Source organism: Pseudomonas sp. TE3644, from assembly GCF_056278815.1.
In genome coordinates this window covers 5,854,092-5,911,762 of sequence record NZ_JBWBQF010000001.1, presented here as the reverse complement: position 1 = coordinate 5,911,762, position 57,671 = coordinate 5,854,092, and the positions used below count along the sequence as shown (strand labels likewise).

The window sequence follows — 57,671 nt, the reverse complement described above, 5'->3', positions numbered from 1 at the left end:
GGCTTGGCCATGGCGTCGCGCAGGCGCACGTCCGGGGCAGACTCACTGTCAGCACGCTTGAAGGTGTGCTCGATGGCGCCTTCTGGGCGGGTCGACAGCAGGCGGTACAGGTACAGCGGGCCGCCGGCTTTGGGGCCGGTGCCCGACAGGCCTTCGCCGCCGAACGGCTGCACGCCCACCACGGCGCCCACGATGTTGCGGTTGACGTAGACGTTACCGGCGTTGACGTTGTCGATCACCTTGGCGATGGTCTCGTCGATGCGGGTGTGCACGCCCAGGGTCAGGCCGTAGCCGGAAGCGTTGATCTGCTCGATCAGCTGGTCGAGGTTCTTGCGGCTGTAACGCACTACGTGCAGTACCGGGCCGAAGATTTCACGTTGCAGCTCGTCGAAGCTTTCCAGCTCGATCAGGGTTGGCATCACGAAGGTGCCGCGCTTCACTTCCTCGGCATCGGCGATGGCCACCTGGTACACGGCGCGGCCTTTGTCGCGCATGCCCTGGATGTGTTTCTCGATGCCGGCCTTGGCTTCGGCGTCGATCACCGGGCCGATGTCCACCGACAGACGCTCGGGGTTGCCCAGGCGCGATTCGGCCATGGCGCCCTTGAGCATTTCGATCACGCGGTCGGCGGAGTCTTCCTGCAGGCACAGTACGCGCAGGGCCGAGCAGCGCTGGCCGGCCGAGTCGAAGGCCGAGGACACCACGTCGATGACCACTTGTTCGGTCAGCGCCGAGGAGTCGACGATCATGGCGTTCTGGCCGCCGGTTTCGGCGATCAGCGGGATCGGCCGGCCCTGGCTGTCCAGGCGCCCGGCGATGTTGCGTTGCAGCAGGCGCGCCACCTCGGTGGAACCGGTGAACATCACGCCCTTGACGCGATCGTCACCTACCAGGCGCGCACCCACGGTTTCGCCACGGCCCGGCAGCAGTTGCACCACGCCCTCGGGAATGCCGGCTTCCAGCAGCAGGCGCACGGCCTGGGCCGCTACCAGCGGGGTCTGTTCGGCCGGCTTGGCCAGTACCGGGTTGCCGGCGGCCAGTGCCGCAGCTACCTGGCCGGTGAAGATCGCCAGCGGGAAGTTCCACGGGCTGATGCACACCACCGGGCCGAGTGGGCGGTGGGCGTCGTTGCTGAAGTCGTTGCGGGCCTGCACCGCGTAGTAGCGCAGGAAGTCCACGGCTTCGCGCACTTCGGCGATGGCGTTGGCGAAGGTCTTGCCGGCTTCGCGGGCCAGCAGGCCCATCAGCGGCTGGATCTCGGCTTCCATCAGGTCGGCGGCACGTTCCAGGATAGCGGCGCGTTCGGCCGGCGGCGTGGCCTGCCAGATCGGGCCGTTGCTCATGGCGCAGAGGATGGCGTTGTCGACGTCGGCGACGGTGGCTTCCTGCACATGACCGACCACGTCGCGATGGTCGGACGGGTTCAGCACGGCCTGGGCCGCTTCGTTGCTGGCATCGCAACCCAGCATCGGCAAAGCTTTCCAGTCAGTGTGGGCAGTGCTCAGCAGCGCGCACGACAACGACGCCAGGCGGTGTTCGTTGGCCATGTCGATGCCGGCCGAGTTGGCGCGCTCGCTGCCGTACAGGTCGCGTGGCAACGGGATGCGCGGGTGCGGCAGGCCGGTGTTGCCTTCCTGGGTGGCCATGCGCTCGATGGTGCTGACCGGGTCGGCCACGACGCCAGGCGGTGTTCGTTGGCCATGTCGATGCCGGCCGAGTTGGCGCGCTCGCTGCCGTACAGGTCGCGTGGCAACGGGATGCGCGGGTGCGGCAGGCCGGTGTTGCCTTCCTGGGTGGCCATGCGCTCGATGGTGCTGACCGGGTCGGCCACCAGTTCCTGGATGGAAATGGAGGTGTCGGCGATGCGGTTGACGAACGAGGTGTTGGCGCCGTTTTCCAGCAGGCGGCGTACCAGGTAGGCTAGCAGCGTTTCATGGGTGCCCACCGGTGCGTACACGCGGCAGGGACGGTTCAGCTTGCCATCGGCAACCTTGCCTACAACCTGTTCGTACAGTGGTTCGCCCATGCCGTGCAGGCACTGGAACTCGTACTGGCCGGGGTAATAGTTCTGACCGGCAATGTGGTAGATGGCCGACAGGGTGTGGGCGTTGTGGGTGGCGAACTGCGGGTAGATGACTTCCGGCACCGACAGCAGCTTGCGCGCACAGGCGATGTAGGACACGTCGGTGTACACCTTGCGGGTGTACACCGGGTAGCCTTCCAGGCCCTCGACCTGGGCGCGCTTGATTTCGCTGTCCCAGTAGGCGCCCTTCACCAGGCGGATCATCAGGCGGTGACGGCTGCGGCGCGCCAGGTCGATGACGTAGTCGATCACGTACGGGCAGCGCTTCTGGTAGGCCTGGATAACGAAGCCGATGCCGTTCCAGCCGGTCAGTTGCGGTTCGAAGCACAGGCGCTCGAGCAGGTCCAGGGACAGCTCCAGGCGGTCGGCTTCCTCGGCGTCGATGTTCAGGCCGATGTCGTATTGCTTGGCCAGCAGGGTCAGCGATAGCAGGCGCGGGTACAGCTCGTCCATCACGCGCTCGTACTGGGCGCGGCTGTAGCGCGGGTGCAGCGCCGACAGCTTGATCGAGATGCCCGGGCCTTCATAGATGCCGCGGCCGTGGGAGGCCTTGCCGATGGAGTGGATGGCCTGCTCGTAGGACGCCAGGTATTTCTGTGCGTCGTGCTCGGTCAGCGCCGCTTCACCCAGCATGTCGTAGGAATAGCGGAAGCCCTTGGCTTCGAACTTGCTGGCGTTGGCCAGGGCCTCGGCGATGGTCTCGCCGGTGACGAACTGCTCGCCCATCAGGCGCATGGCCATGTCGACGCCCTTGCGGATCATCGGCTCGCCGCTCTTGCCGATGATGCGGCTCAGGGACGACGTCAGGCCCGCTTCGTTGTGCGTGGACACCAGCTTGCCGGTCAGCAGCAGGCCCCAGGTGGCGGCGTTGACGAACAACGACGGGCTGTTGCCCAGGTGCGGCTGCCAGTTGCCGTTGCTGATCTTGTCGCGGATCAGGGCGTCACGGGTGCCCTTGTCGGGGATGCGCAGCAGCGCTTCGGCCAGGCACATCAGCGCCACGCCTTCCTGGGAGCTCAGGGAGAATTCCTGCAGCAGGCCCTGGACGATGCCGGCACGGCCACCGGCGCTTTTTTGATTGCGCAGCTTTTCGGCGATGCCGGCGGCCAGCTTGTTGGTGGCCTCGGCCATGGCGGCCGGCAGGCGTGCCTGTTCCAGCAGCATCGGCACCACTTCGGGTTCCGGGCGGCGGTAGGCGCCGGTAATGGCGGCGCGCAGTACTGACTGCGGCAGGATGCTTTCGGCAAACTCCAGGAAGCACTGGTGGGCGTGGTCGGCCTGCAGTTCGCCGGCGTCGTCATTGGCCGGGTGCGCGTGGCCGTTGAGTTCAGGCAGGGTGGCGCCACCCTCGAGCTTTTCCAGGTAATTGAAAATCGCCTGCTTGATCAACCAGTGCGGGGTGCGGTCGATCGATTGTGCAGCCGTTTTCAGTCGCTCGCGGGTAGGGTCGTCAAGTTTGACCCCCAGGGTGGTCGTCGCCAATTTCTTGTCCTCATCAAGGCCACGTAGGTGTGGCAATAAAGCCGGCGGCAAGATTAGCCGTTGCTCACGGTAAGGTGCAACTAGGTGCAACCCTTATTTTGATGAAAAGTTGCACCTGTCATCGGGTTGCCCACAGGGTGTGGTGAATCTGCACAAATGGGGTGCGGAAACCGCTAGCAATGCTCCCTAAAGAAGCAGAATCAGGGCTTTGCCGCCATTCGCCGACTGTTCTGTAACAAGGTGCAACTTGCAGGCCATATCGGTTGCGCCCTGTCCGCTGATCGCACCAAAATGCACTTCGCTGGTGCAACCCGTTTTTGCGCCAGCGGTCATCGTGCAGAAAGGTGCAACCCTATGGTTGCGACATAACAACAACTAGAAAAGGACGTTTGCCATGGGTGTGAGCAACCCCACATTGATCACGTTCGTGATCTACATCACCGTCATGGTGCTGATCGGCTTGATGGCCTATCGCAGCACCAACAACCTGTCGGACTACATCCTGGGTGGTCGCAGCCTGGGCAGCGTGGTCACTGCCCTGTCCGCCGGGGCTTCGGACATGAGCGGCTGGCTGCTGATGGGTCTGCCGGGTGCGATCTACCTGTCGGGGCTGTCGGAAAGCTGGATCGCCATCGGCCTGATCATCGGCGCGTACCTGAACTGGCTGTTCGTGGCCGGGCGCCTGCGTGTGCAGACTGAACACTGCGGTGACGCGCTGACCTTGCCGGATTATTTTGCCAGCCGTTTCGAGGATAAAAGCGGGATGCTGCGCATCATTTCGGCGGTGGTGATCCTGCTGTTCTTCACCATCTATTGCGCGTCGGGCATCGTCGCCGGGGCCCGGCTGTTCGAGAGCACCTTCGGCATGAGCTACGAAATGGCGCTGTGGGCCGGCGCGGCGGCGACCATTGCCTACACCTTCGTCGGCGGTTTCCTGGCCGTGAGCTGGACCGACACGGTGCAAGCCACTTTGATGATCTTCGCCCTGATCCTCACGCCCATCGTGGTGATGCTGGCCACCGGTGGCGTGGACACCACGTTCATGGCGATCGAGGCGAACAACCCGGCCAACTTCGATATGCTGCGCAACACCAGCTTCATCGGCATCGTCTCGCTGCTGGGTTGGGGCCTGGGCTACTTTGGCCAGCCGCATATTCTGGCGCGCTTCATGGCGGCTGACTCGGTGAAGTCGATCGCCAAGGCGCGACGCATCTCCATGGCGTGGATGATCCTGTGTCTGGGCGGCACGGTGGCGGTGGGTTTCTTTGGGATTGCCTATTTCGCCGCGCACCCGGATCAGGCCGGCGCGGTTACTGAAAACCATGAGCGGGTGTTTATCGAGCTGGCCAAGCTGCTGTTCAATCCGTGGATTGCCGGCGTGTTGCTGTCGGCCATCCTGGCGGCGGTCATGAGTACGCTCAGCTGCCAGCTGCTGGTGTGTTCCAGCGCGCTGACCGAGGACTTCTATAAGGCGTTCCTGCGCAAGGGCGCCGGCCAGCGCGAACTGGTGTGGGTGGGCCGGGCCATGGTGCTGGCGGTGGCGTTGGTGGCCATTGCCCTGGCGGCAAACCCTGAAAATCGCGTGCTGGGGCTGGTCAGCTATGCCTGGGCGGGCTTTGGCGCGGCATTCGGGCCGGTGGTGCTGCTGTCGGTATTGTGGAAAGGCATGACCCGCAACGGCGCCCTGGCCGGCATCGTCACCGGGGCAGTTACCGTGGTGCTGTGGAAGAACTTCAGCCCGATCGAGCTGTATGAAATCATCCCGGGCTTTGCGTCCGCAGCCTTGGCCATCTGGCTAACCAGCGTGCTGGGCAAACGACCTTCGGGCGCCATTCAGGCGCGTTTCGAGGCCTCGCGCGCTGCCTACCACGCCGGCAAGTGATCGGATCGCCGGTCCTGCAACTTGGGTTGTGGGGCCGGCTCAAGGTAAACTCCCCGGCCTTGCAGGAGTTGCCATGAACTATCGTCACGCCTACCACGCCGGCAACCACGCCGACGTCTTCAAACACCTGGTCCTGAGCCGTCTGCTTGCGCTGATGTCGCGCAAGGAGCAGCCCTTTGCGTACCTGGATACCCACGCCGGCATTGGTCTGTACGACCTGCGCGGCGACCAGGCCAGCCGTACCGGCGAGTTCCTGGAAGGCATCGCCCGCCTGTGGCAGGCCGATGACCTGCCCGCGCTGACCGCCGACTACATGGGCATGATCCGCGACATGAACCCAGACGGTGAGCTGCGTTACTACCCCGGCTCCCCGGAAGTGGCGCGCCGCCTGACGCGCCCCCAGGACCGCGTGCAGCTCAACGAAAAGCATCCTGAGGATGGTGTGCTGCTCAAGGAAAACATGAAGTGGGACCGCCGCGTGGCTGTGCACCTGGGCGAAGGCTGGCATGTGCCGCGTGCCTTGCTGCCGGTGCCGGAAAAGCGTGCGGTGATGCTGATTGATCCGCCGTTCGAGCAGTTGGATGAAATGCAGCGTTGCGCCAAGGCGCTGAAGGAAGCGGTAGGGCGCATGCGCCAGACCGTGGCGGCCGTGTGGTACCCGGTGAAGGACCAGCGTGCGCTGAAGCGTTTCTATCAGGACCTGGCCGGCAGCGGCGCGCCGAAGCTGTTGCGCGTGGAGCTGCTGGTGCACTCCCTTGAGCGGCCTGACAGCCTGAACGGCTCGGGCCTGGCGATTGCCAACCCGCCTTGGGGGCTGGAAGAGGAATTGCGTCAGTTGCTGCCATGGCTGGCGGTGAAGCTGGGGCAGACCCAGGGTAGCTGGCGGATGGATTGGCTGATCGCTGAGTAATTCTGCGTCGCGCGGCCTTGCGGCAGCGGCTACGGGATCGTTTTGTAGCCGCTGCCGAAGGCTGCGCTGGCCGTTGCGTACACTGGAGATTCCCAGCGAGGCATAGGTCCAGCGCAGCCTGGCGGCAGCGGCTACGGGATCGCCTTGTAGCCGCTGCCGAAGGCTGCGCTGGCCGTTGTGTACACTGGAGATTCCCAGCGAGGCATAGGGCGAGCGCAGCCTGGCGGCAGCGGCTACGGATCGCCTTGTAGCCGCTGCCGAAGGCTGCGCTGGCCGGTGTGTACGCAGGAGATTTCCAGCGAGGCATAGGTCCAGCGCAGCCTGGCGGCAGCGGCTACGGATCGCCTTGTAGCCGCTGCCGAAGGCTGCGCTGGCCGTTGTGTACACTGGCGATTCCCAGCGAGGCATAGGGCCAGCGCAGCCTTGCGGCAGCGGCTACGGATCGCCTTGTAGCCGCTGCCGAAGGCTGCGCTGGCCGTTGTGTACACTGGAGATTTCCAGCGAGGCATAGGTCCAGCGCAGCCTTGCGGCAGCGGCTACGGATCGCCTTGTAGCCGCTGCCGAAGGCTGCGCTGGCCGGTGTGTACGCAGGAGATTTCCAGCGAGGCATAGGTCCAGCGCAGCCTGGCGGCAGCGGCTACGGGATTGGGGTTGTTTGCTTGATCAGCGATTCAGCCACGGCGGCATGCACACGCCGGTGCCGCCCAGGCCGCAGTAACCCTCGGGGTTCTTGGCCAGGTATTGCTGGTGGTAGGCCTCGGCATAATAGAACGCTGGCGCTTCGGCGATTTCGGTGGTGATTTCACCTTCGCCCGCCTTGCTCAGTTCTTCCTGATACGCCGCCTTGCTGGCCTCAGCCGCCGCCAACTGCTCAGGCGTGGTACCGAAAATCACCGAACGATATTGGGTGCCGATGTCGCCGCCCTGGCGCATGCCCTGGGTCGGGTTGTGGGATTCCCAGAACGGTTTGAGCAGCGCTTCGTAGCTGGTTTCCTTGGGGTCGAACACCACCAGCACTACTTCGCTGTGGCCGGTCAGGCCCGAGCAGGTTTCTTCGTAGGTAGGGTTGGGCGTCATGCCGCCGGCGTAACCCACGGCGGTGGTGTACACGCCCGGTTGTTGCCACAGCAGGCGCTCGGCACCCCAGAAGCAGCCCATGCCCAGGATGGCCACTTCCAGGCCCTCAGGGAACGGGCCGGTCAGGGGGCGGCCGTTGACGAAGTGCTCGGCCGGCACGCTCATCGGGGTTTCACGGCCAGGCAGTGCCTGGGCCGCAGTGGGCAAGACGTTTTTGTTCACAAGAATCTCCGAGCGCAGAACCATGTCCCATTCCCCTTAATGCGGGTGTGGATAACCTGGGTGGTCATCTATTGATAGCCCGATAGTGTGCCCGAGAGTTGCGCCGCTGTCAGGCCACCGGGCCGCGCGGGTAGCGTTTGAGCTTGCGCAGCAGTTCATGGCTGGGGATGGGGCGGTCGAACAGGTAGCCCTGGCCCACGTCGCAACGGTGGCGGCGCAGGAAGCTCAGCTGTTCGGCGGTCTCGATGCCTTCGGCCACCACCTTGAGTTTCAGGTTGTGCGCCATGGCGATCACTGCCGAGGTGATTTCCATGTCGTCCTGGTTGTCCGGGATTTCATGGATGAAGCTGCGATCGATCTTGATGATGTCGATCGGAAATTTCTTCAGGTAGCTGAGCGACGAGTAGCCGGTGCCGAAGTCGTCCATGGCCAGGGTCAGCCCCAGCGCCTTGAGTTGGTCGAGTTGCTGGTGGGTGTCGTCGGTGGCCTCCAGCAGCAGGCCTTCGGTCAGCTCCAGCTCCAGCAGGGCCGGGTCCAGGGCTTCTTCCTTGAGGATGTGGGCGATGGAGGCCACCAGGTCAGGGTCGGAAAACTGCTTGGGCGACAGGTTGATGGCTACCTGCAACTGGCCCAGGCCTGCGGCGCTGAGGGTTTTGGTCATGCGGCACGCCTGGCGGGCGATCCACTTGCCGATGGGGATGATCAGGCCGGTTTCTTCAGCCACGCTGATGAACTGGTCGGGACGGATCATGCCCTTTTCCGGGTGGTTCCAGCGCAGCAGCGCTTCCATGCCCAGCAGGCGGCCGGTGCGCAGGCACAGCTTGGGCTGGTAGAACACCTCCAGCTCGTTCTGGGTCAGGGCGCGGCGCAGGTTGTTTTCCACGAACAGCTTGTAGCTGGCCTCGGCGTTCAGCGCCTCGGTAAAGACCTGCACCTGGTGTTTGCCGTTGGCCTTGGCCTTGTGCAGGGCCAGGCCGGCGTTCTTCATCAGGGTCTGCGGGTCGCGGCCATGCAGCGGCGCGCAGGCGAGGCCCACGGAGCCGGTAACGTTGATCAGCTGGTTGTCGACGAACATCGGCTTGTCGAGGGTCTTGAGCACCTGCACGGCGGTTTGGTGGCCGGTCTCAAGATCGGTGTCGTCCAGCAATACGGCAAATTCGTTACTGGCGAAGCGCGCCAGGCTGCCGCTGGGGCTCAGGCTGTTGCGCAGGCGGCGGGCCAGGCTGATCAGCAGCTTGTCACCGGTCTGGTGGCCGAGGCTGTCGTTGATGCGCTTGAAGTTGTCGATGTCCACCAGCAGCAGGCTGATCGGCGTATTGCTGTCACGGGCAAAGCGTTCGTCCAGGTTGCGGATGAACGCCGGGCGGTTGCCCAGGCTGGTCAGGTTATCGGTGTAGGCCAGGCGCTCGATGCGCTGCTGGGCCAGCTTGCTTTGGGTGATGTCTTCGTAGATGCCGATGTAGTGAGTCAGCTCGCGATTGTCACCGTACACCTTGGAGATCGACAACTGGCCCCAGTAGGGTTCCAGGTTCTTGCGCCGGCTTTTGAATTCGCCCTGCCAGCTGTTGCTGTTGGCCAGGCTTGAAGGGGCGTCGAAGAGGATCTCGCTGAGGTTTTCCAGGGCAGGCAATTGCGACAGGCGCTGGCCGTGGACTTCCTCGGTGCTGTACTGGGTGATGGCGGTGAAGCTGGGGTTCACGTACTCCACCACGCCGTCGCAGTTCACCAGCAGGAAGGCGTTGGCGCTTTGCTCCACCGCGCGCTGGAACAGGTGCAGGGCGCTGGTGGCGGCGCGGCGGTTGTGGTTGTTGATGACCTGCGCGAACTGATCGGCCAGTTCGCCAGCGAAGGCGATCTCGTCGGATTGCCAAGGGCGCGTGGCCCCGGTCTGCTCCAGGCACAGTACACCTACCACCTGGCCATCGATGCGGATGCTGGCGTCGAGCACGGCGTTGATGCCCTGGGCCTGCAGCATGTCTGCCATCTCCAGGGTGCGCGGGTCGCTGGCGGTGTCGTTGACGTCCACGGCGCGGCTGGTGTGCAGGGCGTCGAGGTAGTTGGGATAGTGGCTGATATCGATGGGGGCGGGCTGGCGGTATTCATCGCTGGCCACGTCATACGCGGCGATCGACTCCAGGCGCTGGCCCACCAGGTTCCACAGGCGCGCGCCGCTGATGCCGTAGATCTCGCAGGCGCTGCGGGTAATCAGTTGCCCGGCTTCCTGCAGTGGATTGTTGGTGCTGTAGCGCTGGCGCGCCAGGCGCAGGATCAGGTCTTGCTGGGCGCGCACGCGTTCCAGGTGTTGCAGTTGTTCCTGCTGGGCGCGCTGGTTCAGCTCCAGCGCAGCCTGCAGGCGGTTGTTCTGGGTTTCCAGGTCGCCGTCGTCGGGTAGCAGTTCACCGACCAGGGCTTCGACGACCAGCAGGTACCCGCGCAATAACTGGCGGTTGTGCTGCTTGTAAGGTTCACCCAGCTCCAGCAACGCCAGCGGGCCGCTGGAGGTGTGCAGGGTGTAGCGCACCAGGTAATGGGGCTTGTTGGCCAGCTGCAGCTGGATCGAGTCATGCAGTTGATAGCGAGCTTCGGGCTCCATGAGGCTGGCGTAGGGCGAGCCAACCAGGGCGCATAGCTCCGCTGCGGGCAGGCCAAATTGGCGCTCGCAGTTGGGGTCCAGGAACAGCAGAGCCCAATTGGCTTCATTCAGCCGTTCGAAACGCAGCATACCGAGGCGCGAGGGCACCGGTAATTGCGTCACTACCTCGGCCGCCATACGGCTGGCGGCATCGGGTTGGCTTTTCATGGAGAGCTCGCTTCAAGAGTGCTGGTCGTGCGCGGCGGGTCAAAACCCTGTGGAACCGGGCGCATATGGCAAGGTTGCATCATGGCGCTCAGGCTGACAAGCAATACAGTGGCTCCGTGCCTGTATCGTTATCGGCAGGGCGAGTCGATACTTCAATTTCGGGTGAAAATGAGTGTTTGTGGCGGGTTTGTTGGCGCCAGTGACCGGGTGGTTCTGAAGCGAAATCACTCGGGGCAACCCCAATCTCCAGCCAGGCAAACAAAGCGGACGGCGGAGAGGCCACTGACTGTGGGAGCGGGCTCTGCCCGCGAAGCGCCGCGCGGGCGGCGCGCGGTCTCATGAACACCGAAAATCCCAAGCGCACACCTCCAAGGCCCCACCACAACCTGTAGCCGCTGCCGCCAGGCTGCGCTGGCCTGCGTGAGCGCTGAAGATATCCAGTGTAAATGAGGGCCAGCGCAGCCTTCGGCAGCGGCTACAGGTTGTAGTGGGCCTCAGGGTGTGCGCTTGAGATGTTCAGCGGTCACACAATCGAGCGCCGCCCGCGCGGCGCTTCGCGGCCACAGGCCGCTCCTACCATTTGTTTCGGGCCAATTATGCGAGTGGCATCTCCGCAGTCCGCCTTGTTGGCATGACAACAGATCGGTTTCGCCCCGTTTTAAAAGCAAAAAAAAGCCCCGCCAAATTGGCGGGGTTGAGGTACGAGCGTGGCGCTCGAAAAAAACAGGCTGCCCCCCGCAAGGGGAGGCAGCGAACAGCGGTTTACAGCAGCATGGTGCGGATGTCGGTCAGCAGGTCGCCCAGGCGCTTGGTGAAGCGCGCAGCCGCGGCGCCGTTGATCACGCGGTGATCGTAGGACAGCGACAGCGGCAGCATCAGCTTGGGTTGGAAGGCTTTGCCGTCCCAAACAGGCTGGATGGTGGCCTTGGACACACCCAGGATCGCCACTTCCGGCGCGTTGACGATCGGCGTGAAGCCGGTGCCGCCAATGTGGCCGAGGCTGGAGATGGTGAAGCACGCACCCTGCATGTCGTCTGCCGAAAGCTTTTTGGTCCGGGCTTTTTCAGCCAGGGCGGCAGCTTCGGCAGCCAGTTGCAGCAGGCTCTTCTGGTCGACGTTCTTGATGACCGGTACCAGCAGGCCGTCAGGGGTGTCTACCGCGAAGCCGACGTTGACGTACTTCTTGCGGATGATGGCCTTGCCGCTAGGGGCCAGGGACGCATTGAAGTCCGGCAGCTCCTTGAGCAGGTGGGCGCACGCCTTGAGCAGCAGCGGCAGCACGGTCAGCTTGACGCCAGCCTTCTCGGCCACGGCTTTCTGCGCAACGCGGAAAGCTTCCAGCTCGGTGATGTCAGCCTGGTCGAACTGGGTGACGTGCGGCACGTTCAGCCAGCTGCGGTGCAGGTTGGTGGCACCGGCCTGCATCAGGCGGGTCATCGGCACTTCTTCGATTTCACCGAAGCGGCTGAAGTCCACGACCGGGATCGGCGGGATGCCGGCGCCGCCGGTAGCGCCTGCTGCGGCAGCAGGGGCTTCCTTGGCCTTGGTCATGATCGACTTCACGTACGCCTGAACGTCTTCTTTCAGGACGCGGCCGTGTGGGCCGGTGGCGCTGACAGCGCTCAGCTCTACGCCGAACTCGCGGGCCAGCTGGCGAACCGCCGGGCCTGCGTGCACCTTGGCGCCCGAAGCTGCAGCCGGGGCGGCAGCGACAGGGGCTGGGGCGGCTGGCGCCTTGGCAGCCGGGGCTGCGGCAGGCGCAGCGGCGGCCGGTGCGGCAGCTTGAGCCGGGGCGGCAGCAGGGGCTGCGCCAGCGACTTTCAGCTTGAGGATCAGGTCGCCGGTGCCGACTTCGTCGTCCAGCTTGACGCTGATGCTCTCGACCACGCCAGCAGCAGGAGACGGGATCTCCATGCTGGCCTTGTCCGATTCCAGGGTGATCAGCGATTGATCAACTTCGACGCTGTCGCCGACCTTGACCGACAGCTCGATGATCTTGGCCTTGCCCGACGAGCCGATGTCCGGCACGTGGATGTCCTGCACGCTAGGCGCTGCAGCAGCGGCCGGCGCCGGGGCGGCGGCAGGTGCTGGAGCAGCGGCAGCAGCAGACGCGGCAGCCTGGGCCGGTGCGGCGGCTGGGGCGGCGCCCGCAACCTTCAGCACCAGGATCAGGTCGCCAGTACCCACTTCGTCGTTCAGCTTGACGCTGATGCTTTCGACCACGCCAGCCTCTGGCGACGGGATCTCCATGCTGGCCTTGTCGGATTCCAGGGTGATCAGCGACTGATCAGCCTCGACGGTGTCGCCGACCTTGACCGAGATCTCGATGATCTGGGCCTTGCCCGACGAGCCGATGTCCGGCACGTGCACGTTCTTGCTGGCGGCAGCAGCGGCCGGGGCCGGTGCTGCAGCAGGCGCAGGGGCTGCGGCTTGTGGCGCAGCAGCCGGGGCGGCAGCGGCAGGCGCAGGCGCCGCGGGGGCTGCAGCAGCACCCTCGACTTCCAGCTCCAGCACGTCGTCGCCTTCTTTCAGGCGGTCGCCCAGCTTGACCTTGATGGCCTTGACCACACCGGCCTTGGGAGCAGGGATTTCCATGCTCGCCTTGTCCGATTCCAGGGTCAGCAGGCTCTGGTCGGCTTCGATGCGGTCGCCGACCTTGACCAGCAATTCAATTACTTCACCCTCACCGCTGCCGATGTCAGGTACGCGAATGATCTCGCTCACGAAAATACTCCTCAGCAGTCCAGTGGGTTGCGTTTCTCGGGGTCGATACCGAACTTGACGATGGCCTCGGCCACCACTTTAGGTTCGATGTCGCCACGATCAGCCAAGGCTTCCAGGGCAGCCAGCACAACGAAGTGACGGTCGACTTCGAAGAAGTGACGCAGCTTCTTGCGGCTGTCGCTGCGACCGAAGCCATCGGTACCCAGGACTTTGAATTCCTTGGAAGGAACCCACTGACGGATCTGCTCGGCGAACAGCTTCATGTAGTCGGTGGAAGCGATGACCGGGCCCTTACGGCCAGTCAGGCACTCTTCGACGTAGGTAGCGCGAGGCTTCTGGCCTGGGTGCAGGCGGTTGAAGCGCTCGGCGGCCAGGCCGTCGCGACGCAGTTCGTTGAAGCTGGTGACGCTCCATACATCGGCGCCGACGTTGAACTGCTCGCGCAGGATCTTCGCCGCCTCACGGACTTCGCGCAGGATGGTGCCCGAACCCAGCAGTTGTACGTGGTGGGCCGCTTCTTTCTTGTCTTCTTCGAGCAGGTACATACCCTTGACGATGCCTTCCTCGACACCGGCCGGCATGGCAGGTTGCTGGTAGGACTCGTTCATCACGGTGATGTAGTAGAAGACGTCCTGCTGCTCTTCGGTCATCTTCTTCATGCCGTCCTGGATGATCACCGCCAGCTCGTAGCCGTAGGTAGGATCATAGGTGCGGCAGTTCGGGATGGTGCCGGCCAGGATGTGGCTGTGACCGTCTTCGTGCTGCAGGCCTTCACCGTTCAGGGTGGTACGGCCGGCGGTGCCGCCGATCAGGAAGCCACGGGTGCGGCTGTCGCCCGCGGCCCAGGCCAGGTCGCCGATACGCTGGAAGCCGAACATCGAGTAGAAGATGTAGAACGGCAGCATTGGCTGGTTGTGGCTGGAGTACGAAGTACCGGCAGCGATGAACGAGCTCATGGCGCCTGCTTCGTTGATGCCTTCTTCAAGGATCTGACCTTTCTGGTCTTCCTTGTAGAACATCACCTGGTCTTTATCGACTGGCTCGTACAGCTGGCCAACCGAGGAGTAGATGCCCAGCTGACGGAACATGCCTTCCATACCGAAGGTACGGGCTTCGTCCGGGATGATCGGGACGATGCGCGGGCCGATTTCCTTGTCCTTGACCAACTGCGCCAGGATGCGCACGAACGCCATGGTAGTGGAGATTTCACGGTCGCCCGAGCCGTCCAGGATCGCTTTCAGCGTTTCCAGTGGCGGGGTCGGCACGCTGAAGCTGTTAGCGCGACGCTGTGGCACGAAACCGCCCAGGGCCTGACGACGGTCGGCCAGGTAACGGGCCTCGGCGCTGTTTGGCTCTGGCTTGAAGAACGGCAGGTTTTCCAGCTCTTCATCCTTGACCGGGATGTCGAAGCGGTCGCGGAACAGCTTCAGGCTGTCGACGTCGACCTTCTTGGTGTTGTGCGCAGTGTTCTTCGCTTCGCCAGCGCCGGTACCGTAACCCTTGATGGTCTTGGCCAGGATGACGGTAGGCTGTTCTTTGTGGTTGACCGCTTCGTGGTACGCCGCGTAGACCTTGTACGGGTCGTGGCCGCCACGGTTGAGTTTCCAGATTTCGTCGTCGGACAGGTCGGCAACCATCGCCTTGAGTTCAGGCGTGTTGAAGAAGTGTTCGCGTACGAAGGCGCCGTCTTTGGCCTTGTAGTTCTGGTACTCGCCGTCGATGACTTCGTCCATGCGACGTTGCAGGATGCCGTCGACGTCTTTGGCCAGCAGTGGGTCCCAGAAACGGCCCCAGATGACTTTGGTGACGTTCCACTGGGCGCCGCGGAACACGCCTTCCAGTTCCTGGATGATCTTGCCGTTGCCGCGAACCGGGCCGTCGAGGCGCTGCAGGTTGCAGTTGATGACGAAGATCAGGTTGTCCAGCTTCTCGCGGCCGGCCAGGGAGATGGCGCCCAGGGATTCAGGCTCGTCGCACTCGCCGTCGCCCAGGAAGCACCACACTTTCTGCTTGCCTGGCTGGATGAAGCCACGGTGTTCCAGGTACTTCATGAAGCGTGCCTGGTAGATCGCCTGAATCGGGCCCAGGCCCATGGATACAGTCGGGAACTGCCAGAAATCAGGCATCAGCCAAGGGTGCGGGTAGGACGACAGGCCCTGACCGTCCACTTCCTGGCGGAAGTTGTTCATCTGGTCTTCGGTGATGCGGCCTTCCATGAACGCACGGGCGTAGACGCCTGGCGAGGTGTGGCCCTGGAAGTAGATCAGGTCGCCGCCGTGTTCGTCGGTCGGGGCCTGGAAGAAGTAGTTGAAGCCGATGTCATACAGAGTCGCACTGGAAGCGAAGCTGGAGATGTGACCGCCCAGGTCCGAATCCTTCAGGTTCGTGCGCATTACCATCGCCATGGCGTTCCAGCGTACCAGCGAGCGAATGCGGCGTTCCATGAACAGGTCGCCAGGCATGCGTGCTTCGTGGGTAACGGGGATGGTGTTGCGGTATGGCGTGGTGATTGCGTAGGGGAGTTGCGAACCACTGCGGGTGGCCAACTCGCCCATGCGAGTCATCAGGTAGTGAGCGCGGTCTTCGCCTTCTTTGTCGAGAACCGACTCCAGGGCGTCCAGCCATTCCTGGGTTTCGACGGGATCGAGGTCTTGCATGGCTTGCTCCAGGGCGGAAAGGCTTCCAGAATCGAAGCCAGAGTTTGCGACGGCCTTGTGGGCAGACGATATAGATTCTTGGATTACCGGGGGTTGTGCCGGGGTCGTGTAGTTTTACTACAAATCGTTGGTCATTTCATGCGTTGACATTACGACCATCGTAGTAAAACTACAGGCAGAGGGCTTTTGGCCACCTGTCTCGTTGTGAGAAAAATCGTTAACGTGGGTTAAAAATAAGTCCTCAAAAGGTCGGGTGCGATGCTTTCTGCCAAGAAATATCCAATTTCAGCTATTTCTAACTTTTGTACGACAGTCCAACCGGCGCGAATCATTCGCCTGGTGTCGTACAACCCCCTTCGCACGCCGATCAAGGATAGACCATGAGCCTGCCAACGCCTGTGCAATTGCCGGCCATTTTGGCGCCACTTGTTGCGCGCAATCGCCAGACCTTCGAAGCCGCCGTCGCCGTGCTGCAGCGCAGCGATGAACTGGCCACATGGCCCGCACCGACCTGGGACGCCTTCGACCGGGTGTGTGCCGCCAGCGACTTTGTCATCCAGCAATCCAGCGCTACCGCCGACCTGCTGCTGGACCTGGTGGCCAGCGGTGAGCTTGAGCGCAGCTTCGCCGCCGGCGAGATGCGCGGGCATATCGCCAATGCCGTGCAAGCCGCCACCACCGAAGATGAACTGGGCCGCCAACTGCGCCGCCAGCGCGCGCGCCAACAGGTGCGCATCATCTGGCGCGACCTGACGCGCCAGGCTGACCTGGTGCAAACCTGCCGCGATCTGTCGGACATGGCCGACGCTGCAATAGATGAAGCATATAAATGGTTGTATAGACGTCACTGCGATCAGTTCGGCACCCCGATGGGCCGCCGCAGCGGCGAACCGCAGCAGATGGTCATCCTCGGCATGGGCAAGCTGGGGGCGGTGGAGCTGAACCTGTCTTCGGACATCGACCTGATTTTCGCCTACCCCGAAGGCGGCGAGACCGAGGGCGTGAAGCGCTCGCTGGACAACCAGGAGTTCTTCATCCGCCTGGGCCAGCGGCTGATCAAGGCGCTGGACCCGGTGACGGTCGACGGCTTCGTGTTCCGCGTCGACATGCGTCTGCGCCCCTACGGTTCGGCCGGCGCCCTGGTGCTCAGCTTCAATGCGCTTGAACAGTATTACCAGGACCAGGGCCGTGACTGGGAACGCTACGCCATGATCAAGGCGCGGGTGGTGGCCGGCGACCAGCAGGCCGGCGCGCAGTTGCTGGACATGCTGCGGCCCTTCGTTTACCGCCGCTACCTGGACTTTTCCGCCATTGAAGCGCTGCGCACCATGAAGCAGCTGATCCAGCAGGAAGTGCGGCGCAAGGGCATGGCCGAGAACATCAAGCTGGGGGCCGGTGGCATCCGCGAGGTGGAGTTCATCGCCCAGGCCTTCCAGTTGATCCACGGTGGCCGCGACCTCAGCCTGCAACAGCGGCCGCTGCTCAAGGTGCTGGCGACCCTGGAAGGCCAGGGTTACCTGCCGCCTGCGGTAGTCGCCGAACTGCGCGAGGGTTACGAGTTTCTGCGCTACACCGAACATGCCATCCAGGCCATCGCCGACCGCCAGACGCAGATGCTGCCCGGCGGCGAAGCGGATCAGGCGCGCATCGCCTTCATGCTCGGTTTTGCCGACTGGCCAAGCTTCCACGAGCGCCTGATGCACTGGCGTGGCCGCATCGACTGGCACTTCCGCCAGGTGATCGCCGACCCCGACGAGGAGGAGGGCGACGAAGGCGAAGTGGTGGTGGGCGGTGAATGGCTGCCCCTGTGGGAGGACGTGCAGGACGAGGAAGCGGCGTGCCGCCAGTTGCAGGACGCCGGTTTCAGTGACGCCAGCAAAGCCTTGCGGCAACTGGCTGGCCTGCGCGCCAGCCCGCAGCTGCGCGCCATGCAGCGCATCGGCCGTGAGCGGCTGGACGCCTTTATCCCGCGCCTGCTGGCCCAGGCCGTGGAACACGAGAACCCGGACCTGGTGCTGGAGCGCGTGCTGCCGTTGGTGGAAGCGGTGGCCCGTCGCTCGGCCTACCTGGTACTGCTGACCGAAAACCCCGGCGCCCTGCGTCGCTTGTTGACGCTATGTGCCGCCAGCCCGTGGATTGCCGAACAGATCGCCCGCTACCCGCTGCTGCTCGATGAACTGCTCAACGAAGGCCGCCTGTTCAGCCCGCCGCTGGCCCCGGAGCTGGCCGCCGAACTGCGCGAGCGCCTGACCCGCATCCCCGAGGACGATCTGGAGCAGCAGATGGAGGCCCTGCGCCACTTCAAGCTGGCCCACAGCCTGCGCGTGGCCGCCTCGGAAATCGTCGGCAGCCTGCCGTTGATGAAGGTCAGCGACTACCTGACCTGGCTGGCCGAAGCCATTCTTGAACAAGTCTTCACCTTGGCCTGGCGCCAGACCGTGGCCCGCCACGGCCTGCCCCAGCGCGCCGATGGCAGCCCCTGCGACCCCGGTTTCATCATCGTCGGCTACGGCAAGGTCGGTGGCATCGAACTGGGCCACGGCTCGGACCTGGACCTGGTGTTCATCCACGATGGCGACCCCGGCGCCGAGACCGACGGCGCCAAGCCCATCGACGGCGCGCAGTTCTTCAACCGCCTGGGCCAGCGCATCATCCACCTGCTGGCCACCCAGACCAACTCCGGCCAGCTGTACGAAGTGGACATGCGCCTGCGGCCATCGGGCGCTTCGGGCCTGTTGGTCAGCTCGCTGAATGCCTTTTCCCGCTATCAGGAAAACGAAGCCTGGACCTGGGAACACCAGGCCCTGGTGCGTGCCCGCGTGGTGGTGGGCTGCAATCACGTAGCCGTCGGTTTCCAGGCAGTTCGCGCCCAAGTGCTGGGCCGCGAGCGCGATTTGCCCAAGCTGCGCGCCGAAGTCAGCGAGATGCGCGCCAAGATGCGCGACAACCTGGGCAGCAAGGCGACGGCCGCCGGCACAGCGGCCAATGCCTTCGATGCCACGGCGCCGTTCGATATCAAGCAGGACGCCGGTGGTATCGTCGATATTGAATTTATGGTGCAATACGCGGCCCTGGCGTGGTCCAGGGATTATCCGGCGTTGCTCAAATACACCGATAATATCCGCATTCTGGAAGGGCTCGAGCAGGCCGGGTTGATACCGGCCGAGGACGCGGGCCTGTTGCGTGAAGCCTACAAGGCCTATCGTTCGGCCGCCCACCGCCAGGCCCTGCAGAAGCAGGCCGGGGTGATCGCCGGTGATCAGTTTGTCGCCCAGCGTAGGGAAGTGCTGCGCATTTGGGCCGAATTGGGCTTGAGTTGATGTAGCAGGTGTCGGGCTGGGAGCCTGAGATCGACAAGGGGCGCGGACGGTCAAACCGCGCCTGACCAAAAGACAAGACGGGGAGGCCAGGCTGTACTACAACGGTCTGTTGCCTCCTCGGTCGTTTCTGGAAAGAGCATGAAAATTCTGATCATTGGACCCAGCTGGGTCGGCGACATGGTGATGGCGCAGACACTGTTCCAGTGCCTCAAGGTTCGCCATCCCGACTGTGTGATCGACGTTCTGGCCCCTGAATGGAGCCGGCCGATCCTGGAACGCATGCCCGAAGTGCGTCAGGCCTTGAGCTTCCCGCTCGGCCATGGCGCGCTGGAGCTGGCCACGCGACGCAAGATCGGCAAGTCGCTCAAGGGTCAGTACGACCAGGCGATTCTGCTGCCCAACTCGCTGAAGTCGGCGCTGGTGCCGTTTTTTGCCGATATTCCCCAGCGCACCGGCTGGCGTGGCGAATTCCGCTATGGCCTGCTCAATGACGTGCGGCGCCTGGACAAGGCGCAGTACCCGTTGATGATCGAACGCTTCATGGCGCTGGCCTTCGAGCCGGGCGCCGAGCTGCCCAAGCCGTACCCGCGCCCCACGCTGCGCATCGAGCCGGCCAGCCGTGATGCTGCGCTGGCCAAGTTCGGCCTGGCGCTGGACCGTCCGGTGCTGGCGCTGTGCCCGGGCGCCGAGTTCGGCGAGGCCAAGCGCTGGCCGTCCGAGCATTACGCCAAGGTCGCCGAGATCAAGATCCGCGAAGGCTGGCAGGTGTGGCTGTTCGGCTCCAAGAACGACCACGCCGTGGGCGAGCAGATTCGTGGCCGCCTGATCCCGGGCCTGCGCGAAGAGTCGGTGAACCTCAGCGGCGAGACCTCGCTGGCCGAGGCCATCGACCTGATGAGCTGCGCCGACGCGGTGGTGTCCAACGATTCGGGGCTGATGCACGTGGCCGCCGCGCTGAACCGCCCGCTGGTGGCGGTGTACGGTTCCACCTCGCCAGGCTTCACCCCGCCGCTGGCCGACCAGGTGGAAGTGGTGCGCCTGGGCCTGGACTGCAGCCCGTGCTTTGACCGCACCTGCCGTTTCGGCCACTACAACTGCCTGCGCCTGCTGGAGCCGCAACGGGTGTCCGACGCCCTGCAGAAGCTCGATGGCCCGGCCACGGTCGAACTGACGGTCGGGGTCGATTAAGTTGCGTGTACTGTTGATCAAGACCTCGTCCCTGGGCGATGTCATCCATGCGTTGCCGGCGCTGACCGATGCTGTCCGGGCGATCCCGGGCATCCGCTTTGACTGGGTGGTGGAAGAGGGCTTTGCCGAAATCCCCACCTGGCACCCGGCTGTGGATAAAGTCATCCCCGTGGCCATCCGCCGCTGGCGCAAAAACCTCTGGCAAACCGTCAAGAGTGGCGAGTGGCGACGCTTCAAGCAGAGCCTGGCCGAGCGCAAGTACGACCTGGTGATCGACGCCCAGGGCCTGGTGAAAAGCGCCTGGCTGACCCGCTACGTCAAAGCCCCCATTGCCGGCCTGGACAAGCAGTCGGCCCGCGAACCGCTGGCCAGCCGCTTCTATGACCGACGCCTGGCCGTGGGCCGTGGCCAGCACGCCGTGGAACGTCTGCGCCGACTGTTTGCCCTGGCGCTGGGTTACGACCTGCCGCCTGGCCAGGGCGAATACGGCCTGGCCGCTGAGCGCCTGGGCAACGGCAAATCTTCGGTGCCCTACGTGGTGTTCCTGCACGGTACTACTTGGGACACCAAGCACTGGCCCGAGCTGTACTGGCGCGAAATGGCCGAGCGCCTGGGCCATGCGGGCATCCAGGTGCACCTGCCGTGGGGCAACCCGGCCGAGCACGAGCGTGCCCAGCGCATCGCCGCCGGCTTGAAAAACGCCGTGGTGCTCCCCAAATTGAACCTGGCGGGCGTGGCCAAAGTGCTGGTCGCCGCCCGCGCCTGTGTGGCGGTGGACACCGGCCTTGGCCATTTGGCCGCCGCGCTGGATGTGCCGACCATTTCCCTGTTCGGCCCCACCAATCCGGGGCTGACCGGTGCCTATGGCCGCGACCAGGAACACCTGGCCAGCGATTTTGCCTGTGCACCGTGCCTGTCCAAGACCTGTAAATATCAACCGACGCCGGAAGACCAGCGTCGGTTCGACCTGAAACGCGAGTGGCCCCTGTGCTTCACTCGCCTGAATCCCGAGCGTGTGGCGAGCCGACTAAGCGCATTGTTACTGGCTGAGGATCTTCGTTGATGCAACTGGCGTTTGTTCTATACAAGTATTTCCCTTTTGGCGGGCTGCAGCGCGACTTCATGCGCATTGCCCTGGAGTGCCAGAAGCGTGGGCACCAGATCCGCGTCTACACGCTGATCTGGGAAGGCGACGTGCCGCCCGGTTTCGAGGTGTTGGTGGGGCCGGTCAAGGCCTTCTCCAACCACCGCCGCAACATCAAGTTCAGCGCCTGGATGGAACAGGACCTGGCCAAACGCCCGGTCGACCGCGTGATCGGCTTCAACAAGCTGCCGGGCCTGGATGTGTACTACGCCGCCGACGGCTGCTACGAAGACAAGGCGCAAACCCTGCGCAACCCCATGTACCGTTTTTGGGGTCGCTACCAGCACTTTGCCGAGTTCGAGCATGCGGTGTTCGCACCCGATGCCAAGACCGAAATCCTGATGATTTCCGAAGTGCAGCAGCCGCTGTTCATCAAGCATTACCACACCCCGGTCGAGCGTTTTCACCTGCTGCCGCCGGGTATTTCCCTGGACCGCCGGGCGCCGGCCAACGCCGCGCAGATCCGCGCCGAGTTCCGCGCCGAGTTCAAGCTGGGGGACGATGACCTGCTGACGGTGCAAATCGGTTCGGGCTTCAAGACCAAGGGCGTGGACCGCAGCCTCAAGGCCCTGGCGGCCTTGCCGGCCGACCTGAAGAAGCGCACCCGCCTGTTCGTCATCGGCCAGGATGAGCCCAAGTTCTTCCAGTTGCAGGCTGCCGCGCTGGGCCTCAGCGATCAGGTGCAGATCATGAAAGGTCGCAGTGACATCCCGCGCTTCCTGCTGGGTGCCGACCTGCTGATCCACCCGGCCTACAACGAGAACACCGGCACCGTGCTGCTGGAAGCCGCCGTGGCCGGCCTGCCGGTGCTGGTATCGGCGGTATGCGGCTACGCCCATTACATCGCCGAGGCCGACTGTGGCCTGGTGCTGGATGAGCCGTTTGAGCAGGCGCAGTTGAACCAGTACCTGTCGCGCATGCTGGCCGACGACCAGGCGCGTGCCGATTGGGGCCGCAACGGTCTGGCGTTCGCCGATTCGGCTGACCTGTACAGCATGCCGCAGCACGCCTCGGACGTGATCCTGGCAGGAGCAGCCTCATGAAGCTGATCCTTGCCGAGCCGTTCAAGACGCTGTGGGCCGGACGCGACCCCTTCGAGGCCGTCGAAGCCTTGCAGGGTGAGGTGTATCGCGAACTGGAAGCGCGGCGCACGTTGCGCACCGAAGTCGACGGGCGGGGCTATTTCGTCAAGATCCACCGCGGCATCGGCTGGGGCGAAATCGTCAAGAACCTGGTCACCGCCAAGCTGCCGGTGCTGGGCGCCGGCCAGGAATGGCAGGCCATCGAGCGCCTGCAGCAAGTGGGCGTGGCGACCATGACCGGCGTGGCCTATGGCGAGCGCAACAGCAACCCGGCCGACCAGCATTCGTTCATCATCACCGAGGAGCTGGCGCCCACCGTCAGCCTCGAGGACTACAGTATCAACTGGCGCACCGAGCCGCCGGCGCCGCGGCTCAAGCGTGCGCTGATCGACGAAGTGGCGCGCATGGTCGGCATGATGCACCGCGCAGGCGTCAACCACCGCGACTGCTACATCTGCCACTTCCTGCTGCACACCGACAAACCGGTGACGGCGGACGACTTCCGGCTCTCGGTGATCGACCTGCACCGCGCCCAGACCCGCCCGGCCATCACCCGTCGCTGGCGTAACAAGGACCTGGCCGCGCTGTATTTCTCGGCGCTGGACATCGGCCTCACCCGCCGCGACAAGCTGCGCTTCCTGCGCGGCTACTTCCAGCAACCGCTGCGCCAGATTCTCAAGGAAGAAGCGCGCCTGCTGGCCTGGCTGGAAGGCAAGGCGGAAAAGCTCTACGCCCGCAAGCTTCGCTACGGGGATGCGCTCTGATGGCTGGTTGGAAACTCGAACCCGGCTATGCGCACCTGCACGCCGACTTTGGCACCCTGGACGCGGTATTCGCGCTGCAGGGTGAACAGTTGACGCGCGACCCGCTGTCCGAGGTCATCCGGGTCAAGCGTGACGGGGTCAATTACTACGTCAAGCGCTACACCGGCGCTGGCAAAGGGCTGCGTCGTTACCTGGGCCGGCCGCGGGTCAAGTCCGAGTGGCAGAACCTCAAGCGCTTCGCCAAGTGGGGCATTCCGACGGCCGAGATCGTCGGCTGGGGCCTGGAGCGACGGGGTGCGGCCTTTGATCGTGGCGCGTTGATCACCCGTGAGCTGCCCAACACCGTAGACCTGTCGGCACTGGTGAGCAGCCGCGATCCGCGTCTGAAAGACCGCGCCTGGGTCGATGGCATCAGCCAGCAGTTGGCGCGCGCCACGCGAACCATGCATGACCAGCACTTCACTCACAACGATCTGAAGTGGCGCAACCTGCTGGTGGATGACAAGAGCACGCTGTTCTTCATCGACTGCCCCAATGGTGCGTTCTGGATCAGCTTCTGGCTGCGCTACCGCATCACCAAGGACCTGGCCTGCCTGGACAAGGTGGCCAAGTACCAGCTGTCCAACACCCAGCGCCTGCGCTTCTACCTGCAATACCGCCGTCGCCAGCGCCTGAATGCTTCCGACAAGCGCCGTATCCGTCACATCATCACGTTTTTCGAGGGCCGCGAATGAGCGACTTCATCGCCGACGCCGAGCAGTCCTTGCTGCAGCGTCACGGCCTGGACAGTTTCGACGCCCTGTGGTCCCTGCAACTGGACCCGGTGGATGAACCCAACACTGCGCGTGGTGGTTACAGCCAGGTGTTCCGCCTGGAACTGGAAGGCAAGGGGTATTACCTCAAGCGGCAGCGCGGTTACCTGACGCGCACGTTGCATCATCCGTTGGGTGAACCGACGTTTTCCCGCGAGTTTCGTAACATCCGTCGCTATCAGCAGATGGCGATACCGGCCTTGCAGGCGGCCTACTATGGGCAGCGCAAACTGGACGGCGACCTGTGCGCGATCCTCATGACCCGCGCACTGGATGGTTGGACCGATCTGGACGCCCTGTTGCAAGAGTGGCCGGCCTCCACCGCCTCGCGGCGCCAGGCCATCCTGGCCGCCTGCGGTACCTTGGCGCGCACGCTGCACGGTGCTGGCCAGGTGCATGGCTGCTTCTACCCCAAGCATATTTTTTTGCGCCAGGGTGCCCATGGCTATCAGGCGCAACTGATCGATCTTGAGAAAACCCGGCCGGCGCTGTTTGGTCGGCGTGACCGCGTGCGCGACCTGGAACCGTTGCTGCGCCGGGCGCCGATGTGGGCCGAGGGTGATATTCGCGTATTCCTGGCGGCCTACCTGAACCAGGACGGCACCAGCCCTGTGGTACAGGATTGGTTGCAGCGCCTTACGCGCCGTCGCAGCCAGAAGGAGGGCCGCTGATGCGCCTGTCCGAACTGAGAAGCGCCGGGCGTGCCCCGGCCTTGCCGTTGAACCTGAGCCTGGCCGATGCCGCGGGCACGGCTGACCTGCAACTGCTCAGCCTGCTGCGCGTGCTGCCGGGCCAGCGTTACGTAGGCGCCGGCGTATGGCGCGGGCGCACGGTGCTGGCCAAGCTGCTGGTCGGGCCCAAGGCGGCGCGGCATTTCCAGCGTGAGCGCGATGGCGTCAAGCGCCTGGCTGATCAGGGCCTGACTACACCGCTGTTGTTGGCCGAAGGCTTGCAGGACGGTGAGGGCGGCTGGCTGCTGTTCGAATACCTGGAAGGCGCGCAAAGCCTGGCCCAGGCCTGGGCGGCGGTGGAGCAACTGCCGGTATTGGCCGACGAGCAAAGCGAAGTGCTGGCCGAGGCCCTGGCCGCCGTGGCGCAGATGCACGCCAAGGGTCTGTGGCAGGAAGACTTGCACCTGGACAACCTGCTGCGCCACGGCGGGCAGTTGTACCTGATCGATGGCGCCGGCGTGTGCGCGGAGGAGGCAGGCAAGCCGCTGTCGCGTCAGCGCGTACTGCAGAACCTGGGGGTGTTTTTCGCCCAGTTGCCCAAGACCTTCGAGCCGTTCATCGAAGAGCTGCTGGTGTATTACCTGCTGGCCAACGGCGAGCATGCCCTGCCGCTGGAAGCGCTGCTCAAGCAGGTCGACAAGGTGCGAGCCTGGCGGCTGAAGGACTTCCTGGCCAAGGTGGGACGTGAGTGCAGCCTGTTTGCGGTCAAGCGTGGGGCGTTCATGCTGCGTGCGATTCGCCGTGAAGAGGAGCCGGCCATGCTGCCGGTGCTGGCCCAGGCCGATGAGCTGCTTGACCAAGGGCATCTGTACAAGACGGGCGGCGCTGCCAGCGTCGGCCAGGTGCAGGTCGAAGGCCGTACCTTGGTGATCAAGCGCTACAACATCAAGCACTTCGCCCACTGGCTCAAGCGCTTCTGGCGCCCCAGCCGTGCCTGGCATTCGTGGGTGCAGGGCAATCGCCTGGCGTTTCTGGGCATTGCCACGCCCAAGCCGTTGGCGGTGCTGGAGAAGCGGTTCCTGTGGCTGCGGCGCAGTGCCTACCTGGTCACCGAGCATTTGGCCGGGCCTGATCTGATCGAGCGCTTCGCGCCCTACGTCGATAATGCGGCAGTGCCTGAAGCCGAACTGACGGCGCTGGATCAGTTGTTTGCCGACCTGATTCGCGAGCGCATCAGCCATGGCGACTTCAAGGGGCATAACCTGTTCTGGGACAACGGCCGCTGGTCGCTGATCGACCTGGACGCCATGGTCCAGCACCCCACGCCAGCCAGCTTCGCCCCGGCCCACGCCCGCGACCGTGCGCGCTTTTTGCGCAACTGGCCAGCCGACAGCGCCCTGCACCAAATGCTGGACCAGCGCCTGCCGCGCTGATACCTGCGTAGCCGCTGCCGCCAGGCTGCGCTGGCCCTTTGCCCCGCTGAAGTTCTCCAGTGGGCACATTGGCCAGCGCAGCCTTCGGCAGCGGCTACAGGCTTGGCTCGGGGGGATTAAAACCCGTATTCCAACCCCACCCCCGCATACCACGACCTTCCCGGCGCAGCCTCGTAGTACCGCTTGTTACTGTCCCCGACAATCACCGAACCCACGTACTGACGGTCCAGCAGGTTGTCCAGGCGCAGCGTCTGGTGGAAGGTCCAGTGGTCCACCTTTTGCTCGAACCGCGCGCGCCAGTTGAACACCGCGTAGGACGGTGCCGCCTTTTCCTGGTTGGTGTCCTCCACGTAGACCTTGCTGCGGTACATGCCTTCGATGGCCGTGCTGACCCAGCTTTGCGGCTGCCATTTCAACTCGCCGAACAGGGTGTCCTTGGGGACACCGGGCAGGTAGTTGCCTTTGTCCACCTGCTTGGCGGTGGTGCCGCTGCCGCTGGTGAAGTTGCTGTCGTAGGTGGCGTTGAGATGGGTGTAGGCGAGCTGGGTGCTCCAGGTCGGGGTCAGTTGGCTGTCCAGGGACAGTTCCAGGCCGCGGCGCAGGGTGCGGCCGGCGTTCTGGTAGCTGGTGCGGCCGTCGGTGGACTCGGCCACTACCAGTTCATCCTCGGTGGTGATCTGGAACAGCGCGGCGTTGATGCGCGTGTCGGCGCCCACCTTGGCCTTGATGCCGATTTCGTACTGGCGGCTTTCAGACGGCTTGAGGCCGAAGTTGAAGCCTTCGACGCTGCCCGGTGCGTAGGCCATCTCGGCCTGGGTCGGGGTCTCGAAGCCCTTGCCCGCGCTGACATACCCATGCAGGTTTTCGGTGAACGCATACATCACGCTCAGCGACGGGGTGTTCTGCTGGTAGTCCTTGCTGCCGCTGGCATCGCCGTTGCTGAGGAATTTGTCATCCACGTCCATGCGCATGGTGCTGTGGCGCAACCCGGCCTGCAGGGTCCAGTCACCCAGCGCCCAGTTGGCTTGCACGAAAGGGTCAAGGCTGGTGGCGGTGTCGATTTCATCGCGGGCCATGGCGCCTTTCACGCCCAGGGTGCTGCCGCTGTAGTTCTGGTAACCCTGGCGGTCATCCTGGCTGCGATCGTAGTCCAGGCCGGCGATGATTTTCAGGTCGCCGGGGGCTGACAGGATAGGCTGAATCCAGTGCAGGCTGCCGCCGTAGAAGGTGCGGTCGAAGTTGACCACGCCGCCGCCCCGGGTATCGGCTGCCGTGCCCTTGGGTATCGACAGATACTGAATCACGCTACGCGTGCCGTAGTAAGTCGTGGCCTGCAGCGTCGCATCACCCAGGTAGCGCTCGTAGGTCACGCCCAGTTGCTGATGGTCGATGCTTTTGCGCGTGTTGTAGGTCAGGGCATTGGTCGCCACCGATCGTGGATCAGCCTTGTAGGCAGCCCAGGTCTGCCCCAGCGGGTCCTGGGTGCCGTTCTGCTCCAGGCTGCTGTAGATCAGTGTCAGCTTGCTGTCATCGTCCGGCTTGAGGTTGAGCTTGGCGAAAGTGGTGTCGCGGCGCGCAGCGCTGTGGTCGCGATAGCCGTCAGTGTCCATGCGCGAGGCGTCCAGCACGAAACCTATATCGTCATTGATGCCGCCCTCGGCATACACATGGTTTTTGCTCATGCCGTCACTGCCCATCAGCGTCTCGGCGCCGACCTTGGGGGCGCCTTCGCCATCACGGGAAAACATCTGGATCACCCCGCCGGCGTTGCTGCCATACATCGTCGCGGCCGGGCCGCGCAGCACCTCGATGCGCTCTGCGGTGTCCAGGTTGAACGTCGCCGCCTGGCCTTGGCCATCGGGCGTGCTGGCTGGAATGCCGTCGGCGATCAGCTTCAGGCCGCGTACCCCGAACGCCGACCGCGCGCCAAAGCCGCGCGAGGAAATCTGCAAGTCCTGGGCGTAGTTCTGGCGGTTCTGCACCACCAGCCCCGGCACCCGTTGCAGCGCCTCCGAAGCGTTGATGCCCAACTGGCCGTCCTTGATCTGTTCTTTCGTCAGCCCGTCTACCGAATAGGGCAGGTCATAGGTACTGCTTTCACTGCGCGCGCCGCTGACCACCACGGAATCGAGCACGATCTCCGGCGTATCGGCCTGGGCCAAGGGGCTGGCCAGCAGCAGGCCGGTGAGTAGGGAGCGGCGTCGCAGGAAGGGTGGGGCGCAGGTCATTGGGGATGGTAGTCCGGCAGGGGAAATGTACAGAATCGTACAAGTTTACCAATACGTGAGCGTTACCGCTGACATATGTTTACCCTGTTGATTGTTTTTCGGGTTAAGTCAGTTTGAATATGTTTGTCGTCAGCTTGAAGTGGTCGGAGTGCAGTTGTAACTTGGTATTGTACTTATATTGGCAGGTGAATATTATGGCTGACGCTAAGGGAATCAAGCAGACGAAACATGAGTCTCGTAAACCAATTGATACATCGCTCGCCGTCGCGCCGCATACGGTGAGCGTTAAGGGTAGCGAAGGCGGCCGCCCTATTCGATGGGAGGCTCAGCGTTTTCAGTTTGCTATCTTTGATGATCAATACTCGTGGTTTTCCGCTTTCTCCGGACTCGGCGAAAACTCCCCGGCTTTTTTTCTGGAAGCGGAGTATGGGTTGTCAATCGGGCGCCACGATATAGCGCCACCTGGCAGCGGTCGCTTGATTGCGATGCACGGTTTTGAATTGGCTGGAGGGGTCGCCGGAGAGGCGTACGGTACCGGCATTCTTGAAATCACGCATTTAGTCTATCCCGGTGTGCTCGCCATGAATGCCGTTGCCGAATTTTCATGGTTTAATCGTGCGGGGGAAATATGCAGTGTGAATATAACCATAACATCGCAGTAAGGTAGGTCATGTTGTTTGCCGCTCGCGCTGCCGGTGAATGTTTATATTGGAGGCAAACAACTTTATTTTTTCAAGGGGTGCTGCACGGCGCGAGCGCTACCTGTTTCTCGCTACTTCGCTCGAAGAAGAGGGGCCCCATGCAAATGGGTGATTTGGAAGAGGTCGGGGGCATTGATGAGCGCTAACGATCGATCAGGTGTGTAATGGCTCCGCCAAGGGGCGAGTGGTGCTACCGGAAGGAGATCGCCCTTGGGGGCGGCAATGATCCGTTCGCCTGCTCGGCTCATGCAGCGTGCCCGATACGATGCACAAGATTCTCTTCGGGCTGGCAAGCGGAAAGCTCGCACCACGTTTGCCCTACCTAGAAAGCTGAAACTTCCTACATCGCCCCCTCGCCGCCCCCATATGCAGCCCCCCGCACGAATGCGCTATAATCCCGCCCTTTCGCCGCCGACAGCCCTTCGGCCCTCGGCGCACATATTCCGTTTAAAGAGGCTAGACCCTTGGCATTGACGATTCTTGGCCTGTCCGGCGCCCTTAGCCATGATCCTTCCGCAGCCCTGTACATCGACGGCAAGCTGATCGCGGCCGCCGAAGAAGAGCGCTTCGTTCGTGACAAACATGCAAAGAACCGCATGCCCTATGAGTCGGCGAAGTTCTGCCTGGAGCAGGCCGGCATCAAACCTTCCGACGTTGACGTGGTAGCGATTCCGTTCGCGCCCATCAGCCTGTTCGGCAAGGCTCGCTGGCACTACGCCAAACGCTACTGGTACGCCCCGGACCGCGCCCTCGATGCGCTGCTGATGGGCAACCGCCGCTACAAGCGCTACCGCAACAAGATCGTCTGGTGCCTGGAGCAATTGGGGTTCGACCCCAAGAAGATCAAGATCGAGCCGGTGGAGCACCACCTGGCCCACGCCTCCAGTGCCTACCATTGCTCGGGTTTCAAAGAGAAAACCGCCATCCTGGGCATCGACGGCAAGGGCGAGTACGCCACCACGTTCTTCGGCTACGGCGAGAACGGCAAGATCCACAAGATCAAGGAATTCTTCGACCCGGATTCGCTGGGTGGCCTGTATGGCGCGATCACCGAGTTCCTGGGCTTCGAAATGCTCGACGGCGAGTTCAAGGTCATGGGCATGGCGCCGTACGGCGACGCCAGCAAGTATGACTTCTCGCGCCTGGCCACCTTTGAAAACGGCGAGCTGGTGATCAACACCGACTACGCCAACGTCATCGGCCTGCGCCGCTACAAAGAGAAGGGCAAGGGTTTCTACTTCTCGCCAAAACTGATCGAGTGGCTGGGGCCCAAGCGCGAAGGCGACATCGCCGACGAGCCGTACATCCACTACGCGGCCAGCATGCAGGCGCTGTTCGAGAAGCTGGCGCTGCAGATGATCGACTACTACCTGGGCGACACGCTGAAGGAAACCGGCAAGCTGGCCTTCGCCGGTGGCTGTGCGCTGAACGTCAAGCTGAACCAGAAGATCATTGCCCGCAACGACGTGAAAGAACTGTTCGTGCAGCCGGCTTCCGGTGACGCCGGCACCGCCGTGGGCGCTGCCGCCTACGTGTCGCATGCCCGTGGCGTGCCCGTCGAGAAGATGGAGCACGTGTACCTCGGCCCGTCGTACAGCAACGAGGACGTGATTGCCGCGTGCGCCCGTCACCCGAACAAGCCGGCGTTTCGCAAGCTTGAGAACATGCCGCAGCAGATCGCCCAGATCATGGTCGACGGCAACCCGGTGGCCTGGTTCCAGGGCCGCATGGAATTCGGCCCGCGTGCGCTGGGTGGTCGTTCGATCATCGGCTGCCCAAGCGTGCCGGGCGTGGCTGATCGCATCAACCACCAGATCAAGTTCCGCGAGCGCTGGAGGCCTTTCTGCCCGTCGATGCTCGACACCGTGGCGCCGCAGATGATCAAGATCGACCACCCTGCGCCGTTCATGACCTTCACCTTCGAAGTGGCTGAAGAGTGGAAGACCCGCGTGCCGGAAGTGGTGCACGAGGACGGTACCTCGCGCGCCCAGGTGCTCAAGCGTGAGTACAACCCGCGTTACTACGACATGATGAAGGCGTTGGAGGACTTGACCGGCAACGGCGTGTCGTTGAACACTTCCCTCAATCGCCGTGGTGAACCGATGATTTGTTCGCCAACCGATGCGTTAAATATGTTCTTCGGCTCCGATTTACAGTATTTAATAATGGAAGATATTTTGGTGGTAAAGGATGCCGGGACCGAATGACATCAAATGACAAGCTGATCAGCGTCGTTGTACCTACGTATAATTACGCGCACTATCTGCCGCGCGTACTGGATTCAGTTTTGGGTCAGTGGGCAGATGATTTAGAGCTTGTCATCGTTGATGATGGATCCACGGACGATACCGGTGCTGTGCTGGCCCGGTATGCCGAGCGCTCGCCGTCGATCCGGGTGATCCGGCAGCCCAATGGCGGCGCTGCCTCGGCGCGAAACCTGGGCGTGAGCAACGCACGGGGGCAGTATGTGCTGCCCCTGGATGCCGACGACGAACTCGTGCCGTCGGCGTTGCAGGTGTTTCGCTCCATGCTGACGGCCCACCCCGGGGCAGATCTGATGCTGGCAGGGCACCTGTCCGTGATGCCCGACGGCCGTGAGCGCCTTCGCACGCCCGCGCCGGTGAAGGGCGCCAGCCCTGCGGATATTGCGCGTGCCTACCTGCTGCATAAATGCATTTCAATTTCCCATAGCTGTACGTTGGTGCGGCGCGAATTGCTCGCCCAGCGACCTTATCCCCAGCGCCTGCGTACGGGTGAGGATGTCCCGGTTTTTGCGTTTATCCTGGTCAATGGTCAAACGGTGGTGACCGATCAGGTGGTGGCCAGAATTCACAAGCACGCCGACAGTTTGCGCAATGATCGATCCAATGAAGAAGCGTACGCGCTGGAGATGGCAGACGAAGTGTTTTCCTCGTTGCCGCAGAGTTGCCAGTTTCTGCGGCCGCGATATGTAGCGCAGCGTTACCTTTCATTGTTTCGCGCGGCCTATCAGGCGCGTGATTATGCTGCGGCAAGAGGGTTCTACCGAAAGGCACTCAAGCTTAGCTTGCGCCAGGCGCTGCGTTGGCCCTATCTGAGTAAAGCATTGCGACTATTGTTCAAGGCCTGAATTCATGCGCTCGACAGTATTGCCTGCCCTGTTGGGGCGTTTGGCTGACGTTTCTGCGGTTCGCCTGGCCTTCCTGGGCAGTGTGTTGTTGTCTTGTATCGCCCTGCTGGGCGTCGATGTGCTGGCGCGCGATGCTGCGTTCTACATGGACATTTCCCAGCAGGTTGCCCAGCACGGGCTGAGCAGGGGCTGGGAGGCATTCGACTGGCCCTGGTTCACCTTCCTGCTTGCCGGCACTCATCTGTTGCTCAGGCTTCCCATGGAGGCGGCGGCCTACCTGTGGGGTGTGTTGTTCCTGGCGGGTACCTGCGCCCTCATGGTCGACTGCGTGCGGCAGCGCGCGCCAAGGGCTGCTTATTGGGCGTGCCTGGTGGTGTTGGCCATGCCTGCGGTCAATCAGTTCCGCGATGACATTATCCGGGAGTTCGGGTTCTGGTTCTTTTGCACGCTGGCGCTGTGGTTGGCCATGCGCTGGAGCGATCAGGGCGGCTGGTGGCGCGCGCTCGCCGTGCATGCGGCCATTTTGCTGGGGGCGCTGTTTCGTCTCGAGGCGGTCGTGCTTTATCCCGCGCTGTTGCTATGGCAATTACCCGGCCTGCGTGACGCGGCGGGCCGCCGCGCGTGCCTGCAGTTGTTCTGGCTGCCGGCCCTGGCCCTGATCAGTCTGCTGGCGGTGGTGCTGGCAGGGCACGTGCAGATTCGCCGGTTGAACGTCTATCTCGAGATGCTGCGCCCCAGCACCGTATTCGCGGCCTTCAACCAGTTGTCACGGCAGTTCGCCGACTCGCTGATCTACAAGTACTCGGCGGACGAGGCGGGGCGCATCATTTTCTTCGGGCTGGTGGCCTCGCTGGTCATCAAGTTCATCAGCCTGATGGGGCCGTTTTCCCTGCCTTTCCTGCAGGCTCGTCAATGGCGCGCTTTCGCCCTGTACTGGCGCGACTTCAGGCTGGCCGCGTGGATAGCGCTGGCGTACCTGGCGGTGTTGATGATTTTCTACGTGCGCATGCAGTTTCTCAACGGCCGCTACCTGAGCGAGCTCAGCCTGCTTGCGGTGCCATTGTATGCATTGCTGCTGACGGCGTTTGCCCAGGCCTGCCCGCGGCTGGCCAAGGGGCTGGTGGCTGTGGGGCTGTTGGTGATGTTGTCCAATGTGCTGTCGCTGGGGGCAGCCAAGACTCAGTACATCCGGACCGCGCACTGGCTGGCCGAGCACACAACGCCGGATGCCGCCATTTACTACGAGGATGGGCGAGTATCGTATTACGCCAAGCGCGGGTACACGTTACCGGTGGTGACCCGCGAGCAGGCCATGGCCGCCCCGGCCAGCCAGCAGTATCAGTATTTTGTGCTGGATGCCGATGCCAACGAGCCGTGGTTGCAGGCCTGGCTGGCCGAAAACCACATGCAGGTGCTGGCGCGTTTTGCCAATCGCAAGCACGCCGCCATGGTGGTCATCGGCCGCTAGTCACGCCAGGGCCGCGCCCAGGCGTGACATCAGGCCGGACTCGGCGAGGCTCGCGGGCAATGCCTGGTGGTAGCCGTCCAGAAAAGTCTGCGCTCCGTCTTCGCCGCGCAGCCACTGCAGGTCAGCCTTGTAACGCAGCATATGCTGGAAGTTGCGCAGCCGCTTGCTGGCGGACAGTGACCGGCGATAACAGCGCAGGTCGGCGATGTCGATCAGCCCGAGGGTGCCGTGCGGGGTGAGCACCACATTGCCCAGGTGCAGGGAGCGGAAGTACACGCCCTGATCATGCAGGCGGGCAACGAAAGCGCCAAACTGGGTGCGCAGCGCTTGCGCCTTGGCGGGGTCCGCCATCAGCTGGCGCAGGGTATCGCCTGCCAGTGGTTCGTAATAAACGCCGTCGCGCTCGATGCTGGGAATGCGATACACGTTCAGCACGTGAGGGCATGGGATGCCGCGTTCGAGCAGGCGCTGAGTGTTGCTGGCAAAGCGTTGAGCATAGGGGAACAGCGCCGCCGAGGTGAATAGCCGCTTGCGCCGGAACAGTTTCAGAAAGCGGCCGTCGGCCAACAGCAGAACCTTGTCGCCCGAGCCGTCTGCCTCAAGTACTTTGGCGCCTTCGCGAAGCGCCAGGTATGAAGAATGGTTGAGCGATTGCATGGGTCGTCCTCGAAAAACAGTCGAGCATCTTACCCGAGTTGGCCCGTTTTCACCTGTCGCCTAGTTCATTCAAGGGGATTGTTCATTGTGTTAGCATTGCGTTTTTTCGTGTGCGGATCCCTATGAGCAGCCCAGAACCTCAAGCGCAATCGACACTCAAGATTTATTTGCGCCTGCTGACCTATGTGCGTCCTTACATTGGCCTGTTCGTGCTGAGCATCGTCGGTTTTCTGATCTTCGCTTCGACGCAGCCCATGCTGGCTTATATCCTCAAGTACTTCGTCGATGGTCTTGCCAATCCCGAAGCTTCGCTGTTCCCCAACGTTCCGCTCCTGGCGCACCTGCAATTATTGCAGGCCGTGCCGCTGATGATCGTGCTGATCGCTACGTGGCAGGGCGTGGGCTCCTATCTGGGCAACTTCTTCTTGGCGCGTGTGTCGCTGGGCTTGATCCAGGACCTGCGCATCGTGCTGTTCAACAAGCTGTTGGACCTGCCCAATCGTTACTTCGACAACCACAATTCGGGCCACTTGATTTCGCGCATTACCTTCAACGTGACCATGGTCACGGGTGCTGCCACCGACGCCATCAAGGTGGTGGTACGCGAGGGTATGACCGTTATCTTCCTGTTCATTTCGCTGCTGTGGATGAACTGGAAACTGACCCTGGTGATGCTGGCGATCCTGCCTATCATCGCCCTGATGGTGGGCAGCACCAGCCGAAAATTCCGCAAGCAGAGCAAGAAAATCCAGGTGGCCATGGGCGATGTCACTCACGTGGCGTCCGAGACCATTCATGGTTACCGCGTAGTGCGCAGCTTTGGTGGCGAGGCCTACGAGCAGGAGCGGTTCCGCAAGGCCAGCCAGAGCAACACCGATAAGCAGCTGAAGATGACCAAGACGGGTGCCGTGTACACCCCGATGCTGCAACTGGTGACCTACAGTGGCATGGCAGCGGTGATGTTCCTGGTGCTTTACCTTCGCGGCGATTCGTCGGCCGGTGACTTGGTGGCGTATATCACCATGGCCGGCCTGCTGCCCAAGCCGATTCGGCAATTGTCGGAAGTCAGCTCCACCATCCAAAAGGGTGTTGCCGGTGCCGAGAGCATCTTCGAACAGCTGGACGAGCCGACCGAAGTCGACGGCGGTACCGTGGAAGTCGACCGTGTCAGCGGCCGTCTGGAAGTGCGCAACCTGAGCTTTGCCTACCCGGGCAAGCAGGAAAAGGTGCTTGATGACATCAGTTTTGTTGCCGAATCCGGGCAGATGGTGGCCTTGGTAGGGCGCTCGGGCAGCGGTAAATCGACCCTGGCCAGCCTGGTGCCTCGTTTCTATCAACACGCTGAGGGGCAGATTCTGCTTGATGGCGTCGAGGTTCAGGACTATACGCTGCGCAACCTGCGCAAACACACCGCCTTGGTCACCCAGGCTGTCACCCTGTTCAATGACACGGTTGCCAACAACATTGCCTACGGCGACCTCTGCGGCGCGCCGCTGGAGGATGTCAAACGTGCCGCCCAGTTGGCATTCGCCGACGAGTTCATCGACAAGATGGCCGACGGCTACAGCACTTTGGTGGGCGAGAACGGCGTACTGCTGTCCGGTGGCCAGCGCCAGCGCTTGGCAATCGCCCGGGCCTTGCTGAAGAACGCGCCGCTGCTGATCCTCGACGAAGCCACGTCGGCACTGGATACCGAGTCCGAACGCCACATCCAGGGCGCCCTTGACGAGGTGATGAAAAATCGCACTACGTTGGTCATCGCTCACCGCCTGACCACCATCGAAAAAGCCGATCTGATCCTGGTCATGGACCAGGGCAAAATCGTCGAGCGTGGCACGCATGCAGAGCTGCTGGCGATGCAGGGCTATTACGCGCGGCTGCATTCGCGTCAGTTCGAGAAGGGCGACGACTCCGAAGCGCGGGCGGTTGACCTGTGCTGAACCGGTTTCGTTGCTGGCGTGAACGTGGCTGGAGTCAGATCGATGCAGCTGATTACGCACTGACCTGGCACCGCCATGGCGGCAGCGTCGCTACCCACCCGCTGGTGGTCGAGCGGCTGGCTGGCCTGGCTGGCATCCCGGTGCGCTACCTGGGGTTCGAGCAGGCCGGCGAGCGTGTCGGCGCCGTGGCCTGCTGGGGGCGCGACTTGGCGCTGTCCAAGGATGTGCTCAAGCGCCGCGGCCAGCGCGCGCTTTTCGATCTGGGCAATGCCGAAATCATTCTGCCGGTCGACAGTGCCGCCAAGGTACCGCTGCGTCAGCAGGGGCGCTATATTTCCCAGCTCAACGAGCCCGGCGTTACCACGCTCAGGGCGCAACCCGAGGGTCTGGCCCTGGCGAGGGAACCTGAAGAGTATTCGAAGAAGTTTCGCTATAACCAGCGTCGTGAAATGCGCCTGCTGGAAGAGGCGGGTGGCCAGTTGCGCCCGGTGGCCGACTACAGCCCGCAGCAGCTTGCCGATATCTACGCCGACCTGTTCCAGCGCCGTTGGGGCAAACCGGCACCCGGCCTGGAGCATTTGGGCGCGGTGTTCGGGCTTATGCGCGAATTCATGACCGGCTCTGTAGTGCTGTTGGGCGATGCCCCCGTGGCCATCCAGGTTCTGTACAAGGTAGAGGCGCCGGGCTGGGTGTCGGTTGAGTACATCAACGGTGGCGTCGATCCTCAGAGTCGCGAGTTCAGCCCTGGCAGTGTGTTGAGCTTCGTCAACACTCAGCAGGAGTGGGAGGCGGCCAGAGCACTCGGCAAGCCGCTGCGTTACTCATTTGGCCGTGCTGATCGGGAATACAAGGACCGTTGGTGCCATACGGTGCCGGTCTATCAGGTGTGAGACCCCATGTCCGAGCGTAAACAGCAACTGCTCAAGGCTTACCGGCGAAAAAAGCGCATCGTGCTGATAGTGGCGCTGGTGGTGTTGATCGTATTTGCGGTTTTCGCGCCGTGGTGGTCGGCGCCACTGTTGGTCGTGCTCGCCTGGGTGGCTCATGAAGCATGGTTCGCCGATCATCTGTTTTACCGTGCCAGCGACGACTACCAGTACATCTTCCCCGAGACGGCCCAGTGCCGACAGGTAACCTTGGGCAACGATGGCGCGCTGGTGCTGAGCGGATCATTGCCTGCGGGCGAGACCCTGCTGCTGGAAGTGAACGTCACGGCGGGTCTGTCGGGCCGCGTAGTGGACCCGTACGTGCAGGTGGGCGATGATCGCCAGGACTTCGAACGTGCTGTGGCAGGGCGCCGCTACCTCAATTTGTCGGGGCAGCGTGAGGCCTTGGCGGGCGGAGCATTGCGGCTGCGCGGCCGTCACTGCCGTTTGGCGCCCGATGCCCGCCTGGTTGCCTTGGATAACCCTGATTTCAGCCGCCGTCGTGTCATGGTGCTCGCGCCGCACGCCGATGACGCTGAGCTGGCGGCCTTTGGCCTGTACCACCGCACCGACGAAGTCAGTATCGTCACCCTCACCCAGGGTGAGATCGAGGCTCAGGGTTTCCGTGCGCTGGGCCTTGATGGTCAGCAGGCAGCGCGGCTCAAGGGTCGACTGCGTACCTGGGACAGTCTGGCAGTGCCATTATGGGGCGGTGTTGGGCAAGATGCCTGCGTGCAACTGGGCTACTACTGCCTGCAGTTGCAGGCCATGGCGGCCGCCCGGCAGACCCCCTTCGGCTCGCGAGAGTCGGGCGAGTCCGACACGCGCTCGGTGCGCGGCTTCAATCCGTTGACCTTGGCGGGCGATGCCGACGGGCAGCCCACTTGGGACAACCTGGTGGCGGATCTACGCGGGTTGATCAAGCACTTCCGCCCGCAGGTAGTGGTAATGCCCCACCCCGAACTTGACCCCCACCCGGATCACGTAGCGACTGGCCTGGCGTTTCGCGAGGCGCTGCAGGGTACTGAGGGCTGCGAAATTGCACTGCTCTATGCCAATCACCTGCCCGACAACGATCGCTGGCCCATGGGCCCGGCGGGTGCCGGTATAGCGCTGCCGCCTGCGGTCCAGCCATTGCCGGCCGATGGCTTGTGGAGCCCGACCCTGAGCGCCGAGCAGCAGGTGGACAAGGCCATGGCGCTGGGCATGCAGCACGACCTGCAAGGGCCGTTGCCTCTCAAGCGTCGCTTGCGACGTTGGATCCAGCATGTCTTGGCCGGGCGCCGGTGGCCTGCGTCCGGCGACAACGAGTTTTTCCGCAAGGCCGTACGCCGTCATGAGTTGTTCTGGGTGCGTAACCTGAAGGATTAACCCCGTGGCCGCGATCAGGCTACGAGCAATCCTGGCGCCTGATTATCGGTGCCAAGCCAGCTTTGCCCATGCCCTGTGATAAGATCCCGCCCTTGTTAATTTTGTATGTGGGTTGCCCATGAAGTTGTCCATGCCGCGATTCGATCAAGCCCCTGTTCTGGTGGTCGGCGATGTCATGCTCGACCGCTACTGGCATGGTGGTACCTCACGGATTTCTCCCGAGGCCCCGGTACCGGTGGTCAAGGTCGAGCAGATCGAGGACCGTCCAGGCGGTGCCGCAAACGTTGCACTGAACATTGCCGCCCTCGGCGCGCCAGCTTCGCTGATTGGCGTGACGGGCGAAGACGAGGCTGCCACCAGCCTGTCCAACAGCCTGCAGGCTGCGGGCGTGCGTGCCCATTTCCAGCGCATTGCGCACCAGCCGACCATCGTCAAGCTGCGGGTCATGAGCCGTCACCAGCAATTGCTGCGCATTGATTTCGAAGAACCCTTCGCCACCGACCCGCTGGCCCTGGGGGCTGAAGTGGATCAACTGCTAGAAGGCGTCAAGGTGCTGGTGTTGTCCGACTACGGCAAAGGTGCGTTGAAGAACCATCAGGCGTTGATCGAAGCTGCACGCACCCGTGGCATCCCCGTTGTCGCTGACCCGAAGGGCAAAGACTTCAGCATCTACCGCGGTGCCAGCCTGATCACGCCTAATCTCAGCGAGTTCGAAGCCATTGTTGGCGGCTGTGCCGATGAAGCCGAACTGGTCGCCAAAGGCGCGGCGCTGATGAGCGAGCTGGAACTGGGCGCGCTGCTGGTCACCCGCGGCGAGCACGGCATGACCCTGCTGCGCCCTGAGCACCCGGCGCTGCACCTGCCGGCCCGTGCCCGTGAAGTGTTCGACGTCACCGGTGCCGGTGATACCGTGATTTCCACTCTGGCCGCCGCGCTGGCGGCTGGCGAAGAGCTGCCCCACGCCGTGGCGCTGGCCAACCTGGCCGCTGGCATTGTCGTTGGCAAACTGGGTACGGCCGCTATCAGCGCGCCGGAGCTGCGTCGCGCCATCCAGCGCGAGGAAGGCTCGGAGCGTGGCGTGCTCAGTCTGGACCAGTTGCAACTGGCCATCGAAGACGCTCGTGCGCACAACGAGAAGATCGTTTTCACCAACGGTTGCTTCGATATCCTGCATGCCGGGCACGTGACCTACCTGGAGCAGGCCCGGGCTCAGGGCGACCGTCTGATCGTGGCGGTCAACGATGACGCATCGGTAAGTCGCCTCAAAGGCCCTGGCCGTCCGATCAACAGCGTCGATCGACGGATGGCTGTGCTGGCGGGCCTGGGCGCGGTGGACTGGGTAATCAGTTTTGCCGAAGGCACCCCGGAAAACCTGCTGACCCATGTACGCCCCGATGTACTGGTCAAAGGCGGCGACTATTCGGTGGACCAGGTGGTGGGTGCTGACATCGTCAACGCCTACGGCGGTACCGTCAAGGTGCTGGGCCTGGTGGAAAACAGTTCGACCACGGCGATTGTCGAGAAGATTCGTAGTCGTTGACTGCGTGCCCGGCCTGCACGAGCAGGCCAGCGCGCTTGAGTTCAGTTGCGTCCCGTGTGCGGTCGTCCGGCGTGAAGTCTCAAATCGCCAGATCCCGCCCACGGGTTCCTTTTTTTGTCATGTGGTAAGTCGATATATGAAAGTCATGCTCTTGGTGATGGGCGAACAACGGGTGATCCTTGACCGTCTGTACGAGATCGTCCAGCAGAACTGTGATGAGTGCATTATCTACCGCCTGACCAAAGAACAGCAGCTCAAACTCGGGCCGTTCCTGGCCTCCGTGGACTATCAGAGCTTTGACCGCGTGGTGATTTTCTCCCGGGTCAAGCGCCTTTTGCCGCAGCTCAACGTGCTCAAGTGCATCCCGGGGCTGATTTTCCTGGAGCACGACGCTTACCAGAACTACATGCCCAACAGTAAGTATCGCACTGCCTACTCGCGCCTCTATTCGGCGTTGCCATGGTGTCGCGCGCTGGTGTCCGGCGCGGTGGTGGCGCGACGCCTGGTGGATGAGGGCATCGATGCGGTATTCGTCTCCAAGGGCTATGACGAGAAGATGCTGCACAACCTCGGTGGCCCTCGGGATATCCCCATCGGTTTTCTGGGCAGCCTGAAAAGCAAAGAGTACGCGCAGCGCAAGGCTATCCTCGAGTCGCTGGCGGTACGCACCGGAATGCTGGTGACCCGTACCAAATCCGGGGATGAATACCTGCGCATGCTTAATCGCATCAAGGTATTCGTCAGTGCCGATATAGGCATGGGCGAGTTCATGATCAAGAACTTCGAGGCCATGGCCTGCGGCTGCGTGCTGCTGGCCTACAGCCAAGGCGAGGAAGACCGCCTGCTGGGTTTCGAGGACATGCACAACACCGTGTTCTATCGCACCGAGCAAGAGGCGCTGGAAAAACTGCAGATGCTGCAGGATGACCCGCAGCTGGCCGAGCGCATTGCCCGTAACGGCCAGGCGTTTGCCGAGAGCCGCTACTCGTTCGCCCGCGTGGGCGCCGATCTGGCCGCCGAAATTCAACGCCCCATGCGCCCTTGGCCGCAGCCTTCGGCCGTGACCCGCTTCCTGGTCAAACTGCGTCACGGCCTGAAGGTGGCGGGCTGAATGGCGCGTTCACAGGACGGAACCTGCAACGAGATGGCACTGAACGCGCTGCCCGGTGGCGATCAGGATGTGTTCGCCGCCCTGCCCGATGAGCTCAAGGCTTGCCTGGCGGGTGCTTCTCGGGTTGTGCTGGTGGCCAACAACCCGGCCATCAGCGCAGCGGACATCGACGCGCTGAGCCTGGGCACCGGTGACGTGGTGGTCAGCTTCAATACCTGTATCAAGGCCGGTCTGCTCAATCCCCTGTGCACCCATGTGTTCGTGCATGGCTTCAACGCGCCCGATGCTTACTTTTTCGGCCTGCCTTACGGCCCTGATGCCATGAAGCTGATCGAACACCCGCAGGCGCGCTGTTTCACGGTGCTGGTGGGCTGCACGGCGGCCATGTCACCGCTGCCGCAGGTCACCCTGCTGCGCGAGCGCATCCCCCTGCCGCCGTTGTGGAACTATCCGGTCGACCGACCCGGTGGCAAGCGTTACGTGGGGCCTTCCACCGGCTTCAATGCCTTGGTGGTGCTCGATTGGCTGCGTCGTCGTGCCGGTTACCACTACCAGTTGTTTACGCTGGGTTTTTCCAACGAGGCGGGCAAACTGTGGGGCGGGCATGCCTGGGACTACGAGCGTGAATGGTTACTGGGCTCGGATGTGATCAGCATCAAGCTGCAACCGCGCTCCTGGTGGCAGCGGTTGTTCAAGCGTATCAAGTAGACGCCTGTGGGACAGACAGGCCGAAGTGATCGACTATATTTCCAAGGTGGCGCGAAGTGTTGAAAGTTGCAGTGGCATTCTTTGGTATCCCGCGAAATTCCGAAATCTGCTTCCCCTCCATCCAGCAGAACCTGTTGGCGCAATTGCCGGCCGGCAGCGAGGTGAAGTGCTTCTACCACCTGTACAAGATCGATCAGGTGCAGAACCAGCGTTCCGGTGAGCAGGGTGAACTGCACGCTGACAACTACGACGTGTTCCAGGCAATGACCGGTAAGCTCGACTCCACCGATGGCGTGCTTGAGCGCTGGGATTTCGAGCGGGTCAAGGCGCAGGGCGACACCTGGGCCGATAACTTCGCTTCGCTGCGCAACTTGATCTACCAGCTCAATTCGCTGCATCAGGTAACGGAGATGATCGAGCCGTTCGACCCTGACTTCGTGGTGTTTGCACGGCCCGATATCCTTTACCACTCGGCCATCCCTGCCTATGCCTTCAAGCGCCCGCAGGCACGCCGGCTGAATGTGTACATTCCGGACTGGCAGTGGTGGGGCGGCCTCAACGACCGGTTCGCCATTTGTGGGCGTGACACCTACAAGGCGTATGGCAAACGCGTCGAGCAAATCTTCAAGTTCTGCGAGGCAACGGGCCGCAAGCTGCACTCCGAGCGCTTGCTCAAGTACGTGTTGCAGCAGGTCGGTGCCAAGGTCTGCACTATGGATACCACGGCTTCACGGGTGCGCATCACCGGCGAATTCGCCGAGGAATCATTCTCGCCCAAACGCGGCATGGGGCGTCGGGAGAACCGCTATTTCCATCTGTTTGCCCGCCTGCGCACCTGGGCCGACAAGCGTCTGAAGGATCAGGCCGAACGCTAACCGTGCAGCCCGCTGCGTACTAAGCGCACCAACTGTCGCGCCTTGACCCGCAGGCGCGTCAGTTTGGAACGCGATTTTTTCTTCACGGGCGCCAGTCCCTGCTGTACCAGCCAGTCCTTCCAGCGAATACGCTCCTCGCGCACTACCCAGCCTTCCTGCGGCGCAAAACTTTCCGCCAGGCACACCCCCCGGGTACTGGCCGCATGCAGTTGGCCTTTCTTAAGCGTGTACAGCTCTGCGCACGGCTTGCCGTCCTTGAGGGGCATCAGGTACAGATCCGGCTTGCTGCGATCCAGCCGCGCCACCAACTGATCTTTCTCCAGACGCTCGTCAACGTGGAACAGGCTCAACGACTTGGCCTCGCGGGGCACCTCCAGGCGCAGGTCATACACCAGTTGCAGCGATGCCGTAGGCAAGTGCACGTAAGCGCGCGGCCGCTCGATCAGGTTCAGGCTGCCGCTGCGTACCGGCAACGCTGCGCCCGACAGCGGGCGCAGGGTGAAGGGCTGCTTGTCGCGATAGTGCAAGGCGCCGGTGTAGGGGGTGGGCAGCCAGGTGTCGTTGAAGCGCCCGATCAGCCAGCCTTCGGTGGTTTCCAGCAGGCATTCTTCGGCCACTTCCTGGATGGCGGTGAGCAGTGGCAGATTCAGCTCGTGGGCAGGCACGTAGCCGGAGATCAGCTTGAGCACCACGTCGCCACGATCCTGGCGGCGCTGGCGTACCAGAATCCAGTAGTCGCGATTCTGCCAGTTGAGCGTCAGGCGTACCGACACCCCCAGGTTGGCCAGTTCAATGGCAAAGCGCTGGGGGTCTTCCACGGCAACCTGGCGCCGCCGCTGCAGGGTCTGGGCGAAGTTCAGCGGCATGCCGACGCTCTGGTAGCTCAGCCCTTCGGGGGTGGCTTCGACGAACAGCGGCAGGGTCTTGAAGTTGCTGGGGTTCTTTCTTATCAGGGTACGCGGCATGTCGGCTCCTTCTTGCGTCGGGGTCGGCCGCGTGGGCGGCTCCGTGTGTTTCAGCTCCCGCGAATGACAGCGGCTGCGGTGGCCACGTTATGGGCCAGGTGCAACGGGTTGATGGTACCGACAATAGCACTGGCGACACCGGGGTGGGCAAACAGCAGCTCGAAACTGGCGCGCACCGGGTCCACGCCGGGGCTCAGGCAGGCGTGGCCGCTGGCCAGGGCCTTCTTGACCAGGATTGCCTTGCCGTGGCTGGCAGCGTAGTCCAGTACCGGGCGTTCGCCTTGTTCGTTCAGATTGTAGGTGACCATGGCGCAATCGCCGGTCTCAAGCGCCTTCAGGCCACCGGCCACGGTCTTGCCCGAGAAGCCGAAGCCGCGGATCTTGCCTTCCTGCTTCAGCCACGCCAGGGCTTCGTACACGCCGGTCTGTTCGAGAATGGCCAGGTCGTTGCCATCGGAGTGCACCAGCACCAGGTCGATGAAGTCGGTTTCCAGGCGTTTCAGGCTGCGTTCCACGGAGAAGCGCGTGTGTTCGGCGCTGAAGTCGAAATGCGACTGGCCGGCGTCGAACTCCTCACCCACCTTGCTGACGATTACCCATTCGTCACGCTGGCCACGCAGAAGCGGGCCCAGGCGGGTTTCGCTGGTGCCGTAGGCCGGGGCGGTGTCGATCAGGTTGATGCCTAACTGGCGAGCCTGGTCCAGCAGCATGCGCGCTTGGGCATCGTCCGGGATGGTAAAGCCATTGGGGTATTTCACGCCCTGGTCGCGGCCCAGCTTGACGGTGCCCAGGCCCAGGGGCGAGACGTTCAGGCCGGTGCTGCCCAGTGGGCGGTGCAGGTCGTGCAGGGTGGCAACGGTCATGGCAGCAATTGCTCCCAAGGGGTTTGGCCCATGGGCGGGCGGGGCAGCGCTGGCAGCGGCGCGTGGCTGCCTGGCTTGATGCTGTCGCGCTCAAGGCTGGCGATGACACGGTCGGCGAAGTCGGGCGCCAGGGCCAGCTTGGTTGGCCAGCCCACCAGCAGTGGGCCCTGGTCGGCCAGGAAGGCGTTGTCGGGGCGCACCAGGCCGGACTGGGCCGGCTCGGCGCGGTCCACGCGCAGGGTGGCCCATTGCACTTGGCTGAGGTCGATCCAGGGTAGCAACTGGCCCAGTTCCTTCTGCGCAGTGGCGATCTGTTCGGCCGGCGTGCGCGCCACGCCGTCGGCCTCGGCAATGTCGCCACCCAGGTACCACACCCACTGGCCGTTGGCCGCCGGGTGGGTGGTCACGGTGATGCGCGGCTTGGTGCCGCCGCCCAGGCAGTGGGCGTACAGCGGCTTGAGGCTGGCGCCCTTGGCCAGGATCATGTGCAGCGGCCGGCGTTGCATGGCGGGCTGGTCGATGCCCAGGCTGGCCAGCAGCTCGGCAGTGCCGGCGCCGGCGCTGAGCACCACGCGCTGGGCGCGGATGTCGCAGCCGTCCACGCGCAGGCCGGCCAGTTGGCCGTTGTCCAGCAGCGGCTCCAGGCGCTCGCCGGCCAGCAGGCCGTCACCGCCCAGTTGTGCCAGGCGTTCGATCACGCCGGGGGTGTCCACCACCAGTTCGGCCAGGCGGTAGACCTTGCCCTTGAAGGCCTTGTCCTGCAGGGCCGGTGGCAGTTCGTCGCCCTTGACCTGGTCGACGCGGCCACGCACTGCCTTGCTGGCGAAGAAGCTGGTGAGGTTGCCCGCGATAGTGCCCGGCGACCACAGGTAATGGGCCTGGGACAGCACGCGCACGCCGGCCAGGTCCACCTCGCCGGTACCGGCCAAGGCTTCGCGCCAGCGCCGCGGCATGTCGGCGATGGCCTCGCTGGCGCCGGTCAGTGCACCGTGCAGCGCATATTTGGCGCCGCCATGGATGATGGCCTGGGACTTGAGGCTCTGCCCGCCACCCAGGCTGGCGTTTTCCACCAGCACAGTCGAATAGCCCAGGCGCCGCAAGCGGGCGTTGAGCCACAGGCCGGCAACGCCAGCGCCGACAATCAGCACGTCAGTGGAAATAGCGGAAGACATCAAGCAACCTCACAGGCGAAAACAGACCCGCAGTATACAGACTCAGTGCCCGGCGGTTTTCGAGAACAGCTGGATCACCACCACGCCCAGCAGGATCAGGCCCATGCCGGCCACGGCGGGCATGTCCAGTTTCTGCCCGTAGACCACCAGGGCGGCGATGCTCACCAGCACGATGCCCATGCCCGACCAGATGGCGTAGGTAATGCCGACCGGAATCACTCGTACCACCAGGATCAGCATCCAGAACGCGATGGCATAGCCACAGATCACCAGGAACAGGGGCAGCGGCGTGCTCAGGCCTTTCACGGCTTTCATGCTGGTGGTGGCGATGACTTCGCAGCAGATGGCGATAGCGAGGAAATAGTAGGCAGTCATGGTAGGAACCCTCTTGAGATGGCTCGCATTCTAGTGGCTGGACAGATGGGGTAAAGTGAATACCTATCAGGTGTGGAGATAGGTTGCCATGGGCGTCCAATGGAATCTGGAGCAGATCCAGCTGTTTGTGCAGGTGGCCGAGCAGTGCTCGTTTTCGGCCGTGGCCCGCCAGCAGGGGCGTGCGCAGTCGGCCGTCAGCAGCGCAATTGCCCTGCTTGAGGATGACCTGGGCGTGACCCTGTTCAACCGCAGCAGCGGCCGCCAGCCGCAGTTGACCGAAGCGGGCAGGGCGTTGCTGGAGGAGGCCCGCGAGTTGCTGCGCCAGTGCGAACGCCTGGACGGTCGCGCCCTGGCCCTGCATCGCGGCCAGGAAGCGCAGTTGCGCCTGGCCCAGGATGAGGCCATGCCCTACCAGCCGGTGCTCGACAGCCTGGAGAAACTGGCCGGCCGCTACCCCGCCGTCGAAGTGCAATTGGCCAACAGCGCCCCGGGCGACGTGGCGCGCAAGCTGGTAGAGCGCCGTGCCGACCTGGGCTTGCTGTTTCACCATGAGCACATGCCAGCGGCCCTTGAGCGCCGTGCCCTGGGCAGCGTCGAGATGGTGACGGTGTGCTCGGTGAATCATCCGCTGGCCGCCCATGCCCACGTCACCCGCCAGCAACTGGCCCAGCACCGGCAGTTATTGGTGGCGCTGGAAAGCAGCCGCTATCCCGGCGGCGACCCGATCAGCCCGCAGATCTGGCGCGCCGACAGCTTCTACGTGATGGCCGAACTGCTGATGCGCGGCCTGGGCTGGGCCTGGCTGCCACGGCATGTGGTGCAATACCCGGCGTACCAGCAGCAAATGGTCGAGCTCAACAGCGAATGGGTGCCGCCGGCGCTGGTGGTGGAACTGGTGTGGCGCCGCGACGAGCCGCTGGGCCCTGCCGCGCGTTACCTGGCCGAGTGCTTCACCTGGCATCTGCGGGCCATTGGTTAAGCGGGCGCGCTACTAGTAAACTCCGCGCCCATGAACAGAACTCTTTACACCCTGCTGTTTCACCTGGGGCTGCCACTGGTAGCGTTGCGGTTATGGCTGCGTGCACGCAAGGCGCCGGCCTATGCCAAGCGGATCGGCGAGCGCTTTGCGCGCAACCTGCCGCCGATGCGCACCGGCGGTATCTGGGTGCATGCGGTGTCGGTAGGCGAAAGCATCGCCGCAGCACCGATGATTCGCGAACTGTTGCAGCGTCATCCCGAGCTGCCAGTGACCATCACCTGCATGACCCCCACCGGTTCCGAGCGCATCCAGGCGATGTTCGCCAACGAGCCGCGCGTGCAGCATTGCTACCTGCCCTACGACTTGCCGTGGGCGGCGGGGCGTTTTCTGGATCATGTGCAGCCGCGCCTGGCGGTGATCATGGAAACCGAGCTGTGGCCCAACCACATTCACCAGTGCGCCCTGCGCGGCATCCCGGTGGCGCTGGCCAATGCGCGGTTGTCGGAGCGTTCGGCGCGCGGCTATGCGAAGTTCGCCAAGCTGACGGCGCCGATGCTGGCCGAGATGAGCCTGATCGCCGTGCAGACCGAAACCGAGGCCGAGCGCTTCCGCCAGTTGGGCGCGCGGCTTGAGTGCGTGCAGGTGACCGGCTCGATCAAGTTCGACCTCAAGGTTGACGGCCAACTGCTGGAACGGGCCGCTGCCTTGCGCCACGAATGGCAGGCCAGCGAGCGCCCGGTGTGGATTGCCGCCAGCACCCATGAAGGCGAGGACGCCATTATCCTGGCTGCCCATCGTCAGTTGCTGGCGCTGCATGGCGACGCCTTGCTGATCCTGGTGCCGCGTCATCCGGAGCGCTTCAACAGCGTGTTCGAGTTGGCCGTGGGGCAGGGGTTTGCCAGTGTGCGGCGTTCCAGCGGCGAAGCGGTGGCGGCGCAGCATCAGGTGCTGGTCGGCGACACCATGGGCGAGTTGCTGTTTCTCTACGCCTTGGCCGACAGCGCTTTCGTTGGCGGCAGCCTGGTGCCCAATGGCGGGCATAATCTGCTGGAGCCGGCGGCGTTGGCCAAGCCGGTGCTCAGTGGGCCGCATGTGTTCAACTTTCTGGAGATCGCGGCGATGCTGCGCCAGGCCGATGCGTTGATCGAGGTGGATGATGCGGCGGGGTTGGCCGAGGCGGTGCGCAAGTTGATCGAGTTGCCGCAGGATGCCAAGCGCATTGGTCAGGCGGGGTGGGCGGTGATGCAAGCCAACCAGGGCGCGCTGGAGCGCCTGCTGACGGGCCTGTCCCGATTCCTGTAGCCGCTGCCGTCAGGCTGCGCTGGCTCTGATGTTCACTGAAGATTTCAAGCGTATATCAGGGCCAGCGCAGCCTGGCGGCAGCGGCTACAGACCGCCACGTAGCCGCTGCCGCAGGCTGCGCTGGCCGGTATGAACCCTTTAGATCTCCAGTGAGGCACAGGGCCATCGCAGCCTGGCGGCAGCGGCTACAGGCATCCTAAGGCTTCTTCGGGGGCTTGAGCAGGTCCTGCGCAGCCTTGGCCAAATCCGGCGGCAGGAAGTCCTTGTCCGGGTTGTAATCAGGCTTCAGCCAGCGCGCCAGGTCCTGCAGATCCTGAGGGCTCAGCGTGCCCGCCGCCTGTTTCAGCCGCAGGTTGTCGAGGATGTAGTCATACCGGCTGTTGTTGTAATCACGTACCGACGAATACAACTGCCGCTGCGCATCCAGCACATCGACGATGTTGCGCGTACCCACCTGATAGCCAATCTCGGTCGCCTCCACCGCACTCTGGTTGGAAATGATCGACTGCTTGCGCGCCTGTACCTGGTCCACATCGGTATTCACCGCGCGGTGCAGGTTGCGGGTGTTCTCCACCACCTGGCGGCGCAGGCTTTCGCGCTGCTGCTCGCTCTGGTTCAGGCGCTGATACGCTTCGCGCACCTGGGAGCTGGTCAGGCCACCGCTGTACAGCGGGATGTTGACCTGCAAGCCGACGGTGCGCTGTTCCACGTCACCGCGATAGGTCACGCCGGGAAATGAGCTGGGGTTGCTGAAACCCAGCAAGTCGTTGTCACCTTTCTCGTATTTGGCCACCGCGTCCACCGTGGGCGCATGCCCGGCCTTGCGCTGGCGCAGGGTTTCTTCGGCGCTGGTAACGGCAAAGGCGCTGGCCTGCAGGTTCAGGTTCTGCTGCGAGGCCGTCTCCACCCAGGTCTTGGCATCGTTGGGGCTGGGCGGCAGCACCGGCAGGGTGTGCACCACGCCCTGCACCGAGTTGTAGTCGCGGTTGGTCAGCGTCACCAGCGCCTGGAAGGCGTCGTCCACCTGGCGCTGGGCGAGGATGCGGTTGGCGCGGGCGGTGTCGTAGCTGGCCTGGGATTGCAGTACGTCGGTCTTGTCGGAAAGGCCCACGTTGAACCGCTCGTTGGACTGGTCCAGTTGGCGCCGGAACGCGGCTTCCTCGGCCTTGGTGGCGGCCAGGCTGTCCTGGGCGCGCAGCACGCTGAAATAGTTTTCGGCGGTCTGCAGGATCAGGTTCTGTTCGGTGGCCGACAGTTGCAGCGCGGCCTGTTCGTTCACCGCCTTCGCGGCCTTGAGCTGGAACCAGCGGTCGGCACGGAAGATCGGCTGGCTGAGCGTGGCCTGGTAACTGGTGCCGCTGCGCGTGGTGGTTTGCGAAGGCTCGTCGAGCTGGGTGCGCACGTTGGTGATGTCGCTGCCGGCCGACAGGTTGGGCAGCAGGCCGGCGCGGGCCTGGGGCACCACTTCGCTCTGGGCGGCGTAGTCGGCGCGGGCCGCAGCCAGGTCGGCGTTGTTGTTCACCGCTTCCTGATAGACGCTGACCAGATCGGTACGGCTGGCCAGGGGCGCAATCTCTGCTGCCTGTGGCATTGCGTTGAAGGCACCCGACACCGCAATCGCCAGTGCAATGTTGCGCAGCATGATTCAATCCTTGTAATTAAACGCTGTGCGAGTGTAGTTGCACGGGCGTGCTGCAACAATCCGTCATATCCGCCATTTATCCCGCCCCATTACACAACCCTTGGCGTTTCGCCCCCGCGCGTCTAGACTGATGGCGTTCTTGTCGGGGTGCCTTGAGTGAAAGGCTGAGATCGGTTAATCCGGATCCCGTTGAACCTGATCAGGTTAACGCCTGCGTAGGGAACAAGATTTCTCGTCCTCCCGGCGAGTCCTCTTGTGCTTCGTCCGGGAAATTGTTCAATTATTGAACAGTTGCGACGGCCAAAGCACAGCACCGCCCCAGGTGCAGTCCGTGCATTTTTCAGGTTCCACTCCCGACATTCCACTGCTGGATGCTGTCTGGAGAGCCTGTGATGAGTAAACAAGAAAAAAACCTTGCCCACCTGAGCGAATCGGCCCAGGTCGACGCGCAATCGGTAAAGCCGTTCACCCGTTCGCAAAAAGTCTACGTGCAGGGCTCGCGCCCCGACATCCGCGTGCCCATGCGTGAAATCAGCCTGGACGTGACGCCCACCGACTTCGGTGGCGAGATCAACGCCCCGGTCACCGTGTATGACACCTCCGGCCCCTACACCGACCCCAACGTGGTGATCGACGTGCGCAAGGGCCTGGCCGACGTGCGTTCGGCATGGATCGACGACCGTGGCGACACCGAACGCCTGGAAGGCCTGAGCTCCCACTTCGGCCAGCAGCGCCTCAACGATGAAGAGCTGACCAAGCTGCGCTTCGCCCACGTGCGCAACCCGCGGCGGGCCAAGGCCGGCGCCAACGTCAGCCAGATGCACTACGCGCGCCAGGGCATCATCACCGCCGAGATGGAATACGTGGCCATCCGCGAGAACATGAAGCTGGCCGAGGCGCGCGCCGCCGGTCTGCTCAAGGAACAGCACAAGGGCCACAGCTTCGGCGCCAGCATCCCGAAGGAGATCACCGCCGAATTCGTGCGTGAAGAGATCGCCCGCGGCCGCGCCATCATTCCCGCCAACATCAACCACACCGAACTTGAGCCGATGATCATCGGCCGCAACTTCCTGGTGAAGATCAACGGCAACATCGGCAACAGCGCGCTGGGTTCTTCCATCGAGGAGGAAGTGGCCAAGCTGACCTGGGGCATCCGCTGGGGCTCGGACACGGTGATGGACCTGTCCACCGGCAAGCACATCCACGAAACCCGCGAGTGGATCATTCGCAACTCGCCGGTGCCGATCGGTACCGTGCCGATCTACCAGGCGCTGGAGAAGGTCAACGGCGTGGCCGAGGACCTGACTTGGGAGCTGTTCCGCGACACCCTGATCGAACAGGCCGAGCAGGGCGTGGACTACTTCACCATCCACGCCGGCGTGCTGCTGCGCTACGTGCCCATGACCGCCAAGCGCGTCACCGGCATCGTCAGCCGCGGTGGTTCGATCATGGCCAAGTGGTGCCTGGCGCACCATAAAGAGAACTTCCTCTACACCCATTTCGACGAAATCTGCCAGATCATGAAGGCCTACGACGTCAGCTTCTCGCTGGGCGACGGCCTGCGCCCCGGCTCCATTGCCGACGCCAACGATGAAGCGCAGTTCGGTGAGCTGGAAACCCTGGGCGAGCTGACCAAGATCGCCTGGAAGCACGACGTGCAGTGCATGATTGAAGGCCCGGGCCACGTGCCCATGCAACTGATCAAGGAGAACATGGACAAGCAGCTGGAGTGCTGCGACGAGGCGCCGTTCTACACCCTGGGCCCGCTGACCACCGACATCGCGCCGGGCTACGACCACATCACCTCGGGCATCGGTGCGGCGATGATCGGCTGGTTCGGTTGCGCCATGCTGTGCTACGTCACGCCCAAGGAGCACCTGGGCCTGCCGAACAAGGATGACGTCAAGACCGGCATCATTACCTACAAGATCGCCGCACATGCCGCCGATCTGGCCAAGGGGCACCCTGGTGCGCAGATCCGCGACAATGCCCTGAGCAAGGCGCGTTTCGAGTTCCGCTGGGAAGACCAGTTCAACCTGGGCCTGGACCCTGATACCGCGCGGGCCTACCACGATGAAACCCTGCCCAAGGATTCGGCCAAGGTGGCGCATTTCTGCTCCATGTGCGGGCCGAAGTTCTGCTCGATGAAGATTACTCAGGAAGTGCGCGAATACGCGGCCAACCAGAAAATCGAGGCTGTGGATATCTCCAGGGAGGAGGGCATGCGCGAGCAGGCCGAACGCTTCAAGCAGGAAGGCAGCCAGTTGTACCAGAAAGTCTGATCAACGATACCGCGTAGCCGCTGCCGCCAGGCTGCGCTGGCCCTGATGTTCGCTGGAAACCTTCAGTGCACAGGCGGGCCAGCGCAGCCTGGCGGCAGCGGCTACGGCTTGTCCACCTCACCCGAGATCCAAATTGAACACACCCAGCCATTACTCCCCGGACGTCGCCGTCCCTCCCTCCCAGCGCGTATTCGGCGCGCGGGACCTGTTTTCCCTGTGGTTCTCCCTGGGCATCGGCCTGATGGTGCTGCAGACCGGCGCCCTGCTGGCGCCAGGCCTGGGCTTGTCCGGCTCGTTGCTGGCGATCTTGCTGGGCACTGCCGTGGGCGTGGTGCTGCTGGCCGCCGTCGGCGTGATCGGCAGTGACACGGGCCTGTCGTCCATGGCGGCACTGCGCCTGAGCCTGGGCCAATATGGCGCCTCGCTGCCGGCCTTGCTCAACCTGCTGCAGCTGATCGGCTGGGGCGCTTTTGAAATCATCGTCATGCGCGACGCGGCCAGCCTGCTCGGCGCCCGGGCGTTTGGCGAGGGCAGCCTGCTGACCAATCCGACGCTGTGGACCCTGGTGTTCGGCGCCTTGGCCACCTTGCTGGCGGTCAGCGGGCCACTGACTTTCGTGCGCAAGATCCTGCGTAAATGGGGCATCTGGCTGCTGCTGGCCGCCTGCCTGTGGCTGACCTGGAACCTGTTCGCCAAGGCCGACCTGGGCGCCCTGTGGGCCAAGGCGGGTGACGGCAGCATGGCCTTCGCCGTGGGCTTCGACATCGCCATTGCTATGCCGCTGTCGTGGCTGCCGTTGATCGCCGACTATTCGCGCTTCGGTCGCAAGGCCAAGGGCGTGTTCGGTGGCACTGTACTGGGCTTCTTCATCGGCAACTTCTGGCTGATGAGCCTGGGCGTGGCCTACACGCTGGCTTTTGCACCCAGTGGCGAAACCAACGCGCTGCTGCTGGCGCTGGCCGGTGCCGGCATGGGCATTCCGCTGTTGCTGATTCTATTGGACGAGTCGGAAAACGCCTTTGCTGATATTCACTCGGCGGCGGTATCCACTGGCCTGCTGGTACGCCTGAAGGTCGAGCACCTGGCGCTGGCCATCGGCATCATCTGCACGCTGATCGCCTGCTTCGCGCCGCTGGCCCAGTACCAGAACTTCCTGCTGCTGATCGGCTCGGTGTTCGCGCCGCTGTTCGGCGTGGTGCTGGTGGATCACTTCATCCTGCGCAAGCGCAGCGCTCAGGTCCAGGCCGTGCCGCTGCGCTGGGCCGCGCTGGTGGCCTGGGTAGGCGGCATTGCCACCTACCACGTGCTGGCCAACCTCTACCCTGAGGTGGGCGCTACCCTGCCGTCATTGCTGCTGGCCGGTGTGCTGCATGCGGTGCTATCGGCCTTCAGCCGCGGCCGGGAAACAGTTCCGGCTTGATCACGCCGTTGAGCCTTGGGTAGTCGAGCTTGATTTCCGGCTGGCCCAAGGCGTACGGCGCGATGGTGTTGACGTCATATTTGAGGATGATGCCGCCGTAGGTCAGGGCGATGTGCGGCGTCTGCTTGAACGGCCAGTCCTTGAGGAACTTGGGGTCGCTGGCCAAGCCGTTCTGCACCTGCCAACCGCGATGGGCTTCTTCGGCCGCTTTCCAGAACGCCGGCTCCTCGCCAGGCACCAGCATGTCCTGCAGCGTCAGCACCTTGTGCAGCGGGCGCGACCAATTGATGAAGCCGCGGCCTGGCGTGCCTTCCGGCGCGCCGGTGTCCAGGAAGCTTGATACTTCGACAATCACCAGCCCGTCATGCTGCTCGCGTACCTTGGATTGCAGGTAGCTGCCGTAGCGCGCCGGGGCCTTGCTGAAGAAGCTGCTTTCGTAGGCCTGCAGGGAAGCGGGCAGCGGCGCGTCGTTGTCGGTGCGGGTCAATTGCAGCAGGCGACGTTCGACAATCGGCTCAAGGTCCGGCTCGCTGGGGAAGTGCACCACGTCCAGGTTGAACAGCGGGCAATCAGGCGTGGTGCAGCCGGGCTTGATGTGCTCGAAGGCATCACGTTTGGTTTCCAGCGGCGCTTTCAGGTTCGGCTGGAACAGGCTTTGGCAGGCACCCAGGGTCAGGGCCAGGCAGGCCATGGACGTGAATTTCAGAAGCGACATGGTGTTCCTTGACGGTCAGGAAGGGGCTGGCGGGGCAAATGTTGTCGTGCTTCGACTCTCGGCATCGCCTTCAGTTCGCCACTAAGCTCAATAGTATCCGCACGGTGGCTTGCCGCCTATCTTGCCGTCCGCCGATGCGTCTTGAAAGGGGCTGCAAAGCCGTGGCATCGCAGTTAGGATGGCGCCAAGCGGCATGGACGATGAACGAGGTTACACATGACAGACAGGGCACAGCCGACCAAGGTCGAGATTCTCAAGCGCGAGAACTGCTACAAGGGGTTCTACCAACTGGACCGCTTGCACCTGCGCCACGAACTGTTCGATGGCGGCACCAGCAAGGAAATGACCCGCGAGGTGTTCGTGCGCCACGACGCCGTGTGCGTGCTGCCCTACGATCCCAAACGTGATGAAGTGGTGCTGCTGGAGCAGTTCCGCGTTGGCTCCATGCTGAAAACCGCCAACCCGTGGCTGGTGGAAATGGTTGCCGGTCTGATCGACAAGGCCGAGCAACCGGAAGAAGTTGCGCACCGCGAAGCCGAGGAGGAAGCTGGACTGACCTTGCATTCGCTGTGGCCCATCACCAAATACTTCCCATCGCCTGGTGGCAGCAACGAGTTCGTGCACCTGTACCTGGGGCATTGCGACAGTGAAGGCGTGGGTGGGCTGTTTGGCCTGAAGGAAGAAAACGAAGACATCCGCGTGACCGTCTGGGCTTACGAAGACGCCCTGCAGGCCGTGCGTGATGGCAAGATCATCAACGCGGCAACGATCATCGCCCTGCAGTGGCTGGCGTTGAACCGCGAGGAAGTCAGGGGGCTGTGGAAGTGAACCCGTTGCGCGAACGCTACCGTGTCGACCTGGTCGGCCTGCAGGCAGCCTGCGAGGCCAACTACGCACGCCTGATGCGCCTGTTGCCCAACATGCGCCAGGACCAGCATTCGCGCAAAGTCGCCATGACCCAGGGTGAGCAGATGCTGGGCGTGCTGACCCTGGAAGTGGTGCTCGCCTGCCCCTACACCACCACCCTGCGCGTGCGTCAGGAACACAGCTTGCCGTGGCTGCCGGTGCCCAGCCTGGAAGTGCAGGTGTACCACGACGCGCGCATGGCCGAAGTGGTCAGCGCCGAGCATGCGCGCAGGTTCCGCAGCGTGTACCCGTACCCCAACGCCAGCATGCATCAGCCGGATGAGAAGGCTCAGTTGAACCTGTTTCTGGGGGAGTGGCTGAGCCATTGCCTGGCGTGTGGGCATGAGTATGAGTATGTGCGGTAGGGGGTGAATTCGTTTTTGGGACGGGCAGGTGCAGGGCTTGAGGGTTTCGGTGTTCTTGAGGTCGAGCGCCGTCCGCACGGCGCTTCGCGGCCACGGGCCGCTCCTACCGTTTGTTTCGGGCCAGCTACGTCTGTTGCATGACCTGGTCCGCCTGGTGTGTTCACTGCGTTTTTGTGTGAGTGCCAACAAGGCGGGCCCAGGAGATCTACCTGAAATAATTGGCCCGAAACAAACGGTAGGAGCGGCCCGTGGCCGCGAAGCGCCGCGCGGGCGGCGCTCGGTTTCAAGGGCGATACAAAACCCCCGCCATACACCTCCATGCTCCACACATCCCCCTTTTTTTATCCCCAGATGTGAGCCACATCCCGCCCCCACGTTTGCCCCCCGCCCGTATCCCCACCATAATCCATCCTGATACCCCCTCAAGGAGACGGCCTTGCCGAGCGCATCCACCCCCACCGCTGACGAACCCGTATTGCTGGTGCAGATTTCGGACAGCCACCTGTTCGCCGACGCCGACGGTGCACTGCTGGGCCTGAAAACAGCGGGCAGCCTGGCGCGCGTGGTCGAGCAGGTGCTGGCCGAGCAGCCGCGCATCGATCTGGTGGTGTGCAGCGGGGACATCTCCCAGGACGGCAGCCTTGAGTCCTACCAGCGTTTCGACGCGCTGACTGCTCCGATCAAGGCGCCCAAGCGCTGGTTCGCGGGCAACCACGACGAGCCGCTACCGATGGAGCAGGCCGCCCAAGGTAGCGATTACCTGCAACCGGTGGTCGACATGGGCAACTGGCGCATCACGCTGCTGGATTCCTCGGTTACAGGCTCGGTGCCTGGCTACCTGGCCGACGATCAACTGCAACTGCTGGCCCAGGCCCTGAGCGAGGCGCCCGAGCGCCATCACCTGATCTGCTTCCACCACCACCCGGTGTCCATCGATTGCAAATGGATGGAGCCCATCGGCCTGCGCAATCCCCACGCGCTGTTCGAAGTGCTCGACCGCTTCCCTCAGGTGCGTGCGCTGTTGTGGGGCCATATCCACCAGGACTTCGAGCGCGAGCGCAACGGCGTGCGCCTGTTTGCCTCGCCGTCGACCTGCATCCAGTTCACCCCGCGCAGCGAGGATTTCGCGCTGGATGACAAGGCGCCGGGCTATCGCTGGTTGCGGTTGTTGCCCGATGGCAGGATCGAGACCGGGGTTTCGCGGCTGGAAGGCTTCGAGTTCACGCCGGACATGAGTGCCGAAGGGTACTGAGTCCCCCCGTAGCCGCTGCCGCAGGCTGCGCTGGCCCCTGAGTACACTGAAAATCTCCAGCGAACACCCGGGCCTGCGCAGCCTGTCGGCAGCGGCTACCGGCAGATGCGCCCTTTGTCGCGAAACGTCTCCGCTCCATGGACTGTGATGTGAATGGCTGTTAGCGTTATCAAAAGGTAATACCTCGTGATACGGAGGCCTCAATGGCAACGTCCATCAAGATCGACGACGATCTGAAAGATCGCATCCAGCACCTGGCTGGTTTGCGCCAGCGCACGGCTCATTGGCTGATGCGCGAAGCCATCACTCAATATGTGCAGCGGGAAGAGGCGCGTGAGAGCTTTAAGCTGGAGGCTCAGGAGTCATGGGCCGCCTATCAGGAAACCGGTCAGCATTTGAGCGGTGAGCAAGTCAGTACCTGGTTGAAAAGCTGGGGTGGCGATGCGCCGACGGAGGCGCCTGAGTGCCACGACTGATCGTTACGCAGCGCGCAGTACAGGGGTTGGAGCGGTGTCGCCAATTCTTGCTGGAAAAAGGGCCCCAGGCCG

General features: G+C 63.3%; 42 protein-coding genes, 2 pseudogenes and 1 riboswitch (2 of these 45 cut by a window edge). Of the genes and pseudogenes, 30 read left to right on the top strand and 14 right to left on the bottom strand.

What is annotated here, in order from left to right; translation table 11 throughout:
- Positions 1 to 1,535 (bottom strand): annotated as a pseudogene (locus ACZ9GA_RS26135) (L-glutamate gamma-semialdehyde dehydrogenase); its annotated part reaches 544 nt to the left of the window's first position; the annotation flags it as partial.
- Positions 1,536 to 1,687: 152 nt separating this feature from the next.
- Positions 1,688 to 3,565: pseudogene (locus ACZ9GA_RS26130) on the bottom strand (proline dehydrogenase family protein); the annotation flags it as partial.
- A gap of 394 nt (positions 3,566 to 3,959) precedes the next feature.
- Between ACZ9GA_RS26130 and putP the strand changes: the two are divergent.
- On the top strand, positions 3,960 to 5,447 hold the full coding sequence (putP, locus tag ACZ9GA_RS26125; protein ID WP_457359717.1) for a sodium/proline symporter PutP: 1,488 nt from the start codon (positions 3,960 to 3,962) through the stop codon (positions 5,445 to 5,447).
- Positions 5,448 to 5,520: 73 nt separating this feature from the next.
- A complete protein-coding gene (locus ACZ9GA_RS26120) occupies positions 5,521 to 6,357 on the top strand; it encodes a 23S rRNA (adenine(2030)-N(6))-methyltransferase RlmJ (protein ID WP_457359719.1) in 837 nt (278 codons plus the stop codon).
- Between the two features lie 663 nt (positions 6,358 to 7,020).
- Here the strand turns inward: ACZ9GA_RS26120 and msrA are convergent.
- From msrA to aceE, 4 genes are all read right to left on the bottom strand, one after another.
- Entirely contained in the window at positions 7,021 to 7,680 is a 660-nt protein-coding gene (msrA, locus tag ACZ9GA_RS26115) for a peptide-methionine (S)-S-oxide reductase MsrA (RefSeq protein ID WP_457359721.1), read from the bottom strand.
- A gap of 85 nt (positions 7,681 to 7,765) precedes the next feature.
- Positions 7,766 to 10,456, bottom strand: coding sequence for a sensor domain-containing phosphodiesterase (locus ACZ9GA_RS26110; protein ID WP_457359723.1), 2,691 nt, complete (start codon positions 10,454 to 10,456; stop codon positions 7,766 to 7,768).
- A gap of 762 nt (positions 10,457 to 11,218) precedes the next feature.
- Entirely contained in the window at positions 11,219 to 13,180 is a 1,962-nt protein-coding gene (aceF, locus tag ACZ9GA_RS26105) for a dihydrolipoyllysine-residue acetyltransferase (RefSeq protein WP_457359725.1), read from the bottom strand.
- 11 nt (positions 13,181 to 13,191) lie between these two features.
- Positions 13,192 to 15,837 carry a pyruvate dehydrogenase (acetyl-transferring), homodimeric type gene (gene aceE / locus ACZ9GA_RS26100; RefSeq protein ID WP_457359726.1) on the bottom strand — a complete coding sequence of 882 codons (2,646 nt, stop codon included), beginning with the start codon at positions 15,835 to 15,837 and terminating at the stop codon, positions 13,192 to 13,194.
- Between the two features lie 380 nt (positions 15,838 to 16,217).
- Here aceE and glnE point away from each other — a divergent pair, with 380 nt between their 5' ends.
- The 8 genes from glnE (at position 16,218) to ACZ9GA_RS26060 (ending at position 26,251) form a co-directional block, all read left to right on the top strand.
- Entirely contained in the window at positions 16,218 to 19,157 is a 2,940-nt protein-coding gene (gene glnE / locus ACZ9GA_RS26095; RefSeq protein WP_457359728.1) for a bifunctional [glutamate--ammonia ligase]-adenylyl-L-tyrosine phosphorylase/[glutamate--ammonia-ligase] adenylyltransferase, read from the top strand.
- A gap of 138 nt (positions 19,158 to 19,295) precedes the next feature.
- Positions 19,296 to 20,345 (top strand): lipopolysaccharide heptosyltransferase II, encoded by a 1,050-nt coding sequence (gene waaF / locus ACZ9GA_RS26090; protein ID WP_457359730.1) that lies wholly within the window; start codon positions 19,296 to 19,298, stop codon positions 20,343 to 20,345.
- Position 20,346: 1 nt separating this feature from the next.
- Complete coding sequence (gene waaC, locus ACZ9GA_RS26085) at positions 20,347 to 21,408, top strand: lipopolysaccharide heptosyltransferase I (protein WP_457359732.1); 1,062 nt, start codon at positions 20,347 to 20,349, stop codon at positions 21,406 to 21,408.
- On the top strand, positions 21,408 to 22,532 hold the full coding sequence (locus ACZ9GA_RS26080) for a glycosyltransferase family 4 protein (protein ID WP_457359733.1): 1,125 nt from the start codon (positions 21,408 to 21,410) through the stop codon (positions 22,530 to 22,532). The genes waaC and ACZ9GA_RS26080 overlap by 1 nt, the downstream gene beginning before the upstream one ends.
- Positions 22,529 to 23,335 (top strand): lipopolysaccharide core heptose(I) kinase RfaP, encoded by an 807-nt coding sequence (gene rfaP, locus ACZ9GA_RS26075; RefSeq protein WP_457359735.1) that lies wholly within the window; start codon positions 22,529 to 22,531, stop codon positions 23,333 to 23,335. The genes ACZ9GA_RS26080 and rfaP overlap by 4 nt, the downstream gene beginning before the upstream one ends.
- Positions 23,335 to 24,069, top strand: a complete 735-nt coding sequence (locus tag ACZ9GA_RS26070) for a lipopolysaccharide kinase InaA family protein (protein ID WP_457359736.1) — start codon at positions 23,335 to 23,337, stop codon at positions 24,067 to 24,069. The genes rfaP and ACZ9GA_RS26070 overlap by 1 nt, the downstream gene beginning before the upstream one ends.
- Entirely contained in the window at positions 24,066 to 24,818 is a 753-nt protein-coding gene (locus tag ACZ9GA_RS26065) for a lipopolysaccharide kinase InaA family protein (protein WP_457359738.1), read from the top strand. The genes ACZ9GA_RS26070 and ACZ9GA_RS26065 overlap by 4 nt, the downstream gene beginning before the upstream one ends.
- Positions 24,818 to 26,251, top strand: a complete 1,434-nt coding sequence (locus ACZ9GA_RS26060) for a lipopolysaccharide kinase InaA family protein (protein ID WP_457359740.1) — start codon at positions 24,818 to 24,820, stop codon at positions 26,249 to 26,251. The genes ACZ9GA_RS26065 and ACZ9GA_RS26060 overlap by 1 nt, the downstream gene beginning before the upstream one ends.
- A 116-nt stretch (positions 26,252 to 26,367) precedes the next feature.
- On the opposite strand, the gene ACZ9GA_RS26055 is transcribed toward ACZ9GA_RS26060, so the two are convergent.
- Positions 26,368 to 28,479: a TonB-dependent receptor family protein gene (locus ACZ9GA_RS26055; protein ID WP_457359742.1), complete on the bottom strand. Its 2,112-nt coding sequence runs from the start codon at positions 28,477 to 28,479 to the stop codon at positions 26,368 to 26,370.
- 194 nt (positions 28,480 to 28,673) lie between these two features.
- On the opposite strand from ACZ9GA_RS26055, the gene ACZ9GA_RS26050 reads away from it, so the two are divergent.
- From ACZ9GA_RS26050 to ACZ9GA_RS26035, 4 genes are all read left to right on the top strand, one after another.
- Positions 28,674 to 29,141, top strand: a complete 468-nt coding sequence (locus ACZ9GA_RS26050; protein WP_457359744.1) for a hypothetical protein — start codon at positions 28,674 to 28,676, stop codon at positions 29,139 to 29,141.
- Between the two features lie 503 nt (positions 29,142 to 29,644).
- Positions 29,645 to 31,387 (top strand): carbamoyltransferase family protein, encoded by a 1,743-nt coding sequence (locus tag ACZ9GA_RS26045; protein WP_457359745.1) that lies wholly within the window; start codon positions 29,645 to 29,647, stop codon positions 31,385 to 31,387.
- Positions 31,384 to 32,289, top strand: coding sequence for a glycosyltransferase family 2 protein (locus ACZ9GA_RS26040; protein WP_457359747.1), 906 nt, complete (start codon positions 31,384 to 31,386; stop codon positions 32,287 to 32,289). The genes ACZ9GA_RS26045 and ACZ9GA_RS26040 overlap by 4 nt, the downstream gene beginning before the upstream one ends.
- A gap of 4 nt (positions 32,290 to 32,293) precedes the next feature.
- Complete coding sequence (locus ACZ9GA_RS26035) at positions 32,294 to 33,757, top strand: hypothetical protein (RefSeq protein ID WP_457359749.1); 1,464 nt, start codon at positions 32,294 to 32,296, stop codon at positions 33,755 to 33,757.
- Here ACZ9GA_RS26035 and ACZ9GA_RS26030 read toward each other — a convergent pair whose 3' ends face one another.
- Entirely contained in the window at positions 33,758 to 34,414 is a 657-nt protein-coding gene (locus ACZ9GA_RS26030) for a lipopolysaccharide kinase InaA family protein (RefSeq protein ID WP_457359751.1), read from the bottom strand.
- Positions 34,415 to 34,536: 122 nt separating this feature from the next.
- On the opposite strand from ACZ9GA_RS26030, the gene msbA reads away from it, so the two are divergent.
- The 7 genes from msbA to ACZ9GA_RS25995 all read left to right on the top strand — a co-directional run bounded on the left by msbA (position 34,537) and on the right by ACZ9GA_RS25995 (position 42,885).
- Positions 34,537 to 36,354, top strand: coding sequence for a lipid A export permease/ATP-binding protein MsbA (gene msbA, locus ACZ9GA_RS26025; RefSeq protein ID WP_457359753.1), 1,818 nt, complete (start codon positions 34,537 to 34,539; stop codon positions 36,352 to 36,354).
- Positions 36,348 to 37,244, top strand: a complete 897-nt coding sequence (locus ACZ9GA_RS26020; protein ID WP_457359755.1) for a GNAT family N-acetyltransferase — start codon at positions 36,348 to 36,350, stop codon at positions 37,242 to 37,244. Before msbA ends, ACZ9GA_RS26020 begins: the two co-directional genes overlap by 7 nt.
- 6 nt (positions 37,245 to 37,250) lie before the next feature.
- A complete protein-coding gene (locus tag ACZ9GA_RS26015; protein WP_457359756.1) occupies positions 37,251 to 38,651 on the top strand; it encodes a PIG-L deacetylase family protein in 1,401 nt (466 codons plus the stop codon).
- A gap of 118 nt (positions 38,652 to 38,769) precedes the next feature.
- The gene (gene hldE, locus ACZ9GA_RS26010; protein WP_457359757.1) at positions 38,770 to 40,191 is read left to right on the top strand and encodes a bifunctional D-glycero-beta-D-manno-heptose-7-phosphate kinase/D-glycero-beta-D-manno-heptose 1-phosphate adenylyltransferase HldE; all 1,422 of its coding nucleotides are present in this window, start codon (positions 38,770 to 38,772) and stop codon (positions 40,189 to 40,191) included.
- A 136-nt stretch (positions 40,192 to 40,327) separates the two neighbouring features.
- Positions 40,328 to 41,302 (top strand): glycosyltransferase family protein, encoded by a 975-nt coding sequence (locus ACZ9GA_RS26005; RefSeq protein ID WP_457359759.1) that lies wholly within the window; start codon positions 40,328 to 40,330, stop codon positions 41,300 to 41,302.
- A complete protein-coding gene (locus ACZ9GA_RS26000; RefSeq protein WP_457359761.1) occupies positions 41,303 to 42,010 on the top strand; it encodes a hypothetical protein in 708 nt (235 codons plus the stop codon). It abuts the gene before it with no gap.
- A 56-nt stretch (positions 42,011 to 42,066) separates the two neighbouring features.
- On the top strand, positions 42,067 to 42,885 hold the full coding sequence (locus tag ACZ9GA_RS25995; RefSeq protein WP_457359763.1) for a hypothetical protein: 819 nt from the start codon (positions 42,067 to 42,069) through the stop codon (positions 42,883 to 42,885).
- On the opposite strand, the gene ACZ9GA_RS25990 is transcribed toward ACZ9GA_RS25995, so the two are convergent.
- Genes ACZ9GA_RS25990 through ACZ9GA_RS25975 form a run of 4 tightly spaced genes read right to left on the bottom strand, consistent with a single transcriptional unit; the run spans position 42,882 to position 46,260 of the window.
- Positions 42,882 to 43,850, bottom strand: a complete 969-nt coding sequence (locus tag ACZ9GA_RS25990) for a metal ABC transporter ATPase (protein WP_457359765.1) — start codon at positions 43,848 to 43,850, stop codon at positions 42,882 to 42,884. The genes ACZ9GA_RS25995 and ACZ9GA_RS25990 overlap by 4 nt on opposite strands.
- Positions 43,851 to 43,900: 50 nt before the next feature.
- A complete protein-coding gene (locus ACZ9GA_RS25985) occupies positions 43,901 to 44,713 on the bottom strand; it encodes an aldo/keto reductase (RefSeq protein ID WP_457359766.1) in 813 nt (270 codons plus the stop codon).
- The gene (locus ACZ9GA_RS25980; protein ID WP_457359768.1) at positions 44,710 to 45,885 is read right to left on the bottom strand and encodes an NAD(P)/FAD-dependent oxidoreductase; all 1,176 of its coding nucleotides are present in this window, start codon (positions 45,883 to 45,885) and stop codon (positions 44,710 to 44,712) included. Before ACZ9GA_RS25980 ends, ACZ9GA_RS25985 begins: the two co-directional genes overlap by 4 nt.
- A 42-nt stretch (positions 45,886 to 45,927) precedes the next feature.
- The gene (locus tag ACZ9GA_RS25975) at positions 45,928 to 46,260 is read right to left on the bottom strand and encodes a DMT family transporter (protein WP_457359770.1); all 333 of its coding nucleotides are present in this window, start codon (positions 46,258 to 46,260) and stop codon (positions 45,928 to 45,930) included.
- 88 nt (positions 46,261 to 46,348) lie between these two features.
- Between ACZ9GA_RS25975 and ACZ9GA_RS25970 the strand changes: the two genes are divergently transcribed.
- A complete protein-coding gene (locus ACZ9GA_RS25970; RefSeq protein ID WP_457359772.1) occupies positions 46,349 to 47,239 on the top strand; it encodes a LysR family transcriptional regulator in 891 nt (296 codons plus the stop codon).
- A gap of 30 nt (positions 47,240 to 47,269) precedes the next feature.
- Complete coding sequence (gene waaA, locus ACZ9GA_RS25965) at positions 47,270 to 48,541, top strand: lipid IV(A) 3-deoxy-D-manno-octulosonic acid transferase (RefSeq protein WP_457359774.1); 1,272 nt, start codon at positions 47,270 to 47,272, stop codon at positions 48,539 to 48,541.
- A gap of 196 nt (positions 48,542 to 48,737) precedes the next feature.
- Here waaA and ACZ9GA_RS25960 read toward each other — a convergent pair whose 3' ends face one another.
- A complete protein-coding gene (locus tag ACZ9GA_RS25960) occupies positions 48,738 to 50,183 on the bottom strand; it encodes a TolC family outer membrane protein (RefSeq protein ID WP_457359776.1) in 1,446 nt (481 codons plus the stop codon).
- A 133-nt stretch (positions 50,184 to 50,316) separates the two neighbouring features.
- A riboswitch (TPP riboswitch) is annotated at positions 50,317 to 50,422 on the top strand.
- Positions 50,423 to 50,575: 153 nt separating this feature from the next.
- Here ACZ9GA_RS25960 and thiC point away from each other — a divergent pair.
- Together thiC and cytX are read left to right on the top strand one after the other, a co-directional pair.
- On the top strand, positions 50,576 to 52,465 hold the full coding sequence (gene thiC / locus ACZ9GA_RS25955; protein ID WP_457359778.1) for a phosphomethylpyrimidine synthase ThiC: 1,890 nt from the start codon (positions 50,576 to 50,578) through the stop codon (positions 52,463 to 52,465).
- A gap of 133 nt (positions 52,466 to 52,598) precedes the next feature.
- Positions 52,599 to 53,885 (top strand): putative hydroxymethylpyrimidine transporter CytX, encoded by a 1,287-nt coding sequence (gene cytX / locus ACZ9GA_RS25950; RefSeq protein ID WP_457359780.1) that lies wholly within the window; start codon positions 52,599 to 52,601, stop codon positions 53,883 to 53,885.
- Here cytX and ACZ9GA_RS25945 read toward each other — a convergent pair.
- Positions 53,854 to 54,600 (bottom strand): RsiV family protein, encoded by a 747-nt coding sequence (locus ACZ9GA_RS25945; protein ID WP_457359781.1) that lies wholly within the window; start codon positions 54,598 to 54,600, stop codon positions 53,854 to 53,856. The genes cytX and ACZ9GA_RS25945 overlap by 32 nt on opposite strands.
- Before the next feature lie 216 nt (positions 54,601 to 54,816).
- Between ACZ9GA_RS25945 and ACZ9GA_RS25940 the strand changes: the two genes are divergently transcribed.
- The 5 genes from ACZ9GA_RS25940 to ACZ9GA_RS25920 form a co-directional block, all read left to right on the top strand.
- Positions 54,817 to 55,428 (top strand): NUDIX domain-containing protein, encoded by a 612-nt coding sequence (locus ACZ9GA_RS25940; RefSeq protein ID WP_027979742.1) that lies wholly within the window; start codon positions 54,817 to 54,819, stop codon positions 55,426 to 55,428.
- A complete protein-coding gene (locus tag ACZ9GA_RS25935) occupies positions 55,419 to 55,871 on the top strand; it encodes a DUF1249 domain-containing protein (RefSeq protein ID WP_027979741.1) in 453 nt (150 codons plus the stop codon). The genes ACZ9GA_RS25940 and ACZ9GA_RS25935 overlap by 10 nt, the downstream gene beginning before the upstream one ends.
- 436 nt (positions 55,872 to 56,307) lie before the next feature.
- Positions 56,308 to 57,123, top strand: a complete 816-nt coding sequence (gene cpdA, locus ACZ9GA_RS25930) for a 3',5'-cyclic-AMP phosphodiesterase (RefSeq protein WP_457359783.1) — start codon at positions 56,308 to 56,310, stop codon at positions 57,121 to 57,123.
- Positions 57,124 to 57,326: 203 nt separating this feature from the next.
- A complete protein-coding gene (locus tag ACZ9GA_RS25925) occupies positions 57,327 to 57,599 on the top strand; it encodes a CopG family ribbon-helix-helix protein (protein WP_457359785.1) in 273 nt (90 codons plus the stop codon).
- Positions 57,587 to 57,671: the 5' portion of a type II toxin-antitoxin system RelE/ParE family toxin gene (locus tag ACZ9GA_RS25920; RefSeq protein WP_457359787.1), read on the top strand. 209 nt of this gene lie beyond the right edge of the window; only the first 85 of its 294 coding nucleotides appear in the window; its start codon is at positions 57,587 to 57,589; its stop codon lies off the right edge, out of view. The genes ACZ9GA_RS25925 and ACZ9GA_RS25920 overlap by 13 nt, the downstream gene beginning before the upstream one ends.

Bases quoted from the DNA above. Each gene is read 5' to 3' on its own strand.
- ACZ9GA_RS26065 (WP_457359738.1), top strand. From the start codon at position 24,066: ATGAGCGACTTCATCGCCGACGCCGAGCAGTCCTTGCTGCAGCGTCAC.
- ACZ9GA_RS25945 (WP_457359781.1), bottom strand. From the start codon at position 54,600: ATGTCGCTTCTGAAATTCACGTCCATGGCCTGCCTGGCCCTGACCCTG.
- ACZ9GA_RS26055 (WP_457359742.1), bottom strand. From the start codon at position 28,479: ATGACCTGCGCCCCACCCTTCCTGCGACGCCGCTCCCTACTCACCGGC.
- hldE (WP_457359757.1), top strand. From the start codon at position 38,770: ATGAAGTTGTCCATGCCGCGATTCGATCAAGCCCCTGTTCTGGTGGTC.
- rfaP (WP_457359735.1), top strand. From the start codon at position 22,529: ATGAAGCTGATCCTTGCCGAGCCGTTCAAGACGCTGTGGGCCGGACGC.
- ACZ9GA_RS25990 (WP_457359765.1), bottom strand. From the start codon at position 43,850: ATGCCGCGTACCCTGATAAGAAAGAACCCCAGCAACTTCAAGACCCTG.
- ACZ9GA_RS25940 (WP_027979742.1), top strand. From the start codon at position 54,817: ATGACAGACAGGGCACAGCCGACCAAGGTCGAGATTCTCAAGCGCGAG.
- thiC (WP_457359778.1), top strand. From the start codon at position 50,576: ATGAGTAAACAAGAAAAAAACCTTGCCCACCTGAGCGAATCGGCCCAG.
- msbA (WP_457359753.1), top strand. From the start codon at position 34,537: ATGAGCAGCCCAGAACCTCAAGCGCAATCGACACTCAAGATTTATTTG.
- ACZ9GA_RS26050 (WP_457359744.1), top strand. From the start codon at position 28,674: ATGGCTGACGCTAAGGGAATCAAGCAGACGAAACATGAGTCTCGTAAA.
- ACZ9GA_RS25925 (WP_457359785.1), top strand. From the start codon at position 57,327: ATGGCAACGTCCATCAAGATCGACGACGATCTGAAAGATCGCATCCAG.
- ACZ9GA_RS25980 (WP_457359768.1), bottom strand. From the start codon at position 45,885: ATGTCTTCCGCTATTTCCACTGACGTGCTGATTGTCGGCGCTGGCGTT.
- ACZ9GA_RS26005 (WP_457359759.1), top strand. From the start codon at position 40,328: ATGAAAGTCATGCTCTTGGTGATGGGCGAACAACGGGTGATCCTTGAC.
- ACZ9GA_RS26110 (WP_457359723.1), bottom strand. From the start codon at position 10,456: ATGAAAAGCCAACCCGATGCCGCCAGCCGTATGGCGGCCGAGGTAGTG.
- ACZ9GA_RS25985 (WP_457359766.1), bottom strand. From the start codon at position 44,713: ATGACCGTTGCCACCCTGCACGACCTGCACCGCCCACTGGGCAGCACC.
- glnE (WP_457359728.1), top strand. From the start codon at position 16,218: ATGAGCCTGCCAACGCCTGTGCAATTGCCGGCCATTTTGGCGCCACTT.
- ACZ9GA_RS25970 (WP_457359772.1), top strand. From the start codon at position 46,349: ATGGGCGTCCAATGGAATCTGGAGCAGATCCAGCTGTTTGTGCAGGTG.
- putP (WP_457359717.1), top strand. From the start codon at position 3,960: ATGGGTGTGAGCAACCCCACATTGATCACGTTCGTGATCTACATCACC.
- ACZ9GA_RS26000 (WP_457359761.1), top strand. From the start codon at position 41,303: ATGGCGCGTTCACAGGACGGAACCTGCAACGAGATGGCACTGAACGCG.
- ACZ9GA_RS26040 (WP_457359747.1), top strand. From the start codon at position 31,384: ATGACATCAAATGACAAGCTGATCAGCGTCGTTGTACCTACGTATAAT.
- waaA (WP_457359774.1), top strand. From the start codon at position 47,270: ATGAACAGAACTCTTTACACCCTGCTGTTTCACCTGGGGCTGCCACTG.
- ACZ9GA_RS26035 (WP_457359749.1), top strand. From the start codon at position 32,294: ATGCGCTCGACAGTATTGCCTGCCCTGTTGGGGCGTTTGGCTGACGTT.
- ACZ9GA_RS26030 (WP_457359751.1), bottom strand. From the start codon at position 34,414: ATGCAATCGCTCAACCATTCTTCATACCTGGCGCTTCGCGAAGGCGCC.
- ACZ9GA_RS26070 (WP_457359736.1), top strand. From the start codon at position 23,335: ATGGCTGGTTGGAAACTCGAACCCGGCTATGCGCACCTGCACGCCGAC.
- ACZ9GA_RS25960 (WP_457359776.1), bottom strand. From the start codon at position 50,183: ATGCTGCGCAACATTGCACTGGCGATTGCGGTGTCGGGTGCCTTCAAC.
- ACZ9GA_RS26120 (WP_457359719.1), top strand. From the start codon at position 5,521: ATGAACTATCGTCACGCCTACCACGCCGGCAACCACGCCGACGTCTTC.
- ACZ9GA_RS26015 (WP_457359756.1), top strand. From the start codon at position 37,251: ATGTCCGAGCGTAAACAGCAACTGCTCAAGGCTTACCGGCGAAAAAAG.
- ACZ9GA_RS25975 (WP_457359770.1), bottom strand. From the start codon at position 46,260: ATGACTGCCTACTATTTCCTCGCTATCGCCATCTGCTGCGAAGTCATC.
- ACZ9GA_RS26080 (WP_457359733.1), top strand. From the start codon at position 21,408: ATGCAACTGGCGTTTGTTCTATACAAGTATTTCCCTTTTGGCGGGCTG.
- ACZ9GA_RS26060 (WP_457359740.1), top strand. From the start codon at position 24,818: ATGCGCCTGTCCGAACTGAGAAGCGCCGGGCGTGCCCCGGCCTTGCCG.
- msrA (WP_457359721.1), bottom strand. From the start codon at position 7,680: ATGGTTCTGCGCTCGGAGATTCTTGTGAACAAAAACGTCTTGCCCACT.
- aceE (WP_457359726.1), bottom strand. From the start codon at position 15,837: ATGCAAGACCTCGATCCCGTCGAAACCCAGGAATGGCTGGACGCCCTG.
- waaF (WP_457359730.1), top strand. From the start codon at position 19,296: ATGAAAATTCTGATCATTGGACCCAGCTGGGTCGGCGACATGGTGATG.